Origin of the sequence: Nitrosospira multiformis, assembly GCF_900111585.1 — a bacterium.
Taxonomy (GTDB): domain Bacteria; phylum Pseudomonadota; class Gammaproteobacteria; order Burkholderiales; family Nitrosomonadaceae; genus Nitrosospira; species Nitrosospira multiformis_B.
Map to the genome: position 1 here is coordinate 173014 of NZ_FOHI01000005.1, position 56381 is coordinate 229394.

59 protein-coding genes and 1 tRNA gene (2 of these 60 only partly in view) are annotated in these 56381 nt (G+C 54.2%); 32 read left to right on the forward strand and 28 right to left on the reverse strand.

The window, feature by feature from the left end; genetic code table 11:
* Positions 1-293, reverse strand: partial view of a sensor histidine kinase gene (locus BMW46_RS09555; protein ID WP_074707764.1) — the beginning only. 865 nt of this gene lie to the left of the window's left edge; only the first 293 of its 1158 coding nucleotides appear in the window; its start codon is at positions 291-293; its stop codon lies beyond the left edge, outside the window.
* 273 nt (positions 294-566) lie between these two features.
* On the opposite strand from BMW46_RS09555, the gene BMW46_RS15390 reads away from it, so the two are divergent.
* Positions 567-740 carry a hypothetical protein gene (locus BMW46_RS15390; RefSeq protein ID WP_177171074.1) on the forward strand — a complete coding sequence of 58 codons (174 nt, stop codon included), beginning with the start codon at positions 567-569 and terminating at the stop codon, positions 738-740.
* Positions 741-862: 122 nt separating this feature from the next.
* Here BMW46_RS15390 and BMW46_RS09565 read toward each other — a convergent pair.
* From BMW46_RS09565 to petA, 6 genes are all read right to left on the reverse strand, one after another.
* A tRNA-Thr gene (locus tag BMW46_RS09565) sits at positions 863-938 on the reverse strand.
* Between the two features lie 66 nt (positions 939-1004).
* Positions 1005-1433: a ClpXP protease specificity-enhancing factor gene (locus BMW46_RS09570; RefSeq protein ID WP_074707769.1), complete on the reverse strand. Its 429-nt coding sequence runs from the start codon at positions 1431-1433 to the stop codon at positions 1005-1007.
* Positions 1430-2029, reverse strand: coding sequence for a glutathione S-transferase N-terminal domain-containing protein (locus BMW46_RS09575; protein WP_011380350.1), 600 nt, complete (start codon positions 2027-2029; stop codon positions 1430-1432). The genes BMW46_RS09570 and BMW46_RS09575 overlap by 4 nt, the downstream gene beginning before the upstream one ends.
* 55 nt (positions 2030-2084) lie before the next feature.
* A complete protein-coding gene (locus BMW46_RS09580) occupies positions 2085-2822 on the reverse strand; it encodes a cytochrome c1 (protein WP_074707772.1) in 738 nt (245 codons plus the stop codon).
* Complete coding sequence (locus BMW46_RS09585) at positions 2822-4066, reverse strand: cytochrome b (RefSeq protein WP_074707774.1); 1245 nt, start codon at positions 4064-4066, stop codon at positions 2822-2824. Before BMW46_RS09585 ends, BMW46_RS09580 begins: the two co-directional genes overlap by 1 nt.
* A gap of 1 nt (position 4067) precedes the next feature.
* A complete protein-coding gene (gene petA, locus BMW46_RS09590) occupies positions 4068-4670 on the reverse strand; it encodes a ubiquinol-cytochrome c reductase iron-sulfur subunit (protein WP_074707777.1) in 603 nt (200 codons plus the stop codon).
* A gap of 453 nt (positions 4671-5123) precedes the next feature.
* On the opposite strand from petA, the gene yacG reads away from it, so the two are divergent.
* Positions 5124-5321 (forward strand): DNA gyrase inhibitor YacG, encoded by a 198-nt coding sequence (yacG, locus tag BMW46_RS09595; RefSeq protein WP_074707779.1) that lies wholly within the window; start codon positions 5124-5126, stop codon positions 5319-5321.
* Between the two features lie 116 nt (positions 5322-5437).
* Here the strand turns inward: yacG and BMW46_RS09600 are convergent, their stop codons facing one another.
* Both BMW46_RS09600 and BMW46_RS09605 read right to left on the reverse strand, forming a co-directional pair.
* On the reverse strand, positions 5438-6415 hold the full coding sequence (locus tag BMW46_RS09600) for a Nudix family hydrolase (RefSeq protein ID WP_074707782.1): 978 nt from the start codon (positions 6413-6415) through the stop codon (positions 5438-5440).
* An 8-nt stretch (positions 6416-6423) separates the two neighbouring features.
* The gene (locus tag BMW46_RS09605) at positions 6424-7323 is read right to left on the reverse strand and encodes an ATP-binding protein (RefSeq protein ID WP_074707784.1); all 900 of its coding nucleotides are present in this window, start codon (positions 7321-7323) and stop codon (positions 6424-6426) included.
* 376 nt (positions 7324-7699) lie between these two features.
* Here BMW46_RS09605 and BMW46_RS09610 point away from each other — a divergent pair, with 376 nt between their 5' ends.
* Positions 7700-8347, forward strand: coding sequence for an EF-hand domain-containing protein (locus BMW46_RS09610; protein ID WP_074707787.1), 648 nt, complete (start codon positions 7700-7702; stop codon positions 8345-8347).
* Between the two features lie 147 nt (positions 8348-8494).
* Here BMW46_RS09610 and argJ read toward each other — a convergent pair whose 3' ends face one another.
* On the reverse strand, positions 8495-9733 hold the full coding sequence (gene argJ / locus BMW46_RS09615; protein ID WP_074707790.1) for a bifunctional glutamate N-acetyltransferase/amino-acid acetyltransferase ArgJ: 1239 nt from the start codon (positions 9731-9733) through the stop codon (positions 8495-8497).
* Between the two features lie 332 nt (positions 9734-10065).
* Here argJ and BMW46_RS09620 point away from each other — a divergent pair, with 332 nt between their 5' ends.
* Entirely contained in the window at positions 10066-10293 is a 228-nt protein-coding gene (locus tag BMW46_RS09620) for a sulfurtransferase TusA family protein (RefSeq protein ID WP_074707792.1), read from the forward strand.
* Between the two features lie 63 nt (positions 10294-10356).
* On the opposite strand, the gene BMW46_RS09625 is transcribed toward BMW46_RS09620, so the two are convergent.
* Entirely contained in the window at positions 10357-10917 is a 561-nt protein-coding gene (locus tag BMW46_RS09625; RefSeq protein ID WP_074707795.1) for a hypothetical protein, read from the reverse strand.
* A 445-nt stretch (positions 10918-11362) separates the two neighbouring features.
* On the opposite strand from BMW46_RS09625, the gene BMW46_RS09630 reads away from it, so the two are divergent.
* The 13 genes from BMW46_RS09630 (at position 11363) to BMW46_RS09690 (ending at position 26500) form a co-directional block, all read left to right on the forward strand.
* Positions 11363-11806, forward strand: coding sequence for an NADH-quinone oxidoreductase subunit A (locus BMW46_RS09630; protein ID WP_074707798.1), 444 nt, complete (start codon positions 11363-11365; stop codon positions 11804-11806).
* A gap of 46 nt (positions 11807-11852) precedes the next feature.
* Entirely contained in the window at positions 11853-12452 is a 600-nt protein-coding gene (locus tag BMW46_RS09635; protein WP_442512557.1) for a NuoB/complex I 20 kDa subunit family protein, read from the forward strand.
* Positions 12449-14275, forward strand: coding sequence for an NADH-quinone oxidoreductase subunit C/D (nuoC, locus tag BMW46_RS09640; protein ID WP_218141782.1), 1827 nt, complete (start codon positions 12449-12451; stop codon positions 14273-14275). Before BMW46_RS09635 ends, nuoC begins: the two co-directional genes overlap by 4 nt.
* A 60-nt stretch (positions 14276-14335) precedes the next feature.
* Entirely contained in the window at positions 14336-14842 is a 507-nt protein-coding gene (gene nuoE / locus BMW46_RS09645; RefSeq protein ID WP_074707800.1) for an NADH-quinone oxidoreductase subunit NuoE, read from the forward strand.
* A complete protein-coding gene (nuoF, locus tag BMW46_RS09650; protein WP_177171075.1) occupies positions 14820-16097 on the forward strand; it encodes an NADH-quinone oxidoreductase subunit NuoF in 1278 nt (425 codons plus the stop codon). Before nuoE ends, nuoF begins: the two co-directional genes overlap by 23 nt.
* Before the next feature lie 43 nt (positions 16098-16140).
* A complete protein-coding gene (gene nuoG, locus BMW46_RS09655; RefSeq protein WP_074707805.1) occupies positions 16141-18957 on the forward strand; it encodes an NADH-quinone oxidoreductase subunit NuoG in 2817 nt (938 codons plus the stop codon).
* A 90-nt stretch (positions 18958-19047) separates the two neighbouring features.
* Positions 19048-20001 carry an NADH-quinone oxidoreductase subunit NuoH gene (gene nuoH / locus BMW46_RS09660; RefSeq protein ID WP_074707807.1) on the forward strand — a complete coding sequence of 318 codons (954 nt, stop codon included), beginning with the start codon at positions 19048-19050 and terminating at the stop codon, positions 19999-20001.
* Positions 20002-20032: 31 nt separating this feature from the next.
* Entirely contained in the window at positions 20033-20548 is a 516-nt protein-coding gene (gene nuoI / locus BMW46_RS09665; protein ID WP_074707810.1) for an NADH-quinone oxidoreductase subunit NuoI, read from the forward strand.
* Positions 20549-20595: 47 nt separating this feature from the next.
* A complete protein-coding gene (gene nuoJ / locus BMW46_RS09670) occupies positions 20596-21162 on the forward strand; it encodes an NADH-quinone oxidoreductase subunit J (protein ID WP_074707813.1) in 567 nt (188 codons plus the stop codon).
* A complete protein-coding gene (gene nuoK / locus BMW46_RS09675; RefSeq protein ID WP_074707816.1) occupies positions 21159-21506 on the forward strand; it encodes an NADH-quinone oxidoreductase subunit NuoK in 348 nt (115 codons plus the stop codon). Before nuoJ ends, nuoK begins: the two co-directional genes overlap by 4 nt.
* Position 21507: 1 nt before the next feature.
* Entirely contained in the window at positions 21508-23481 is a 1974-nt protein-coding gene (gene nuoL / locus BMW46_RS09680) for an NADH-quinone oxidoreductase subunit L (RefSeq protein WP_074707818.1), read from the forward strand.
* Entirely contained in the window at positions 23478-24980 is a 1503-nt protein-coding gene (nuoM, locus tag BMW46_RS09685) for an NADH-quinone oxidoreductase subunit M (RefSeq protein WP_074707821.1), read from the forward strand. The genes nuoL and nuoM overlap by 4 nt, the downstream gene beginning before the upstream one ends.
* A gap of 5 nt (positions 24981-24985) precedes the next feature.
* Positions 24986-26500 (forward strand): NADH-quinone oxidoreductase subunit N, encoded by a 1515-nt coding sequence (locus BMW46_RS09690; RefSeq protein WP_256377030.1) that lies wholly within the window; start codon positions 24986-24988, stop codon positions 26498-26500.
* A 64-nt stretch (positions 26501-26564) separates the two neighbouring features.
* Here the strand turns inward: BMW46_RS09690 and BMW46_RS09695 are convergent, their stop codons facing one another.
* From BMW46_RS09695 to BMW46_RS09710, 4 genes are all read right to left on the reverse strand, one after another.
* Positions 26565-27521: an ADP-ribosylglycohydrolase family protein gene (locus tag BMW46_RS09695; RefSeq protein WP_074707826.1), complete on the reverse strand. Its 957-nt coding sequence runs from the start codon at positions 27519-27521 to the stop codon at positions 26565-26567.
* 59 nt (positions 27522-27580) lie between these two features.
* Complete coding sequence (locus BMW46_RS09700) at positions 27581-27763, reverse strand: Trm112 family protein (protein WP_074707829.1); 183 nt, start codon at positions 27761-27763, stop codon at positions 27581-27583.
* Positions 27764-27937: 174 nt separating this feature from the next.
* On the reverse strand, positions 27938-28354 hold the full coding sequence (locus tag BMW46_RS09705) for an ExbD/TolR family protein (RefSeq protein WP_074707831.1): 417 nt from the start codon (positions 28352-28354) through the stop codon (positions 27938-27940).
* A 91-nt stretch (positions 28355-28445) separates the two neighbouring features.
* Positions 28446-29057, reverse strand: coding sequence for a MotA/TolQ/ExbB proton channel family protein (locus tag BMW46_RS09710; protein ID WP_074707834.1), 612 nt, complete (start codon positions 29055-29057; stop codon positions 28446-28448).
* Between the two features lie 332 nt (positions 29058-29389).
* On the opposite strand from BMW46_RS09710, the gene xseA reads away from it, so the two are divergent.
* From xseA to htpX, 5 genes are all read left to right on the forward strand, one after another.
* Positions 29390-30733 (forward strand): exodeoxyribonuclease VII large subunit, encoded by a 1344-nt coding sequence (gene xseA, locus BMW46_RS09715; protein WP_074707837.1) that lies wholly within the window; start codon positions 29390-29392, stop codon positions 30731-30733.
* A gap of 248 nt (positions 30734-30981) precedes the next feature.
* Positions 30982-31359: a DUF423 domain-containing protein gene (locus BMW46_RS09720; protein WP_074707840.1), complete on the forward strand. Its 378-nt coding sequence runs from the start codon at positions 30982-30984 to the stop codon at positions 31357-31359.
* A gap of 72 nt (positions 31360-31431) precedes the next feature.
* Positions 31432-32625 carry a THUMP domain-containing class I SAM-dependent RNA methyltransferase gene (locus BMW46_RS09725; RefSeq protein WP_074707842.1) on the forward strand — a complete coding sequence of 398 codons (1194 nt, stop codon included), beginning with the start codon at positions 31432-31434 and terminating at the stop codon, positions 32623-32625.
* Complete coding sequence (locus tag BMW46_RS09730; protein WP_074707845.1) at positions 32618-33124, forward strand: disulfide bond formation protein B; 507 nt, start codon at positions 32618-32620, stop codon at positions 33122-33124. The genes BMW46_RS09725 and BMW46_RS09730 overlap by 8 nt, the downstream gene beginning before the upstream one ends.
* A 198-nt stretch (positions 33125-33322) precedes the next feature.
* On the forward strand, positions 33323-34204 hold the full coding sequence (gene htpX / locus BMW46_RS09735) for a protease HtpX (RefSeq protein WP_074707848.1): 882 nt from the start codon (positions 33323-33325) through the stop codon (positions 34202-34204).
* 115 nt (positions 34205-34319) lie between these two features.
* Here the strand turns inward: htpX and BMW46_RS09740 are convergent, their stop codons facing one another.
* Positions 34320-35192: an MlaA family lipoprotein gene (locus tag BMW46_RS09740; protein WP_074708001.1), complete on the reverse strand. Its 873-nt coding sequence runs from the start codon at positions 35190-35192 to the stop codon at positions 34320-34322.
* A gap of 472 nt (positions 35193-35664) precedes the next feature.
* A complete protein-coding gene (murJ, locus tag BMW46_RS09745) occupies positions 35665-37200 on the reverse strand; it encodes a murein biosynthesis integral membrane protein MurJ (RefSeq protein WP_074707850.1) in 1536 nt (511 codons plus the stop codon).
* Positions 37201-37403: 203 nt separating this feature from the next.
* Here murJ and rpsT point away from each other — a divergent pair, with 203 nt between their 5' ends.
* Positions 37404-37667: a 30S ribosomal protein S20 gene (rpsT, locus tag BMW46_RS09750; protein ID WP_074707853.1), complete on the forward strand. Its 264-nt coding sequence runs from the start codon at positions 37404-37406 to the stop codon at positions 37665-37667.
* Between the two features lie 176 nt (positions 37668-37843).
* Here the strand turns inward: rpsT and BMW46_RS09755 are convergent, their stop codons facing one another.
* Together BMW46_RS09755 and BMW46_RS09760 are read right to left on the reverse strand one after the other, a co-directional pair.
* On the reverse strand, positions 37844-38677 hold the full coding sequence (locus BMW46_RS09755) for a slipin family protein (RefSeq protein ID WP_074707855.1): 834 nt from the start codon (positions 38675-38677) through the stop codon (positions 37844-37846).
* Positions 38678-38690: 13 nt separating this feature from the next.
* Positions 38691-40079: an NfeD family protein gene (locus tag BMW46_RS09760; RefSeq protein WP_074707858.1), complete on the reverse strand. Its 1389-nt coding sequence runs from the start codon at positions 40077-40079 to the stop codon at positions 38691-38693.
* Between the two features lie 115 nt (positions 40080-40194).
* On the opposite strand from BMW46_RS09760, the gene BMW46_RS09765 reads away from it, so the two are divergent.
* The 5 genes from BMW46_RS09765 (at position 40195) to BMW46_RS09785 (ending at position 46424) form a co-directional block, all read left to right on the forward strand.
* Positions 40195-42174, forward strand: a complete 1980-nt coding sequence (locus BMW46_RS09765) for an aminotransferase class I/II-fold pyridoxal phosphate-dependent enzyme (protein ID WP_074707860.1) — start codon at positions 40195-40197, stop codon at positions 42172-42174.
* Positions 42175-42274: 100 nt separating this feature from the next.
* A complete protein-coding gene (locus tag BMW46_RS09770) occupies positions 42275-43447 on the forward strand; it encodes an aspartate aminotransferase family protein (RefSeq protein ID WP_074707863.1) in 1173 nt (390 codons plus the stop codon).
* 84 nt (positions 43448-43531) lie between these two features.
* Positions 43532-44458, forward strand: coding sequence for an ornithine carbamoyltransferase (gene argF, locus BMW46_RS09775; RefSeq protein ID WP_074707865.1), 927 nt, complete (start codon positions 43532-43534; stop codon positions 44456-44458).
* Positions 44459-44522: 64 nt separating this feature from the next.
* The gene (locus BMW46_RS09780) at positions 44523-45764 is read left to right on the forward strand and encodes an argininosuccinate synthase (RefSeq protein ID WP_074707867.1); all 1242 of its coding nucleotides are present in this window, start codon (positions 44523-44525) and stop codon (positions 45762-45764) included.
* Positions 45765-45938: 174 nt separating this feature from the next.
* The gene (locus BMW46_RS09785) at positions 45939-46424 is read left to right on the forward strand and encodes a YajQ family cyclic di-GMP-binding protein (protein WP_074707870.1); all 486 of its coding nucleotides are present in this window, start codon (positions 45939-45941) and stop codon (positions 46422-46424) included.
* 90 nt (positions 46425-46514) lie between these two features.
* On the opposite strand, the gene BMW46_RS09790 is transcribed toward BMW46_RS09785, so the two are convergent.
* From BMW46_RS09790 to BMW46_RS09815, 6 genes are all read right to left on the reverse strand, one after another.
* Positions 46515-47225, reverse strand: coding sequence for a type 1 glutamine amidotransferase (locus tag BMW46_RS09790; protein WP_074707872.1), 711 nt, complete (start codon positions 47223-47225; stop codon positions 46515-46517).
* A gap of 70 nt (positions 47226-47295) precedes the next feature.
* The gene (locus BMW46_RS09795) at positions 47296-47808 is read right to left on the reverse strand and encodes a FecR domain-containing protein (protein ID WP_074707875.1); all 513 of its coding nucleotides are present in this window, start codon (positions 47806-47808) and stop codon (positions 47296-47298) included.
* Positions 47809-47908: 100 nt separating this feature from the next.
* A complete protein-coding gene (locus tag BMW46_RS09800) occupies positions 47909-48328 on the reverse strand; it encodes an ExbD/TolR family protein (RefSeq protein WP_074707877.1) in 420 nt (139 codons plus the stop codon).
* A complete protein-coding gene (locus tag BMW46_RS09805) occupies positions 48328-49092 on the reverse strand; it encodes a MotA/TolQ/ExbB proton channel family protein (protein ID WP_074707880.1) in 765 nt (254 codons plus the stop codon). The genes BMW46_RS09800 and BMW46_RS09805 overlap by 1 nt, the downstream gene beginning before the upstream one ends.
* A 4-nt stretch (positions 49093-49096) precedes the next feature.
* Complete coding sequence (locus BMW46_RS09810; RefSeq protein WP_442512556.1) at positions 49097-49798, reverse strand: energy transducer TonB; 702 nt, start codon at positions 49796-49798, stop codon at positions 49097-49099.
* Positions 49785-50288, reverse strand: a complete 504-nt coding sequence (locus tag BMW46_RS09815) for a redoxin domain-containing protein (RefSeq protein WP_256377031.1) — start codon at positions 50286-50288, stop codon at positions 49785-49787. Before BMW46_RS09815 ends, BMW46_RS09810 begins: the two co-directional genes overlap by 14 nt.
* A 501-nt stretch (positions 50289-50789) precedes the next feature.
* Here BMW46_RS09815 and BMW46_RS09820 point away from each other — a divergent pair.
* From BMW46_RS09820 to BMW46_RS09835, 4 genes are read left to right on the forward strand one after another with little or no spacing between them, the layout of a single operon-like run.
* Positions 50790-51365: an RNA polymerase sigma factor gene (locus BMW46_RS09820; protein ID WP_074707885.1), complete on the forward strand. Its 576-nt coding sequence runs from the start codon at positions 50790-50792 to the stop codon at positions 51363-51365.
* Positions 51362-51739 (forward strand): DUF3619 family protein, encoded by a 378-nt coding sequence (locus tag BMW46_RS09825; RefSeq protein ID WP_074707888.1) that lies wholly within the window; start codon positions 51362-51364, stop codon positions 51737-51739. The genes BMW46_RS09820 and BMW46_RS09825 overlap by 4 nt, the downstream gene beginning before the upstream one ends.
* On the forward strand, positions 51721-52086 hold the full coding sequence (locus tag BMW46_RS09830; RefSeq protein ID WP_074707890.1) for a DUF3106 domain-containing protein: 366 nt from the start codon (positions 51721-51723) through the stop codon (positions 52084-52086). The genes BMW46_RS09825 and BMW46_RS09830 overlap by 19 nt, the downstream gene beginning before the upstream one ends.
* A complete protein-coding gene (locus BMW46_RS09835) occupies positions 52070-52627 on the forward strand; it encodes an RDD family protein (protein WP_371113503.1) in 558 nt (185 codons plus the stop codon). Before BMW46_RS09830 ends, BMW46_RS09835 begins: the two co-directional genes overlap by 17 nt.
* A 107-nt stretch (positions 52628-52734) precedes the next feature.
* Here BMW46_RS09835 and tldD read toward each other — a convergent pair whose 3' ends face one another.
* The 3 genes from tldD to BMW46_RS09850 all read right to left on the reverse strand — a co-directional run.
* Positions 52735-54192, reverse strand: a complete 1458-nt coding sequence (gene tldD / locus BMW46_RS09840; protein ID WP_074707893.1) for a metalloprotease TldD — start codon at positions 54190-54192, stop codon at positions 52735-52737.
* A 41-nt stretch (positions 54193-54233) separates the two neighbouring features.
* On the reverse strand, positions 54234-55094 hold the full coding sequence (locus BMW46_RS09845; protein WP_074707894.1) for a carbon-nitrogen hydrolase family protein: 861 nt from the start codon (positions 55092-55094) through the stop codon (positions 54234-54236).
* Between the two features lie 236 nt (positions 55095-55330).
* On the reverse strand, positions 55331-56381 hold the end of the coding sequence (locus BMW46_RS09850) for a YhdP family protein (RefSeq protein WP_256377032.1). It continues 2798 nt past the right edge of the window; only the last 1051 of its 3849 coding nucleotides appear in the window; its start codon lies beyond the right edge, outside the window; it ends in the stop codon at positions 55331-55333.

The window sequence follows — 56381 nt, forward strand, 5'->3', positions numbered from 1 at the left end:
TGCGCGTTATAACTTGTAAGGCGCGCGCGCTCGCCACCGTGCTCCGCGGCTACCGTAGTACCCTCATTTCCTGTTGCTCTTGGATAATCAGGCGTAATAGCTTCGGCGAGATTATCGTACAGGGCTGGAAAGGTATTGATGATGATCGGGTTGGGTAAATGCTCGGCTTCCTTGACGCTGTTTCGAACCCTTTTTACCCATTCCGAAAGTACTTCATCTCGAAGCTCGAGCATTCTTCGAGCAGTTGGGGAAAGTTTCTCAGGATTGATATTTTGGTCGCTTGCCAGAGTCATGATAAACGCCCTTTTTTATTGAGGAGGAGGGGAGCAATATGATTTTGAGCCTTGAGAAGATAGCCAAGAAGAGTTGGTGAGGGATGGATTGAAGCCTTTATCAGCTTGGGGAAGTATTACATGTGAGGGGCGTGCCTGCAAAGCTTCGGCTATCTGGTCATGTTATTGTTGTGGAGGGGAAGCTATTTGAGGTTATGGAATCCAAGCTCGAACGGGTATAAACCTAAATCAGGCGGGGGAAACTCCGCCTTTTTGTTTTATAGGAACGAAACGATGAGAAGAATAATTGAAGCTTTCATACTGGTGGCTGTCATGAGCAGTGAAGCCACCGCCTACGAGGCCTATCCAACATGGAAGACGAGTGGAACCGTAAGCGAAAGCTATCGGAAGTGCAGCGGATCGAGCAGGGTGCCCGACGCTGCCAGTCGGGAATTGCCGACTGCTTAATGCAACTCGAACATCAGAATAGAATTGAGCAGAGAGATAAGGAATTGCGTCACCGCCAACTGGAAGTGGGACGGTACAGGTCGGAGTGGCGTTAATGTGCTATCTGAATGTCAAGTAACTGTTGGTGCCGACACCAAGATTCGAACTCGGGACCTTCTGATTACAAATCAGCTGCTCTACCAACTGAGCTATGCCGGCGTGGATGCAATTATAGAGATTGGGAAGGAGGGGAGCAAACCGGTTATACCGAGTGACAGGTCGAACTTATTTGACCACCTGAAGCCGACGGTTTTTAGTTGCTCTGGCAGGCGGCCGATGCAATGAGGATTGGGACTCATCGGCTTCTTTTCCGGCAGCCTCATCCTGCGAGGTATCCGATTCCACCTCGGGTGGAAAGAGCATACCGCGTGCGGTTTCTTTGGCAAATATTCCCTGGACTGTCCCCAGGGGGATGGAGATTTCACGCGAGACACCAGCAAACCGCGCCGAGAACTGTATCGCTTCATTTCCAAGTGTAAGGTGGTGGGCGGCGTCGTGGCTGATGTTGAGAATAATCTCGCCGTTCTTCACATATTCGTCCGGTACGCGGGTGTTGTCATCCACTTTAACCGAGATGTAGGGCGTATAGCCGCAGTCCGAGCACCATTCGTAAATGGCGCGAATCAGATAAGGCTTGGTGGAAAGCTCTCTCATTTGCGCATGGCCTTTTCAGAGGCGGTGAGCGCATCGATGAATGCCGGTCTGCTGAACAGGCGCTCGGCAAATTTCAGCAGGGGCGCAGCTTGCTTGGGTAGCTGAATGCCATAATGATCGAGCCGCCACAGCAGCGGGGCTATGGCGACATCGAGCATGGAAAATTCATCCCCCAGCATATGTTTCTGTTTGGCAAAGACGGGAGCGATGAGCGTCAGGTTATCGCGAATCGTTGCACGCGCCTTTTCCGCTGCTTTCTGGTTGCCATGCTCTACTGCTTCGAGATGACAGAAAAGTTCCTGTTCAAAGCGGTGCAGAAACAGGCGCGCGCGCGCGCGCATCACGGGGTCTGCGGGCATCAGCTGCGGGTGAGGGAAGCGGTCGTCAATATACTCGTTGATGATATTGGACTCGTACAGGACGAGGTCGCGCTCCACCAGGACGGGGACGCGACCATAAGGGCTCATCACTGCCAGATCTTCAGGCCTGTTGTGCAGATCGACATCGATGATCTGAAAATCCATACCTTTTTCGTACAGCACGATCCGGCAACGATGGCTGTACGGGCAGGTGGTGGCTGAGTACAAAGTCATCATGACCGGTTAATTCCCAGCGATATCAAGTCGACGGCTTTCTGAATAATGATCAATCTCAATGAACGTCCTTCCAGTATTCCTTCTTGAGGGCATAGGTCAGCACAAGCATGAGGAACAGGAAGAGCATCACGATAATTCCGATCTGCACGCGCTTGTTGGCCGCGGGTTCACCCAGGTAAACCAGGAAATTCACCAGATCGGCAACGTATGCGTCGTATTCCGTCTTGGAAAGCGACCCCGGTTTCGCGAGGGTCAATTCCTTTATTTCGTGCGTACCGCCGTGGCCGTCATCCCCTGACTTTACGTTGAGGATTTGCTCTCCCTGCAACTCGTACAGCACATGAGGCATGGCAGCCTTGTCGAATACAAGATTATTCCAGCCGGTTGCAGTGCTGTCATCCCGATAAAATTTCCGCAGGTAGGTATAAAGCCAGTCAGGACCGCGCGAGCGGGCAATGACGGAGAGATCAGGCGGAGTTACACCGAACCATTGCTTTGCTTCCTTCTTTGGCATAGCCACCGTCATGAGTTCGCCGACTTTCTGATCTGTGAATATGAGGTTTTCACTGATCTGCGACTCGGTAAGGCCGAGATCGCGCAGGCGGTTATAACGCATGAATTCCGCACTATGGCAGGACAGGCAGTAATTGACAAAAGTCTTTGCACCCCGCTGCAGGGAAGTCATGTCCCTCGGCTTGATGGGCGCCGTATCAAGCGTTACTGCCGACTCGCTTGCAAATGCGACAAGTGGAGCTAGACAAAAAACAAATACGATGCTTTTAAGGTTTCTCATTATCTCACCCTGGTCGGTTCAGGCTTGGTTTTATCGATCTTGCTGTACCACGGCATGAGAATGAAAAAAGCGAAATAGATTACCGTGAATATCTGCGCGAGCAACGTGTAGAGGGGTGTGGGCGACTTCGTGCCCAGCCAGCCAAGCACAAGGACGCTGATGACAAAAAGTGTAAGGGCAAACTTGAAAATTGGCCCCTTATACCGGATGGATTTTACCGGACTGCGATCGAGCCAAGGCAACAGGGCAAAGATCGCGACGGAGCCGCCCATCAGCACGATGCCCCAGAGCTTGGCATCTATCCAGAGAAAGTTGACTGTAACCGCCCTCAGCATCGAATAGTATGGCGTGAAATACCATACCGGTGCGATGTGGTCGGGAGTCTGCAGCGTGTTGGCGGGAATGAAATTATTGTATTCCAGGAAGTAACCGCCCATTTCCGGCATGAAGAATATGATGCCGGTAAACACGATCAGGAACACGACGACGCCGAAAATATCCTTTACCGAATAATAGGGATGGAAGGGAATGCCATCCACGGGGATATGCGTCACGGGGTCCTTGTTGGCCTTGATCTCGATCCCGTCCGGATTGTTCGAACCTACTTCATGCAGCGCCAGAATATGGACGATCACCAGCACCACCAGCAGGCCGGGCAGGGTCACCACGTGATAGGCAAAGAAGCGGTTGAGTGCCGCATCCGAGAGCATGAAGTCGCCCAGAATCCAGTTCGACAGCGTCTGGCCGACCACCGGGATCGCGCCGATCATGCTGATGATCACCTGCGCGCCCCAGTATGACATCTGCCCCCAGGGCAGAATATAGCCGGTGAATGCCAGCATCATGAGGACGAAAAAGATGCCCATGCCGATGACCCAGAGAAGTTCGCGCGGTTTGCGATAGGAGCCATACATCATCCCGCGGAACATGTGCAGGTAGACGACCACGAAGAACATCGAGGCGCCGGTGGAATGCATGTAGCGGATAATCCAGCCATAATTCACGTCACGCATAATATATTCCACCGAGGCGAATGCCATGCTGGCATCCGGCTTGTAGTTCATGGTGAGGAAAATACCGGTGAGAAGTTGGTTCACCAGCACAAGCATGGCCAGTGAACCGAAGTAGTACCAGAAATTGAAGTTCTTCGGCGCATAGTACTCGCTTAGATGCGCCCTCCAGTTGGCTGTCAACGGAAATCGGGCGTCGATCCAGCCGATCATTGCCTCCAGTCGCTTGCTCATTTTATGCAGACTCCTTATCAGACCCGACCAGCAGGCGCGTGTCGCTCAAATACATGTGGGGTGGGACAACCAGGTTAGTGGGTGCCGGAACTGCCTTGTACACACGTCCTGCGAGGTCGAACTTGGAGCCATGGCACGGACAGAAAAAACCGCCCAGCCAGTCGGGGCCGAGGTCTGCGGGCGCAACGTCCTTTCGGAATACCGGGGAGCAGCCCAGGTGGGTGCAGACCCCTTCAACCACGAGAACGGCGGGCTTGATCGAACGGGTTTCATTCTGGGCGTATTTCGGTTGCTGATTCTTTTCAGATTTTGGGTCGGCAACCTGGTTGTCGAGCTTCGGCAATGAGGCTAACATATCCTGCGTGCGGTTCAGAACCCACACCACCTTGCCGCGCCATTCCACCAGAAGCAGCATGCCCGGCTCGACCTTGCTGATATCCACTTCAACTGGCGCCCCGGCCGCCTTGGCGCGTTCGCTGGGCATCATACTCATTACGAAAGGAGTCGCTACCGCCACAGTCGCGATCCCGCCGGCAACAGAAGTTGCGGCCAGGAGAAAACGTCTCCTGCTGTTCATACCTTCTTTTTTTTCAATATCTGCCATATTTGCAGTCCCGTTTTCCGATTCGGACTTCCAGAAAAATTTATAAAAAAACTTAACTATTTTACCATGATACGTATTGGAAAATAAATATTGATTGCAAGATGACTTGAGTGGGCAAAGCGAGGAGGTTTTAAATATTATACTTTATAATCAATGGCATATGACAGATGTACCTCTCCGTCGATTGAAATGACTCGAAGTGAAATAGTCTAGATTTGAAGCCTTCAAAAGGCCAAGCAGGCGGGCCAACAGGCAGCCTTGCAACTATAATGTTTTGATTATGGAAAACCTGTGGCGCAAAGCGATGCTTCAGTCGATCCGCGGCTTCAGTCGATCTGCGCAAGATAAGGGGGACGAGGAGGGGCAGGACCGTTACAAGGATGATGGGAGCGGAAAAGAGGGGGCGAGCCCTAACAGAACAGCTGGATATCATGGGATAACTACGAGGCCTGCATGAAACGACCTGTTGTCAATTGTCCACATTGCGGCAAGAGTGTCGCGTGGGATAACAGCAATCCTTTTCGCCCGTTTTGTTCGGAGCGCTGCAAATTGATCGACCTGGGGCAGTGGGCGACGGAATCCTATCGTATTCCCGATACGGGAAAGGATTCGGAAAAACAGGAGAACGATCCGTCAGGAAGCGAGAAATAGAGGCAGGGGCGACCAGGTTGTCAAGGTGTTCAGCGATTCCCGAGGTTAAAGGCGGGCTGTCTTTCGCACCTCGTCCTGAAAAACATCATCGTGCCCGCGAGATCAGGTCAGGTTCTTCAGGCCATCTGCCCGGTGCCGCGCACCTGCTCAATATGGCGCATCAGGGCGATGCCGTGGGCACCTTGTTCCCAGGCAATGGCAAGATCTTCGCTTCGCAGCCCACCCAGCGCATATACAGGAATGGCGCTCCCGTGGATGAGCCTGGCTAGTTTCCGCCAGCCTAGCGCGGGAGAATCAGGATGGCTTAATGTCGGAAATACGGGAGCCAGAACGGCAAAATCCATTTCCAGTTGCTCGGCCCGGAAAAGCTCTTCGGCATTGTGGCAGGAGGCTCCGCACCATTCCACATCGGGTCGTTTCGAAAGATTCATCAGATCAACCGATGTAAAGTGGATTCCATCCATATCCAATTCGTGGCAGAGGCTCGCGTTCCCCGTACCGCTGTTCACGAGGATGCGGGCGCCGTAATGATGGGCCAGCGCAGTCACTTCACGGGTAAAGGAATCCAGCGCCTTACTCCACATTCCTTTTTCGCGTAGCTGCACCAGCCGTAGTCCTTTCTGGAGAGCATGTTCGATTCGGGCTGCTGCAATTTGTGGTCCCCACTCCGCGGCATTCGTAATCCCATAAACGGGAGGCAGGTCAAGTGCCCGCAATACGGGTGCATTGGCAGGAAGTAACGGCTCTACAGAGACATTATCCGCAAACTGCCACGACAGCTCCTGGTCTTCATACGGATGAGGCTCGCCATGCCACTCCAGGACACGATAAAAGTGAAGCCGTACCGTGGCATGAGGGTAGGTAAATGTGCGGGTTATCCAGGGGTACGCATGCTTGACATGTATGCCCAATTCTTCCAGCAGTTCGCGCTTGAGGGCGCGCAACAGGGATTCTTCCGGATTGACCTTGCCACCCGGAAACTCCCAGTAGCCGGCATAGGGTTTGCCTTCTGGCCGACGGGCCAAAAGAAAGGAACCGTCGCTTCGGATGATGATGGCGGCAGCAACTTCAACGATAGAGGGAGCAGGAAGCATGAAGAGGTTTATTGTTCCTCGCGGAACTCTGTTTTGTCCGCGGTCTTCCGCCCAGCTTTCTCTCTACCTGCCCAGTCGCGCGCGAACTGCCATGCCACCCGACCGTTACGGGAACCTCGTCCCAGGGCCCAGCGTAGCGCTTCTTCCCGTATGCTGTCGTCCATTTTCTCTATGCCGAAGTAGGCAAGCCAGCGCGCCACAATGTTCAGGTACTGTTCCTGGTCGAAAGGGTAAAAAGATACCCATAAACCAAAACGTTCCGATAGCGACGTCTTTTCCTCGACCGCTTCGCTCGGGTGAATCTCGCCCCCGATATGCCGCGTGTCCTGGTTGTCCACCATATATTCGGGCATCAGGTGGCGCCGATTGGAGGTGGCGTAGACAAGCACATTCTCGGATGCAGTGGCAATCGAGCCATCGAGAACCACTTTCAGGGCCTTGTAGCCTGGTTCACCGGATTCAAACGACAGGTCGTCGCAATAGAGAATAAAGCGTTCCGGACGCCGATATATCTTCTCCACGATTTCAGGCAGATCAATGAGATCGTGCTTTTCTACTTCGATGAGACGCAATCCGTCGTCCGCGTATTTATTCAGCATTGCTTTTACCAGCGATGACTTGCCTGTTCCGCGAGCTCCCGTAAGCAGCACGTTATTGGCAGGATGATGCCGCACGAATTGCCGTGTATTCTGGTCTATAAGGCTTTTTTGCCGCTCTATGCTCTGCAATGCCTCAAAGGTGATGCAATCAGGATAACGCACCCGTTCGATGAATCCGGTGCGTCCTGTCTTTCGCCAGCGAAAAGCTGCGGCATTCCAGTCCGGATCGGGCGCGTCAGCGCGCAGCAGCCCCTCCAGGCGAGAGAGCAGGGTTTCCGCTCGATCATATAACCTATCCCAATCGTTCATGAGCAGTCCTGAAATTACTCAATTATACCCGTAACAAATCCAGGGTCCGACCACGGAACTCAATCACGGTAGCTGGAGGTACATCGAGAAAGACCGGTGTGTAAGCTTCAGGCAGTATCGGGACGGTGTCTGCCGCCGAAAGCTGGGTCAAATGCATGATTTATGTGCGCTAACGAACTGAATAGCTCAGCTAAAAACTCCATGATTTAACGCGGTACGTCAGGCAGTTGTCCAAGTGCCGGCTTCCCGGTTTCCGGTTCCGACCGAACCGTAAAAACCAAGAAGATAAAAATCTTTAATGGGTTTCAGCAATTGGCAAGCGTACGCTTTCCGGGAAACTTCCTTTAAATTGAGCAACCTCTCAGGAGAAAACACTATGAATAATATGCCCAGCAAAAAGTCAATCATTTCTCTCGCGCTCGGATCTGCTTTCGCTGCAACGCTCGGTACTGCTTCCGTTGCTTCTGCGGCCGACAATCCTTTCGCCGCACAATCCCTTCAAAAAGGCTTCATGGTAGTGGGTCAAAATGACGACAAAGGCGGATATGGCGCCACCGGCGGATATGGCGACAGGAAGGATGGATATGGTGACACCGGCGGATATGGCGACAGGAAGGATGGATATGGTGCCACTGGCGGATATGGCGACAGGAAGGATACCTACGGTGGTGACAAGAAGTATGGAGAAGGCCGCTGTGGGATGTCCATGGCGGACACCGATAATGATGGCAGGGTAAGCAGGGAAGAGCACGCCCGCCATGCGGAAAAGATGTTTGATAAGATGGATACTAACAAGGACGGGTATATCGATAAGGATGAGGCCAGCGCGATGAGGAAAAAATATCGCGGCCATGACCACGGTTCCCGGTCCGGCGATCAATACGGTGGATCAGGTGACCAGTACCGTGGCGATCAGTACCGCGGTAACCGCGATGGCGGCGTCGATGTACATCGTTACCGCGAATATGGTGCAGGCGAGACGGTTCCCCGTGATTTGCCCCATATGAGGCCCATGGGCGAGTAAAACACCGGTCGTCAGTGATGACTCCAGCCTTGTCGAGAACCGGTTTTAACCGGTTCTCGACAAGGTTATCCTGTTGCAACATCGGTGCTTATATCTTATATATTTCCAGCCGATGCAGTATTGCAGATCAGCGATATACGCACGGTATCAGCTCCGATACTCCGCGTTGATCTTTACATAATCGTAAGACAGATCGCACGTCCAGACAGTGGCTGCGGCCTGTCCTCTATTCAGTGCGACGCGCACGGTAATTTCCGGTTGTTTCATCACCCGCTGTCCCTCTTTCTCCTCATAAGCGAAGGCTCTCCCCCCGTTTTCCGCAACCAGTACATCGTCGAGATAAAGTTGCAGTTTGTTGATGTCAAGAGCCTCTATGCCTGCATAGCCGATAGCAGCCAGTATTCGCCCGAGATTAGGATCTGAAGCGAAGAACGCTGTTTTGATGAGGGGTGAGTGTGCAATCGCATAAGCAACCTTACGGCATTCCTCCACGGTTTTGCCACTTTCTACCTGGATTGTAATGAACTTGGTCGCGCCTTCGCCGTCGCGTACGATTGCCTGAGCAAGTTCCACTGCGACACCGGTTATCGCATCTTGCAATTGCATAAACTCCGGACTTTCCTTATCTCCGATGGGTGAATGAGCGGCGCATCCGGTGGCCATCAGAATGAATGCGTCATTGGTGGAGGTATCTCCGTCCACCGTGATGCAATTGAAGGAATGGGCGGCAGCGTGCTGGACCATGTGTTCCAGCAAGCGGTTGCTTACGGCGGCATCGGTTGCGATAAAACCCAGCATTGTTGCCATATTCGGGCGAATCATCCCCGAACCTTTGGCAATGCCGGTAATTGTCACGGTTGTACCACTGAGGGAAATCTGGCGGGACGCTGCTTTCGGCACAATATCGGTTGTCATGATAGCCTGTGAGGCGGCAAACCAGTTATCGGCTCCAAGATTGTTTATTGCCCGTGACAACCCGGTAACAATTTTGGGCAGAGGCAATGGTTCCATGATCACGCCGGTTGAAAAAGGCAGTACCTGTTCGCTGGCACATCCCAGCAGCCGTGCAGTCTCGGCGCAGGTGGTGCGGGCGTCTTCAATGCCCCTTTCGCCGGTGCCAGCGTTGGCGCACCCCGTATTGATGACAAGGGCACGAATAGAACTATTTGAATCGAGAGTCGAAAGATGTTCCCGGGCGACTATGACTGGCGCTGCGCAAAAATCATTCTGTGTAAACACTCCCGCCACCGCCGCACCATCATCCAGAACGATGACTAGGAGGTCCTTGCGCCCTGGTTTCCTGATGTTGGCTTCCACTATGCCCAGGGTGACGCCCTTTATGGCCAGGAGTTGTTCGGGTGGAGCAGGTGTAAAGTTGACAGGCATAATAGATAGGCGAGGTAATTGGCGAATGAAGCGCAATCGATGCTCGGGTAAAAGAAGACAGTGGTATTATCGTCCACCGTTGTTTTTTGAATCGGAAGAGCAGATTGTGGAAAAACGCAATGCTAACCCATCTTCAGGTTCTCCTCCATCTCATCTTTTCAGCCGCTGATAATGCCAAATAGCCCGGCATTAACCTGACGAACAGAAATTAGAATTTTTGTAACTGATAGAAATATTGTTATCGGCGAATGGCTTTCGTTCGCCGGGGCCCCGTTTTACCTGGTATGCCGCTTGATGCGACCAGGCCGGACCAGGAATGAAGGAGAAGATGCATGAATTGTGATAAAGAACTGGATGTGCGCGGATTGAACTGTCCGCTGCCCATATTGCGCACTAAAAAATCCCTTGTGGACATGATATCGGGTCAGGTGTTGAAAATTATTGCCACCGATCCCGGCGCTGTAATCGACTTCCAGGTTTTTGCCGAGCAGACGGGAAATGAGCTGCTGTCGTTGTCAGAAGCAGCGGGTGAATTTACGTTTTACATGAAGAAGAGGTAGCAGAGAAGAAGCAGCAGAGAAGGAGTAGGAAGGAGTAGAGTAGCTTAAGGAAAATCTGAATCATCAGAATTCACGGTATACCAGTGGCCTTTCTGGGCACGCATGCAACCGTTGCGTTACGCGCTGGTAGGCTACCGGTGAATCGATCGCTCGGTGAGCGGCGACGACACCATTCATCAGATGCTGCTGCAAAAGTTTCAGTATCCCCTCCACCCAGGGCCTTGAGTCAGCCCGGGCCTGGTTTTGCGAAGCATAATAACGCGGTCGGGAAAAGGCCGCGCGCAACGGTTCCTCCAGCATCCTCGCTCCAATACGAAAGTGCGACCGCCACGCGGACACATGCTCCAGCTCATGTTCGCGCACGATATTTCTTCTGCAGCTGTCGTTAAGTTCCCTGGCAAGATATACCCGCATTGCCGCAAATCCCAGTTTGACCGAGACGTCCGGCACCATGCACGTTCGCCCGTCTGTGCTTGTCCACCACCTTGTCTGGAATTCGTATCTGAATTCCGGTTCGGCGTGCGTCAACCCGTACATGTTGTGATACGCGTCGCTGGTCTTTCCTGACACCGATTGAAGTGCCTTGGCCGTACGCGAGCTGTCCTCGGCCGGTGTGATATCCATATACACAACCGCTACCTTGCCGGGACCATCAGTTTCTCGCAGTCGGCTTTAAATGAGTCATTGCCGGCCAAAACCATCCGTTCCGGTAATAGAAGCAGCAATAGCAGTCCGGCGAAAAAACTGGCTGCATGGTCTTTGCCGGTTTGATCGTTCCCCGTGAATCTCAAATGGTTAAACCAGGCAGAGTAAGGTGGGAAGTAGGGTAGCGATAAGGTTCAAGCACAGGCCAGCGTGGCAGTTTCAGCGTAGTTTCATGCCGGATAATAACGGACATTCGCATACCCCTTTGCTCCCTTTGTTGGCTATCGCACAGAAGTCTGCTGCTCGATGGGAAATACTAGACTTTCACCTGAAGTCATCCCTCTCTGGACCCGCAGCTTTTTGGGTGGACCGGCCTGTTTAATCCTGGTGTCATCAAAGGACCAAGCACAAAGGAGCCTAATCCTTGAATGCTTCCGCGACACAAGCAACAGAAATCTGGCCTCTGGTTGCATACTTCTTCCTCGTCGTCACGCTGGTTGTGGGCGTCATGGCGCTTTCGTACATTATTGGCGAGCGTCATAGATCGAAGGCTACGGATGAGCCATTTGAAAGCGGTATTGTCACCGTCGGCCTTGCGCGCTTCCGCCTGTCCGCCAAATTCTATCTGATCGCAGTGTTCTTTGTGATCTTCGATGTAGAAGCAGTATTCCTTTTTGCCTGGGCCGTTGCTTTTCGTGAATTGGGCTGGCCTGGCTATATCGAGGCGATCATCTTCATATCTATTCTGGGAGCAGCCCTCGCTTATTTATGGCGACTGGGCGCGCTGGATTGGGGACCGGCCAGGCATTCGTCTGGCAGGTTTGCCAAAGATTCAAGGAGTCCAAACCATGCGGTGGTCTCTAAGTAAACCATCCGACAAACCATCCGGGGCAGCAACGCCTGGGTCTTCAATAATTCGCGATAACGGTTTTGAGGAAGATGGGCGCCGCAGCGTATTGCTGACGCGATTGCAAGATCTTGTCGCCTGGGGCCGCAAGAATTCGGTCTGGCCTTACAACTTTGGCTTGTCGTGTTGTTATGTGGAAATGGCGACCAGCTTCACCAGCAAGTACGACCTTGCCCGGTTTGGCTCCGAAGTTATCCGCGCCTCTCCTCGCCAGGCCGACCTGATCGTTATTTCCGGTACGGTTTTTATCAAGATGGCGCCCGTGCTCCAGCGGCTTTACGATCAGATGCTTGAACCGCGCTGGGTTATTTCGATGGGCTCATGCGCGAATTCGGGTGGCATGTATGACATTTACAGCGTGGTGCAGGGTGTAGACCGATTCCTTCCCGTGGATGTTTATGTTCCGGGTTGCCCGCCTCGGCCCGACGCATTCATGCAGGGGCTGAATCTGCTTCAGGACGCAATCGGCAAGGAAAAGCGCCCGTTGAGCTGGGTGATTGGTCCGCAGGGGATCGAGCGGCCGGCTGAGGAATCGCAGCGGGATCTCAAGCGGTCCGACCGAATGCGCGCCACGACCCTGCGCAGTCCCGACGAGGTACAAAAGTGAGCGCAGCCTCCAGCCTTGCCCCACCGGGGTATATGCAGGATATGCGCGGCGCATCGAACGCTTCAGATGTGCTGGAAGAACTGAAGAGCCGCTTTGGCCCCCCTAACACTGGCAACCCAGGAGGGCCAATGGGTTTAGTGCAAAAAACCGGCGATGACCTTCCCACGCAATGGGTCTCCAGGAACAAGGTACATGAGGTTCTGCACTATCTCAAACTGGAAGCGGAGCGGCCTTACCGCATGCTGTACGACCTGACCGCGATTGACGAGCGTACACGCGCACACCGCGAAGACCAGCCGGCAAGCCGATTCACTGTCATCTATCACCTGCTGTCGTTCGAGCGTAATGCGGACGTGTGCCTCAAGGTCGCGCTCGCCGATACTGATCTTCGCATGCCCACCATTACCGATGTCTGGCCTGCGGCAAACTGGTACGAGCGTGAGATATGGGACATGTTCGGGATCGTCTTCGACGGGCACCCGCATCTGCGTCGAATTTTGTTACCCCCTTGGTGGCAGGGTCACGCCCTGCGCAAGGATCATCCGGCTCGCGCGACCGAGATGGAACCATTCCATTTGTCCGCGGAGAAGGAGGAGGCTGAGCAAGAAACGCTGCGTTTTCATCCTGAAGAATGGGGAATGCGCCGCGCACACGACGGCACCGATTTTATGTTCCTCAACCTGGGGCCGAACCATCCAAGTGTGCATGGCGTATTTCGCATTGTGCTGCAGCTCGACGGCGAGGAAATCATCGACGCTGTGCCAGAGATTGGCTTTCACCATCGGGGAGCGGAAAAGATGGGTGAGCGCCAATCCTGGCATACCTACATTCCCTACACCGACCGCATCGATTACCTGGGAGGGGTCATGAACAACCTTCCCTATGTGCTGGCCGTGGAAAAACTGGCAGGCATTGAAGTGCCTGATCGGGTAAAGGTGATGCGCGTGATGATGGCTGAATTTTTTCGCATTGCAAGCCATTTGGTGTTCTATGGGACTTTTACCCAGGATCTGGGTGCGCTTTCCCCGGTATTTTTCATGTTCACCGACCGCGAACGGGTATTCGATGTCGTCGAAGCCATCTGTGGGGGGCGAATGCACCCGAGCTGGTATCGCATCGGCGGTGTGGCACAGGACTTGCCTAATGGATGGGATCGGATGGTGCGGGATTTCCTGGATTATATGCCTGCAAGACTGAATGAGTATGACAAGATTGCTGTGGGCAACCGCATCCTGAAAGCCCGGACGCGCGGCGTTGGCAGTTACTCGACAGATGAGGCGATTGAATGGGGCGTGACGGGACCCAATCTGCGCGCCTGCGGCTTCGAATGGGATTTCCGCAAGGCACGGCCGTATTCGGGCTACGACCAGTTCGAGTTCGATGTGCCAACCGGCCAGAATGGCGATTGCTATGATCGCTGTGCCGTTCGCGTCCAGGAAATCCGCCAGAGCCTGCGCATCATCGAGCAGTGCCTGGAAAACATGCCCGCCGGGGCGCATAAAGCGGATCATCCGCTCACCACACCGCCGCTCAAGAAGCATACCTTGCATGACATCGAAACGCTCATCGATCATTTCCTGGGTGTGAGCTGGGGGCCTGTCATTCCTCCAGGAGAAGCATTTGTAGGCATCGAGGCGACCAAGGGAAACAACGGTTATTACCTGATTAGCGACGGCAATACCATGGCTTATAGGGTGCGTATCCGCACGCCCTCCTTTCCGCACCTGCAAATGATTCCTTTGATCAGCCGTGGACTGATGATTTCGGATTTGATCGCCATTCTGGGCAGCATCGATTTTGTCATGGCCGACGTGGACCGCTGATGTGGACCAGCGGCTTGGATCGCTGATGTGGATGGCTGAGGGGAATACTGAGGGGAAACAATGCTGAGCGAACAGGAGAGGAGAGAAATAGAAGCGCATGCGCGGCACTACCCGAATAATCGGGCGGTATGCATCGAGGCGCTCAAGATCGTACAGCAGCATCGCGGCTGGGTATCGAATGAGGGGATTGCCGACGTGGCCGAGGCGCTGCAGATGAAGCCAGCTGAACTGGAGAGCGTTGCAACCTTCTACAACATGATTTTCCGCAAGCCGGTAGGCAAGCACGTCATTTTGCTATGCGACAGCGTGAGTTGCTGGATCATGGGTTATGAACGCCTGCGCCAGCACCTGGGAGACAAGCTGGGTATCAGGCCGGGTCAGACCACCGCCGACGGGCGCTTCACGCTGTTGCCGAACGTGTGCCTGGGTGCCTGCGACCATGCCCCCGTCATGATGGTGGATGATGCGTATTATCAGGACCTGGATCCCGCCAGGGTCGATGAGATTCTAGCAAGTTATCAACAGGAAGAAGAAAAATCGACCGATGGAAACGCCGCTGACTCATAACATTTCACCGGGCAAGGAGCCCCCGGATCTTGCGCAGTACGAGAAGGCTGGGGGTTATGCCGCGCTGCGCAAGGCTTTGAGTATGTCTCCAGCGGAAGTTCAGGCAGCGGTGAAGGAATCAAATCTGCGCGGGCGTGGCGGAGCGGGGTTTCCCACTGCACAGAAATGGAGTTTTGTGCCGATGGGCGATGATGCGCCGCGGCCCAAGTATCTCGTTTGCAATGCCGACGAGATGGAGCCGGGTACATTCAAGGATCGTATGTTGCTCGAAGGCGACCCTCACCAGTTGATCGAGGGCATTATCGTCAGCGCCTATGCGATCCAGGCCGATGTGGCTTACGTATTTCTGCGCTGGGCCTACAAATTGGCGGCCCGGCGCATGGAGGAGTCAATCGCTGAAGCATACCGCCACGGCTACTTGGGTAAAAATATCCTGGGCTCGGCATACAGCCTGGGGATGCACTTGCACGTCAGTGCCGGGCGCTACATGTGCGGGGAGGAAACTGCGCTGCTCAATGCCCTCGAAGGCAAGCGCGCCAATCCACGCACCAAGCCTCCCTATCCCCAGGTGAGCGGCCTGTGGGGCAAGCCTACCATTGTCAATAACGTGGAAACTCTGTGCAACATTCCGCATATCGTGAAGCGGGGCGCTGAATGGTTCAAGAGCCTGAGCCGCAGCGACGACGGGGGAACCAAGCTGTACGGGGTAAGCGGGAGAGTGAAGAATCCCGGGCTATGGGAATTGCCCATGGGCACTTCCATGCGGGAGATTCTGGAAGAGCATGCAGGCGGCATGTGTGACGGCTATCAGTTTCGCGGGTTGCTGCCGGGTGGCGCTTCGACGGATTTTGTTACTGCCGAGCACCTCGACTTGGCGATGGATTTCGATTCGATGAAAAAAGCCGACAGCCGCCTTGGCACTGGCACCATGATTGTCCTTGATGACAAGACCTGTCCCGTGGGGATGCTGCTCAATCTGGAGCATTTTTTTGCCCAGGAGTCGTGCGGCTGGTGCACTCCCTGCTGGTCGGGGCTTTCCTGGATCGAACAGATATTGCAGGACATGGAGGAGGGTCGCGGCCGGGCTTCCGACCTTGAAGTGCTGGAATCCCATACGCGTCTCCTGGGTCCCGGACATACCTTCTGCGCCCTGGCGCCGGGCGCCGCCGAGCCGCTGCAAAGCGGCCTCAAGTATTTCCGTGATGATTTCGAGCGCCATATCCACGAGAAACGCTGCCCCTGGAGTCCGACGTGAGAGGTGAAACAGGAAATATAGCGAGGCTAGCAAGGCGAATGTGATGACGACTATCCATATCGACAATCGTCCCTATCCTGCCAAAGATGGTGAGAATTTATTGCAGGAGTGCCTGTCGCTGGGATTCAACCTGCCTTATTTCTGCTGGCACCCTGCGCTCGGCTCGGTAGGCGCATGCCGCCAGTGCGCAATCAAGCAGTTCAAGAACGAGGAAGACAAGCACGGCAAGATTGTCATGGCGTGCATGACTGCTGCGAAAGACGGAATTCGGATTTCCATCGATGATCCCGAAGCGCAGGATTTTCGCGCGAGTGTGGCGGAATGGCTGATGGTGAATCACCCGCACGATTGCCCGGTGTGTGACGAGGGCGGCGAATGCCATCTGCAGGATATGACGGTCATGAATGGACATGTCTACCGCCGCTACCATGGCCGCAAGCGCACCTTCCACAACCAGGACCTCGGACCCCTGGTCAACCACGAGATGAATCGCTGCATTCAATGCTATCGCTGCACGCGATTTTATCGTGAGTATGCCGGCGGTCGGGACCTGGATGCTCTGGTGCTGCGCAATCAGGTCTACTTCGGACGCCATCAGGATGGCGTTCTCGAAAACGAGTTCAGCGGCAACCTGGTGGAGGTTTGCCCTACCGGTGTTTTTACTGACAAGACACTGAAGCGGCACTATACGCGCAAGTGGGATTTGCAAACGGCGCCCTCGGTGTGTGTGCATTGCGGGCTGGGTTGCAACACCATTCCTGGCGAGCGCTACGGCACGTTGCGGCGCATCCGCAACCGCTTCAACGGTGCAGTAAATGGTTATTTCCTGTGCGACCGCGGTCGCTACGGTTACGAGTTTGTCAATAGCGGGCGCCGGGTCAGGCAACCCCTGCTGCGCAAAAATAGAACCCAACTCCTGCAACCTGTCAGCAAACGCGCTGCACTTCAGCATCTGGGCGAATTGCTATCCGGCGGGGCTCGGGTGATCGGGATCGGTTCTCCGCGGGCTTCGATCGAAGCTAATTTTGCGTTGCGCACCCTCGTTGGGCGCGACCAGTTTTATCTCGGTATATCTGAAAGGGATCTTCGCCTGCTTGCTTCCATTCTGGATATTTTAAGAAAAGGTCCTGCCCGCACCCCGTCATTGCATGAAGTGGAGTTGGCGGATGCGGTGCTGGTATTGGGTGAGGATGTGGCCAATACTGCGCCCCGGCTCGGGCTGGCTCTGCGGCAGTCGGTGCGTCGGCAACCGGAAAAGATAGCGAAAAAAATGGGGATTCCGCTCTGGAATGATCATGCGGTGCGTGAGGCGATGCAGGAAGAGCATGGGCCATTGTTTATTGCCACCCTGGCGAATACCCGAATCGATGATATCGCCACCCGCACTTTCCGGGGACCTCCCGCTGAATTAGCCCGGCTGGGGCTCGCAATAGCGCACGCGCTCGATCCGATCGCGCCGCAAGTACCCGGTTTATCCGACACGGCACAAGCATTGGCAGGTGCAATTGCCGAAAAGCTGAAGGCAGCAGAGCGTCCCCTGGTCATTTCCGGCATAGGTTGCGGGGACAAAGCCGTTGTTGAGGCAGCGGCCAATGTGACATGGGCACTCTGCAACATGGGCCGCCCTGCCGAGTTCTGCTATGTAGTTCCCGAATGTAACAGTCTGGGCGCCATGATGCTCGGCGGCGGCAGTCTCGAAACCGCACTGGAAGCGATGAACGATGCTGCTGCGGATATTCTCGTCATTCTCGAAAATGATCTTTATCGGCGGGCGGATGCTGCCTTGGTTGATCGACTTCTCGCTGCCGCACGGCACATCGTGATGATCGATCACATCGAGCATACGACCAGCGCGAAGGCTGACATGGTGCTGCCGGCAGCGGCCTTTGCCGAGGCCGATGGTACCCTTGTGAATAACGAAGGCCGGGCACAGCGGTTCTTTCAGGTATTTGTGCCCAGGGGTGAGATCGAAGGTGATATCAGGGGCGATACTCCCGGCGATATCCAGGAAAGCTGGCGCTGGATGCGGGACATCATGGTCGTGGGTCGCGGGGATGAAGGGCAATGGTCAAGCCTGGATGATGTCACGGCTGCCTGCGCCGCAGTGATTCCCTCCCTGGAACCCATTTTACGCGCCGCCCCCTCGGCGGCTTTCCGCATGGACGGACAGAAGATTCCACGTGAGTCCCATCGTTATAGCGGACGCACCGTCATGCACGCCAATGTAAGCATCCACGAACCCGAACAGCCGCAGGACCCCGATACAGCCTTGGCATTTTCGATGGAAGGCTATTCGGGTCATCCACCGCCGTCGCTTATTCCCCGGTTTTGGGCGCCCGGCTGGAATTCAATACAGGCGTTAAACAAATTCCAGGACGAAGTGGGTGGCCCGCTTTCCGGGGGCGATCCAGGCGAGCGCCTGATCGAGCCCACGCCAGGGAAAAAAGCTGCTTATTTTGAAAATATTCCGGCCGGCTTCGAGCCGCGAGTGGGTGAATGGCTGCTGTTGCCGTTGCACCACATCTTTGGTTCGGAGGAGTTGAGCATCCTCGCGCCCGGTGTCGCCGAGCTCAGTGTCCAGCCCTATCTCGCGCTCAACCCGGAGGATGCGAGTAATCTCGGACTGACTGACGGGGATGAGGTGCAGTTGCGCTTGAGGGCGCAGGCGGATGCGCAGGTGGATGTTAAGGCAGATGACTCGGCGAACACTACCGCCACTACCGCTGAAGTTTTCCGGCTGCCGCTGCGCTTCAAGCCTGAGCTGCTGCACGGCACTGCGGGACTCCCTGCCGGCCTGACAGGCATGGGTAATCTTGCGGGAGTCGCCTTGCCAGCATGGGGCGAACTCAAGAAGGTGTAAAGGGGAAAGGTGGAGAAGGGAAAGCAAATGGAAGGATAGATAGAGGAAAGAAGCCACAAATGGATTTAGCCATGAGTAGTGGATTCAGCCATGAATGAATGGGCCGCCATCTGGGTGAACCTGATCTTGATCCTGGCCGTCTTGTTTGCTTTCTCGGCGATGCTGTCCTGGATCGAGCGCCGCCTGCTCGGCCTGTGGCAGGATCGCTATGGGCCCAACCGGGTAGGGCCGTTCGGGGTTCTGCAAATTGTCGCCGATTCGATCAAGCTTCTTACCAAGGAGGACTGGATACCTCCCTTTGCAGATAGGGCGGTGTTCGTGCTGGCGCCGGCAATCGTTGCCGTCACCACACTGCTTGCGTTTGCCGTCGTGCCCATCGCGCCGGGCATCGGCGTGGTCGATCTGAACATCGGATTATTGTTTTTTCTCGCCATGTCTTCGCTTGGCGTCTATAGCATCGTGCTGGGCGGATGGGCGTCCAACAACAAATATTCGCTGCTTGGCGGTTTTCGCGCGGCGGCACAGATGTTGAGCTACGAGGTCTTCATGGGCCTGGCGCTCATGGGTGTCGTCATGCTTGCGGGTTCATTCAACCTGCGCGATATCGTGGCTGCTCAGGAAAATCTCTGGTTCTGCATTCCGCAGATCCTCGGTCTGGCAACTTTTGCCGTTGCCGGCATTGCTGAGGCGCGCAGGCTTCCTTTCGATTTGCCTGAGTCGGAGAACGAACTGGTCGCGGGCTTTCATACTGAATATTCCAGCATGAAGTTCGGGATGTTTTTCATTGGCGAATACGTCGGTATCACCCTTATCTCGGCAATGATCGTCACATTATTCTTCGGCGGGTGGCTGGGCCCACTGCTGCCTCCACTGGTTTGGTTCCTGCTCAAGACTTTTATCGTCATCGTCTGCTTCATCCTGCTGCGGGCGGCATTGCCACGCCCCCGTTACGACCAACTGATGACCTATGGCTGGAAAGTCATGCTGCCAGTCACGCTGGTCAATCTGTTGATCACCGGCGCAGTCGTATTGTCAGCGGCATAGCCCGTTCATTTAGAACTTGGGAGAAGATTGCATGTGGAATTCTCTGAAGACAATGTGGATCGTTTTTCTGCACATGTTCCACCGCCGCGCAACCATTCAATACCCGGACGAGAAACCCAACATTCCGCCGCGCTGGCGTGGACGCATCATTCTAAGCCGCGATCCGGACGGTGAGGAACGCTGCGTCGCATGCTACCTCTGCGCGGCGGCCTGTCCAGTGGATTGCATCGCGCTTCAGGCCACCGAAGATGAGCACGAACGCCGTTACCCCGAGTTCTTCCGCATCAATTTTTCGCGCTGCATTTTTTGCGGGTATTGCGAAGAGGCGTGTCCTACCGACGCGATCCAGCTTACGCCAGACTTTGAAATGGGCGAATACAACCGGAAAAACCTGGTGTATGAAAAAGAGGACCTGCTAATCGATGGCCCCGGCAAATACCCCGGCTATAACTTCTACCGGGTGGCGGGAATCACAATCGGAGGAAAAAACAAGGGCGAAGCCGAAAATGAAGCACCTCCGGTAGACCCGCATTCGCTATTGCCTTGAGCCATACCTTAATTACGTACCTTTGATTACTGATTCAGGAGGAGGCTATGGAAGCGACATTCTACTTGTCCGGAGTGATTGCTGTCGCAGCCACGCTGATGGTCATTACGCGGGCGAGCGCCGTACATGCATTGCTCTACCTGATCGTGTCCCTGCTTGCGGTGGCGATCATCTTTTTTGTGCTGGGGGCGCCGTTTGTCGCCGCACTGGAGGTCATCATTTACGCAGGCGCTGTCATGGTGCTGTTCGTGTTCGTGATCATGATGCTCAACCTTGGCAAAGCTGCCGCGGTTAAGGAGCGTGAATGGTTGAGTCCCGGCATGTGGGTGGGACCCTCCATACTGTCGGCATTGCTCCTGGCAGAACTGATTTATATCCTTGTTCAGAATGTGCAGGACGTGCAGGGCGCATATGGCGGCACCGCAATCTCCAGCGGGGCCGTGATCGATTCGAAGGAAGTTGGCATCGCGCTCTTCGGACCCTATCTCCTCGGTGTTGAGCTGGCATCGCTGCTGCTGCTGGCGGGATTGGTCGGCGCCTGTCACCTTGGCTGGCACACCGAGCTGCGTTTCGGTTCACATTCGGCGTCCCGTTCGGATAGGGCGCGGTCATGACGACGGCTGAGGCTGTGTCCGCCGCTGCCGCGAAGGCGGCCGCTATTCCCATGCATCATGGCCTGCTGTTCGCTGCAATCCTCTTCGCGCTGGGAATGATCGGCATTCTTGTACGGCGCAACCTGATTTTTATCCTGATGTCGATCGAGATCATGCTGAATGCTGCCGGGCTTGCCTTCGTGGTGGCCGGTTCACACTGGGCGCAGGCCGACGGCCAGGTGATGTTCATCTTTATCCTGTCAGTGGCGGCAGCCGAAGTCTCTGTCGGCCTGGCACTGCTGCTGCTGTTGCACCGCCGCTTCCAGACACTGGATGCCGATGCAGTAAGCCAGATGCGGGGATGACGTGCTGCCCCTGCTGTGGCTTATTCCTACGCTGCCTCTAGCCGGCTTCCTGCTGCTGGCGCTGGGGGGAAACCATCTGGGGCATCGCAGTATTGCGGTAATCGGAACGGGATCGGTAGCTCTCTCGGCACTCATTGCCGTCCTGATCGGGATCGACTTCATCGCTGCGCCGCCGCCAGGTTTTGTTTTCCGGCAGGAAGCATGGACCTGGATTGCTGTGGTCGGTTTCTCGCCAGGGATTGTCTTTTATCTTGACGCGTTATCACTGGTGATGGTCCTGGTCGTGACTGTCATCAGTTTCCTGATACACCTCTATTCCACAGAGTTCATGAGCCGTGATGAGGGCTATGCGCGCTTTTTCGCCTATATGAATCTCTTCGTCGGCTCGATGTGCATCCTGGTTCTTGCCGACAATCTGCTGTTTCTTTATCTGGGCTGGGAAGGGGTGGGACTTTGCAGCTATCTGCTGATCGGATTCTGGTATCGAGACCTTGCCAACGGGCGCGCGGCGCGCAAAGCATTTATCGTGACCCGATTCGGCGATACCTCCATGGCGATCGGCTTTTTTCTGCTGTTCACTCATCTGGGAACCCTTGATATCCAGCCGCTGATGCAGCGCGTGACGCAGCAGTGGCCGGAAGGGTCGGAGCTCGCTATTCTCGCTGCGGCACTTCTGCTTGGCGGTGCGGCGGGCAAATCTGCCCAGCTCCCGCTACAGACGTGGCTGCCTGATGCAATGGCCGGTCCCACACCGGTGAGCGCGCTGATGCATGCGGCGACCATGGTAACAGCAGGCGTGTATCTGATCGCCCGCACGCACGCGCTCTTTGCGCTCGCCCCGGCAGTGCAGTTTGCGGTAGCAGTGATCGGCGCCCTTACCCTGCTGCTGGCGGGATTCAGTGCGCTCGCGCAAAACGACATCAAGCGGGTGTTGGCCTATTCAACCATCAGCCAACTGGGTTATATGTTCCTTGCTCTGGGAGTGGGCGCCTGGTCAGCTGCCATCTTTCACCTGGTGACGCACGCCTTCTTCAAGGCTTTGCTGTTCCTGAGCGCAGGCGTGGTCATCATGAGCCTGCACGAGGAACATGATATTTTCCGGATGGGTGCACTGAGGAAAAAACTTCCCGTCGCATTCTGGACTTTTCTGATTGGCAGCGCATCGCTTGCGGCGCTGCCGCTCGTTACCGCGGGCTTTTACAGCAAGGACCTGATTCTTTGGCAGGCCTGGTCATCAACAGGAGGGAGTCCATGGTTATGGGCGGCGGGATGGGGAGGTGCGATATTGACCGGTCTCTACATCTTTCGTGTGGTGTTTCTCGTCTTTTTTGGCGAAGCGAGGACTGCGGCGCCTCCCGAAACCAGACGTCCAGGGCTGCGCATAACTATACCGCTCATCGTTCTTGCGGCACTCTCTCTGGTCGGTGGATGGATTGAAACTCCACCTTTTCTCGGAAATTTAACGCTGTTTTCCGATTTTGTTCAGCATGCCTTGCCGCCGACTCAGGTCGTTCATGACGGTAAAAATGACGAAATTGTTCTGAGTCTGCTTGCAATTGCTGCCTCTCTTGGGGGCATGGCATTGGCGTACCTGTTGTTTTTGAGATATCCCGCCTTTCTCCATGGACTGATGCTGATCCCGGCACTGGCAAGAATCCAGAAGTTCTGGCATTTAGGCTGGGGTTTCGACCGTTTTTACGAGTTCCTGTTCGTCCGGCCCTATCTCTGGCTTGCGCACGTCGATCAGCGTGACGTGATCGACAATCTCTACCGCATGGCGATTTCATGCACACTCAGGTGGCTCCAGAAGATCGATCGGCACGACATGATCAACAATATCTATAGGGCCCTGGCCGAGCTTTGTCTGTTTCTCCATCGCACCTTGAGTGCAACGCAAAACGGACAGGTACGTCGCTACGCGGCAGCGATTGCAGTCGGATCGCTCGGTATTATATTCATGGGGGTATTCGCATGATCCTCGCTGCATTGATTTTCATCCTGGTGGCGGGCGGTTTGCTGTCATGGATGGCGGATCGCTGGCATCCGGGCGCCGCAAAGTGGCTCGCATTGGCCACGGTGGGCATCGAGTTCGTATTGACGATATGGCTTTGGCTGCAGTCTGCCAGCGCTATGGCTCTTCCCGCTCACGGGGGGTGGCTTGCCGAGACCCGGGCGGAGTGGATTCCGCGTTTCGGGGTGAGCTTTCATCTGGCTATGGATGGAATAAGCCTCATCCTGGTCGTGCTGACCGCTTTTCTGGGGATAGTATCGGTGGCCTGTTCCTGGACGGAAATCCAGAAGCGTGCCGGATTCTTTTACTTCAACCTGCTATGGACTGTGGCAGGGGCAATCGGTGTATTCCTTGCGCTGGACCTGTTTCTGTTTTTCTTCTTCTGGGAGCTGATGCTGGTGCCGATGTATTTCCTGATTGGGATCTGGGGCCATGAGAATCGGCAGTATGCATCGATCAAGTTCTTCATTTTCGCGCAGGGGAGCGGTATGTTCATGCTGGTAGCAATTCTTGCGCTGGTATTCCTCCATTACCGCAGTACAGGAGTCCTGACATTCGATTATTTCGAGCTGTTGAATACGACGATGTCCCCCTCCACCGAGCTGTGGATCATGCTCGGCTTTTTCATTGCGTTCGCAGTCAAGACGCCCATCGTGCCATTTCACATCTGGCTGCCGGATGCACATACCGAGGCGCCGACAGCAGGAAGCGTGATTCTTGCAGGAGTGCTGCTGAAAACAGGAGCCTACGGACTATTGCGCTTTATTGTTCCGCTATTTCCCGAGGCCGCGGCGCATTTTGCTCCGGTGGCGATGGTGTTGGGAGCCACCGGAGTTCTCTATGGCGCTTTCCTGGCCTTCGCCCAGACGGATTTCAAGCGCCTTGTGGCTTACACCAGCGTGAGTCATCTGGGCTTTGCTGTGCTCGGTATATTCGCCTGGAATCCCTGGTCCGTGGGGGGGGCTGTGATGCAGATGATCGCGCACGGCATCAGTACGGGAGCACTGTTTGTAATCGCAGGCATTTTGCAGGAGCGGACCCACACACGCGATATGCGTCGCTTTGAGGGCCTGTGGAGCGTCATGCCGCGCCTGGCGGCAATGGGGTTGTTTTTTGCCATTGCCGCGCTTGGGTTGCCGGGAATGGGTAATTTCGTCGGGGAATTCCTGGTACTGATGGGATTATCCAGCACCAGCAGCGTGCTGGCAGCCGTCGCGACTGTGGTATTTGTCGCCAGCGTCGTGTATGCGCTTGCGCTGGTGCAGAAAACTTTTCATGGCGAGAATACGCACGGTTGGCAACTCCCTGATCTGTCTGGCCGGGAAATGGCCACTCTGTATTCAATGGCAGCCATTACCTTATGGCTGGGGTTGTATCCACAGCCGGTACTGAATGCCGCGCCAAACACCGCAAATAGTCCGCCTGCGATTGCTGTTGCTTCCCATGAGATCAATGTGGAATGAATCCGATGTCCTCCGCGCTACACTCCGACTCACTACACTTCGATCTCGTGGCCCTGTCGCCGCTCATTCTCCTTGCCGCAACTGCGATAGTGGTGATGCTGGCCGCAGCCTTTTATCGTCATCCCCGGCCGGTCATGATGTTGACGCTCGCCGGTCTGGTTCTGTCAATTGCGTCATTGTTCCTGCCCCCAGGCAGCGCGTCTCCTCAAATCACAGCCCTGCTGATACTGGATCACTATGCATTGTTTTTTATCGGACTCATCGTTGTCGCGACCTTCGTGGTCGCGGTGTTGTGTTACCGCTACTTCGGTGGAGATGAAAGCCGGCATGAAGCGCTTTACATCCTGTTACTGCTGGCCGCCCTTGGCGGTGGGGTTCTCGTGGCAAGCAGCCATTTTGCTTCGTTTCTCCTGGGTCTGGAACTACTCAGCATTTCGTTGTTTGCATTGATCGCCTATCCGCGATTCACGGAGCATCCTCTCGAAGCAGGAATCAAGTACCTCATCCTTGCCGGGTTCTCATCCGGGTTGCTTTTGTTTGGCATGGCGCTGGTCTATGCGCAGCTCGGGACGATGCAGTTTGTGAAAATCGGGATAATGCTTGCTGCGCCGGACGGGGCGCTGGAACTCTATGGGTTGGCGGGACTCGCGCTGATTGTGACAGGTGTCGGATTCAAACTGGCGCTGGTGCCCTTCCATATGTGGACTCCGGATGTATATGAAGGTGCGCCTGCGCCGATTACCGCATTCATCGCCACTGTTTCAAAGGGCGCCATGCTTGCCCTGCTGCTGCGCTATTTCCTGATGGCGGGAGCACACCAGTCGCAGTCGATTACGCTGGCATTGAGCCTGATTGCTGTCGCGACGATCCTGGTTGGCAATCTGCTCGCCCTGTTACAGGATAACATCAAGCGGATTCTTGCCTATTCCTCGATTGCACAGCTTGGCTATCTGCTGGTCGGGTTCCTAGCCTTTGATCGGCTGGCAATCGAGGCGGTAGCTTATTTTCTTACAGCCTATTTCGTCACCATGCTGGGCGCCTTTGGCGTGGTAACGGTATTATCCGACGGGTTCAAGGATGGATCTGGTGGCGAATTCCATGGTGCAGCGGAAAGGGATAGCGACAGGCTTGCGGATTATGCGGGTCTGTTCTGGCACAGACCGTGGCTGGCGGGAGTGTTTACCGCCATGCTACTGTCGCTGGCCGGAATTCCCCTGACAATGGGCTTTATCGGCAAGTTCTATATATTGACGGCTGGCGTGGAAGCATCGTTATGGATACCTGTGATTGCGCTGGTCGTTGGCAGCATCATCGCGCTATTCTATTATCTGCGTATTATCACAGTGATGTATGCGTCGGGCTTGGAGGCAACCAGTGAGGCAATCATGCTGCGCGTTGCCTCACCCTCCTTTGCGGAAAGTGCGACGCTGGCAGCGCTGGCGTTATTGCTTATATGGCTCGGCATCTTTCCGGCTCAGCTTATTGGTGTGCTTGAAGGAGCGGGAGTGGATTTGACCTGATAACGGTGCTTCGTCTATTTGTCCCTGTCTTGCTGCCTGCCTCCTCGTTCGCCTTGGCGTTTTATCATTGAATGGCTGCGCACGCGTCCGCCGCATCCATGAACTTCCGGTATCGCGCCAGCCACTGAAATGGAATAGGGAATTCGTAAGTATTCTGTCTTGCCGAATGTATCGCCACGAGGGCGCCCAGCATGATCGAGCGGCCGCAGCTATCTCCCCCTGCACGCATATTGGCCTCGACTGAGCTACGATAATCCGTCGCATTTTGCGCAATGTGGAAGACGACAGGCAAGCCTTCTGCTACGTGACAGGCGGGACCGAAGCGTGCGGCAGCACTGACGCTATCCAGCTTGGGCATTGAGAGTGCTTCTTCAAGCAGCGGTCGGAGCATGCTGCCTGCAAACGGCAAAGCTTCCGTCAGGGCTTGCGCCATTGTCATGCCCTGCAAAAGATTGAATAACGCTGCCGAGGAACACTGTGCAGCGGCGACCGCCGTTTCGTTATTGTTTGTTATGCGCACCACTTCATCGACCCGCGGCATGAGTTCATCCAGTGTTCCTGTGTGTGTGGCCACCAGTGATGGGATCGCTGCCAGGGATGGATGCTGATCGTCGTCCGCACCGGAGGCTGCCGGGAAATCCGCCGGCTCCAACGGTAACAATGTGCGCAGCGTGAGGCGAGTAGGGGAATCAATATACCCCACGTATTTCCCGCCCGGCCCGAAGCAGGCGCGATATTCGCTTTGATACTCGCTCCGGTTGAACCGTCCGTGCTTTGCCAGATGCTTCAGCATCAGCAAGCAAACCTCCCCATAGGAGCTTGACTCGCCGGGTGTCTTTCCGCCGTGCGCAAAGTATCCCTTTACTCCGGCATAATTTGCCTCCTCCGGCTGCAGAAATACGAGGCCGCGCACTGCTTCGATCTCTGCGATGCGGGCAGGATCATAAATCCAGTGCAGTCCCAAGGTGGCGCTGTCCGCTACCAGCGCGCCAAGAATCGCCTCACTATTCAGACTCTTCATTCTTCATATCCTTTCAGGCTGCCTGAGACCAGAAATCCGATACCATCGCCGGATATCTATCAGCTGATCTCTTCTTCCACCGGCAGCCTTCGGGCTTCATCTTCCAGCATGATGGGAATTCCATCCCTGATGGGGAACGCCAGTCTGTCAGCCTTGCAGATGAGCTCGCTTTCAGGCTTCCGGTACAGCAGCGGCGATTTGCATAATGGGCATACCAGAATGTCGAGCAATTTTGGATCCATAATTCAGCCTCAATTTTAAGGTTTCACCTCAATCAGTTGCTTCCAATCAGCCAAGCGTTCCGTTTAACAGTACAAATGTCATGCCGGCGGAAGCCGGTATCCGGTGACGTTCAAAACACACCATTGTTGGCTTGGCTGGATTCCGGGTCAAGCCCGAATGATGAGATTCCAGTGCTATTCCCGATTCCGGGTGGTGAAAGTGATGCGATTATATCCCGCCATCCGCGCCGCCTCCATCACCGTGATAACCGACTGATGCGTCGCCTGGGCATCCGCGTTGATGACTATCACTGGATCCACACGGCTGCCAGCCGCAGTTCGCAATTCCTCCTGCAGTTGCACGACATTCCGAAACTGGATAGGCGTCCGATTGATCATGTAGTTCCCGGTCGCGCTGACCGAGATATCGATGACATTCGACTGCTCGCCGGATTTTTCGGAGGAGGCTTGCGGCAAAGTGATTTCCAGTTCCGAAAACCTGGAGTAAGTGGTGGTTATCATCAGAAAAATCAGGATGACAAGCAGCACATCGATCATCGGGACCAGATTGATTTCAGGTTCTTCCTTCTGTCTGCCGCGCTGAAAATTCATGACCAGGATTCGATGGAATACGGAAGCAGTGATAGAAAAAGCAGTTTCAGGTGTGCGGATATGACGGACCGGGGATAGCTGTCCCCATTAATCAACCCTTTCTGTCGCCATGGATGATTTCCACCAGTTTCAATGCCTGCAATTCCATCTCTACTACCAGCTCATCCACCTTGGCACGGAAATACCGGTAAAACATGATACTGGGAATGGCGACGAGAATGCCAAAAGCGGCATTATAAAGGGCTACGGAGATGCCATGCGCCAGTTGCGCCGGATTGTTTCCGCTGACAGGAGTGTTTGAGCCGAATATTTCGATCATGCCCACCAGTGTCCCTAGCAGACCCATCAACGGACTTATGGAACCGATCGTTCCCAAGGTGGTGAGATAGCGTTCCAGCTGATGGGCAACGGCACGACCGGCTTCTTCTATGGATTCTTTCATGACTTCCCGCGTACTGGTGTCATTTTTCAGTCCGGCAGAAAAAATCTGACCGAGGGGAGAATGTTTCTGGAGACGGCTGAGCATTTCGGAAGACACGCCCGCTTCGCGGTACTCACGCACGACCAGAGGCAAGAGATTCCGCGGTGCGACCACGTTGAGGCGCAGTGCCCAGATACGCTCGCCGATGATGGCTACCGCGACGATGGATGCCAGAATGATCGGCCAGATCGGCCAGCCGGCGGCTTGAATCAACGCGAACACGCGGGAGCCTCCTCGGTAAAAATACAGAAATCGAACCTGAATCAGAGTAGATCAGGTCTTCAGGAATCGTCTTAATGTAGCTTGCTGCTATGATTTCAGCAAGGATGAAAGGTTTTTATTGTCCACAATTGCTGTGGATAAGTTTGTGGGTAATATGCAGATAGAGCCATTAAGTCGCCCTTCCATAACAACTTTTTCTGATTAGACTAATTTTTGAACTTATTACAATTCATTTTAAAACATGGGGTTATGTTATATCCGGATTTCATGCGGGTTGGCGTCGCATAATGTGCTATTTTCGTGACAAGTGTGGATTATTGTAAAATGTCAAGATGAATCACGTTCTGGAAATGGGTTTCGAGCGGGCGGTCATGAGCGTGAGCGAATTGAACCGCAACGCCAAGGAGTTGCTGGAGCAGTCTTTTCCATTGTCCTGGGTGGCTGGCGAGATCTCCAATATCAAGTGCTATGGCTCCGGCCACTGGTATTTTTCCCTGAAGGATGAGATTGCTCAGGTGCGCTGTGTCATGTTTAGGGAAAAAAACCAGTACCTTGATTGGCAGCCCCGGGATGGCATGCGGGTGGAAGTGCGCGCCCTGGTAACGCTATATCATGCGCGCGGCGATTTCCAACTGAACATCGAGACTATCCGCCACGCCGGACTCGGTTCGCTGTTTGAAGCTTTCGAGCAACTCAAGGCGAGGCTTGGAAAAGAGGGATTGTTCGATTCTGAGCACAAGAAACCATTGCCCGAGTTTCCAAAGCAGATCGGGATCATCACTTCTCCTGCCGCCGCCGCGTTGCATGATGTGCTGTCCACTTTGCAGCGGCGCATGCCTTCCGTGCCCATAATCGTTTATCCAACGCTTGTTCAGGGCGCTGGCGCTTCAGTAAGGATCGCGGGCGCCATTCAAACCGCTGCAAGCCGGGCTGAGTGCGATGTACTGATACTGTGCCGGGGGGGTGGCTCTCTGGAAGATCTGTGGGCTTTCAACGAGGAGGTGGTGGCACGCGCAATTGCGGCTTGTTCCATTCCCATTGTCAGCGGAGTAGGTCATGAAACCGATTTTACCATTGCGGATTTTGTTGCCGATGTCCGGGCGCCCACGCCGACCGGGGCATCCCAGCTCGTGTGTCCGGATCGCGCAGAACTGGCGAGACGCGGAGAAATTCTTTGTGGACGCATGCACCGCGCGATGCAGCGGCGTATCGAAAGCCGGATGCAGCATACCGATATGCTGGGATGCCGCCTGGTACATCCGGGAAAGCGCATCGAAGCGCAACTGGCGCAGCTTGCGCGTTTGCGCGAACGCCTGGAAAGCACATGGCTACGTCATGCGAAAGAGAGGCATTGGCGCTTGCGCGAGCTCCAGCAGCGCATGAAGATTGCCAAGCCCGACATTCCACGGCTGGAAGAGCGCCAGCAGGAATTCGGTCTACGTCTTCAGCGGGCGATCGCATCCCGGATTGAAACTCTCGGTATGCACTTGCAGCGCAGGGAAGCAAATCTTTCCCATCTGAATCCGGATTCCGTTCTGGCGCGAGGCTACAGTATTGCTTATACCCCCGATGGCACGGTATTGAGAAGAAATGATCAGGTCGATGTTGGCGATGTCATCCGCGTGACGTTTGCGAAAGGATGGAGCAAGGCGTCCGTGATGGAGAAGGGCGAGTAGCGGGAATGCGCATGCAGATCGCATTCCATAACCTTCTATCGAGTCTGGACATTCAGCCAAGGGTGGTGCAGACTTGACCGTTGTGGAATTGTGCCGCATCCGCATCGAACTCCCGTTCTACCGCAGGGGAGAGATAAGTTTTTTCCCGGGTAAAGAGACGCTAGGGAGATCGTTGCCATTCAATTCCGTTTATATGTTTCTGCTACTGATCTCTGCCACTGAATCCTATCAGCTCTTTCCATAAAAATATGTCTCCAAAAATCTTTCTCACACTGGGCGCAGTCAATGCATTTCTCTGCGTCGCTTTGGGTGCGTTCGGCGCGCACGGCCTGAAGCAGACGCTCTCCGCTGATATGCTGGCCGTATACCAGACTGGTGTGCAGTATCATTTTTATCATGCGCTCGGCCTTATCGCAGTGGGTCTCGTGCTGTTTCAGTTTCCCGCTTCCAAATGGGTGACGTTATCCGGATGGCTGATGTGTGCCGGAATTGTTCTGTTTTCTGCCAGTCTTTATGCGCTGAGCCTCACGGGCATACGCGGACTTGGCGCCATCACCCCATTAGGTGGCGTGTCATTCCTCACAGCGTGGGCCCTGCTTGCCTACGGCTCGTGGACAGCAAGATAAACCCATTTCTGCGAGTATCCGGGGGTCAGATTCCCCTGATATCGTGACCCCCCTGCACTCTGTCATCCTGTGATGCTTCATCATTTTTTTGCTCCCTGTCCCCGTGGCGTGGAATTCGGGCTCGTTGCCGAGTTGGAGCGCCTCGGTGCTTCTGCCATAAATTCTCAGGACGGGGGAGTGGAATTTCAGGGGGATTGGGATACGTGCTATCGAACCAATCTGGAAAGCCGTATCGCCAGCCGCATTCTCTGGCGCGTTGCCAGCGAACCTTACGCTACCGAAATTGACGTATATGAGGTTGCGCGCCAGTTGCCCTGGCACGATTGGTTCGCTCCGGCGCTTACAATCAAGGTCAACGTGGCCGCCATCAAGTGTCCGTTGCAGAGCCTGGATTTCGTTACGCTCAAGATCAAGGATGGAGTCTGCGACAGGTTCCGGGAAGTTGTCGGCAACCGACCAAGTGTCGATACCGCGCAACCGGATATCCGGATTCACGGCTTTCTCGATGCCCGCGGGATTTCCTTGTATCTGGACACCTCGGGTGATGCGTTATTCAAGCGTGGCCTGCGAAAGAATACCGGGGAGGCTCCGCTACGGGAAAATCTTGCTACAGGAATTTTATCGCTGGCAGACTGGCGCCCAGGAATTCCGCTGCTTGATCCCATGTGCGGGAGCGGAACCTTTCTGCTGGAAGCGGCACAAATTGCACTGAATATACCCCCAGGGCTGGGACGAAGTTTTGCTTTCGAAAAGCTCAGGATATTTGACAAAAAACGATGGGAGCAGATCAGAAAGGCGGCAATTGCAAGGCAGAAGACGAAATCGCAGCAACCGATATTCGGCAGCGATTTGTATGGCAATGCGATTGCTGTTGCCCAAGCCAATCTATCCGCTGCCGGACTTGCTGAAGCAGTTACTCTCAAGCAGGCGAACGTGCTGGAACTGTCCGCGCCGGCCTCCTCCGGCTTTCTTGTCACCAACCCGCCCTATGGGGTGAGGTTGGGGGAGCAGAAACAGCTCATGGATTTTTATCCGAAACTCGGAGACGTGCTTAAGAAGAAATTCAGCGGGTGGAACGCCTACATACTGACTGCTGATCCGCAGCTTCCCAAGCTCATACGTCTGACAGCCTCGCGTCGTATTCCGCTCTTCAACGGTGCGCTGGAGTGCCGCTTACTGGAATATAAAATTGTATCGGGCGGGATGCGCAAAACGAAAAAAACCGCCGGTGAGCCAGGACGGGTAACGGGAGCCGAGCATGAGTAACCCCATGACGCCGGTACGGAGCATATTGCTGGCGATCTTCACGGGTTGCGCGGCCCTGATCGGCTACGCGCTTTATCTGCAACTCGTGGAAAATCTTTTGCCATGCCCGCTTTGTGTCATGCAGCGTATTGCCTACTGGTTGACAGGCTTAACCGCGCTGGCCGGTTTTTTTCATATTTCGGGAACTACAGGTCGCCGCATCTATGCCGGGCTGATGACAGTCTTTGCGTTCACCGGCGGGCTGGTTGCCTTGCGTCAGGCTTGGCTGATCCGCTACCCCGAGGCATTCGAATGCGGTATCAGCCCTGAAGAAGAGTTTCTGAACGCGCTGCCGCTGGCACGATGGTGGCCCGTCATGTTCGAAGCAAATGGCGATTGCGCCGATGTCACGTGGAAATTTGCCTCGCTTACTCTTCCGGATTGGTCGGCAATTTTTTTCATGATCCTTGTCGCTCTCTCGATTTATGTTCTGCTCATCCGCGAGAATCGGCGCGAGTGATACACTACAGTCCCCTGAATTCTTCATCCACCGTTCGCCCTGAGCCTCGTTGACAGGCTCGTTGAAGAGGGGCTGAGTCGATCAGGGCAGGACAAGAATATTGCGAGGAGCATGGTTCTATCTGCAGCGTCTCCTTGAAAAATTGAACTCCCATCCCTATATATGATCCATCTTTGACACAAGGAAACGGAACTGTCCATGAAGCGAATTTTTCTATTTGTAGTTACCAATCTGGCCATCTTGCTGGTGCTGAGCATCACGTTGCGCCTGTTGGGTGTTGATCGCATGCTTGATGAGCAGGGTGTGGGCATCAATTACAATTCACTGCTTGTCATGGCGGCGGTGATCGGTTTTGGCGGTTCACTGATTTCGCTTGCCATGTCCAAGTGGACTGCGAAACGCATGACGGGTGCCGTCGTAATCGAGCAGCCTTCCGATCCGACCGAGCGCTGGCTGGTGGAGACTGTCCGGCGTCAGGCTGAGCGTGTTGGCATCGGTATGCCGGAAGTGGCGATCTACGATGCACCGGACATGAATGCCTTTGCTACCGGCATGAACCGCAACGAGGCATTGGTGGCGGTAAGTACCGGCTTGCTTCAGGCCATGACAAAAGATGAAATCGAGGGGGTGCTGGCACATGAAATAAGTCATGTTGCCAACGGCGATATGGTGACGCTTGCGCTGATTCAGGGTGTCGTCAATACCTTCGTGATTTTTTTATCAAGAGTCATCGGCCATTTCGTGGATAGGGTCGTATTCAAAACCGAGCGAGAGTACGGTCCCGCCTTCATGGTTACTACGCTGATCGCTCAAATGGTACTTGGGATATTGGCTAGCATCATCGTGATGTGGTTCAGCCGCCAGCGCGAATTTCGTGCGGACGCGGGTGGAGCGCAGCTGGCCGGACGCAACAAAATGATCGCAGCGCTTGAACGCCTGCAACGCCGGCACGAGCCCTCCCAGTTGCCGGAGCGGTTGGAAGCATTCGGTATTTCTGGAGGGGAAGGGGGTCTCAGAACTCTGTTCATGTCTCATCCGCCTCTCGAAGTGCGTATTGCAGCGCTTCGCGCGATGACCTGATCAGCCATGAAATAAAAAGGGCGGAAGCATAAATATGCTTCCGCCCTTTTTTGCGCCCCGTCAGATTGACGGGTCAGGTTCGACAGGCTTTTACTTTCTTGTTCCTTGGCGCAGTTCAAATTTCTTCTTCATCCTCCGTATCCTTCGGGGGATTCCCGTCATGCACCAGATTTTGCCGTCTCTGGAGATAGGCATCGCGGATAAACTCGTATTTGTCGAGGGAAGCTTCTTCCAGAGTTTTTTCGGATTTGAGCAGTTCGACGCGGGCGTCTGTAACCTTGGTGGAGCCCACTATCGGACCTATAAAGGGAGCCACGAAAAAGCTGCCCACAAATACAGGGTCGGTCACGGTGTCGATGACGCGTCCGCCCGCATCCCGAGTGGAGCTGGGTCCGAGGAAGGGCAACACGACATACGGTCCGCTTGCGACCCCATAATGACCCAGAGTCTGCCCGAAATCCTCATTATGCTTTTCCAGACCAATGCCGCTTGCCAGATCCACGATCCCGGCGAGACCAAGTGTGCTGTTCACCACGAACCGGGTGCTGCTGGTGAGTGCGTTACTGAATTTGAGCTGCAGAAGGTTATTCAGCGTGATCGGTATGTCACCGAGGTTGGAGAACACATTTCCCACCGCTGTTTCGAGGGGGTCCGGCATTATCCATCTATAACCCTTTGCGATCGGCCTCATTACATAATCATCAACCGATTCATTGAATGAAAATATCTTGCGGTTGACGGGCTCCCACGGATCTTTTTTACTGTAGGTCGGGTAAGTGGCAGGCGGAGCCGCATTTTTGAATACAGGTCCCTCAATCGCTTCTGTTTGCCTGTTATCATCAACAGAAGCGGTTTTGGCGGTCGAAGCGTTCTTCTCTGCGGGAGCGCTTCCATCAGCCGCGGTATCCCTGGCCATAGCCCCACCGTTAAGGAGAGACCCAAGAAGTAACGGCAATAATAGAGGAGAAGGTTTGACAGAGCGTGCCATAGTCAAGGTAAATCCTGAAATTGACAGGGAATGTTTTTTCGCCATTATATGGCTAATTTCAAGCAAGAAAACACTTTTTTTCTCGCTCAATCCTGAGGCTTTTTCCGGTATGTTTGTTCCTGCTTCATCTGCTTTACGACGCAATTTTCATGATCTTAACGTCCTCTTCCCTATCCCTCTTCCCTATCCCTCTTCCATAAGTGAGAGAGGGAGATTGAGGTCCGGTAATCCGGCCTTTTGCTGCCTATCCAGCAGTCTTGTGCGCACGAAGATGGAAATGAAGAGTAAATGGAGAGCTTCCTGCAAACATGGCTTTCGGTAATCCTCATGCAAGAACGGTAAACGTTGGTGAGTCTGAAATTATTCGACCGCTCGTACCGTGAGCTCCAGATCCCCCTTTCTTCCCTGTGTGCGAGAGGAGTGGGAGGGTGGAAAGAGTGACAACGCTACCAGAAGCACGCTGTACGTTATTCTATGCAGCGCGTCGGGAGAAATCCTTAAGGCGAAAACCGAGCAGCCATAAGGTGACAAAGTAGCTTGCCGCACCGATTATCACGACTCCTGCCAACCGTACCCCTCGCACCATCGCCGTATCCGTCAGCCACGAAACATCGCTGCCTGAAGCAAACCATAATATGGTTCCCATCATCGCCAGGGCTGCCGATATTCTTATCATAAAAATGCCCCATCCTGGTTGAGGCTGATAAATCTGATGACGCCGTAATTTGTAATAGAGCATGCCCGCATTGATACAGGCGCCTAATCCAATGGCAAGCGCCAGCCCGGCGTGTTGCAGCGGTATGATGAAGGCGAGATTCATCAACTGGGTCGCGACAAGCGTGATAAGGGCTATTTTTACAGGTGTCTTGATGTTCTGCCTCGCGTAGAAACCAGGGGCCAGCACTTTCACCAGAATCAGCCCCAGGAGACCCACGCTGTACGCGATGAGGGCATTGCGTGTCATCCAGACATCGTTGGTCGAAAATTCGCCGTGATGAAACAGTGTCGTGATAAGCGGTGTGGCAAGCAGCGCCAGCGCCAGCGCTGCGGGCAGCGTCAGCAGCATGGTCAGGCGCAAACCCCAGTCAAGCAGCCGGGAATATTCATCCGTGCTGTTGTCGGCATAGTGCCGCGACAAAGACGGCAGCAGGACCGTCCCGAGCGCAACACCCAGCAGACCGGCGGGAAACTCCATTAGCCGATCCGCATAATAAAGCCAGGAAACGCTGCCTGTGACAAGAAAGGAAGCAAATATCGTGTTGATCAGCAGACTGATCTGGCCGATGGACATGCCGAAAACAGCCGGTCCCATTTGCTTGAGAACGCGCCATGCGCCATTGTCGCGGGATTTTAGGCGCGGGCGCGGCATCAATTTGAGACGCATAAGGAACGGTACCTGGAAGGCAAGCTGGAGCACCCCCCCGATGAATACCGCCCACGCGAGCGCCAGCACTGGCGGATCCATGAGGGGCGCAAGCCATAGCGAACAGCCGATAAACGACAGGTTGAGCAGGGCCGGAGTCAGCGCAGGCACTGAAAATCTGCTCCAGGTGTTGAGTATGCCGCCAGCCAGTGACACGAGCGAGATGAACAGGATGTAGGGAAACGTGATCTGCAGCAGTGCCACCGTAAGCTCGAATTTCCCGGGGCTTGCCGTGAATCCTGGCGCACTTACATAGATGACCAGCGGTGCGGCAATAACGCCTGCCAGCGTGACTGCAAATAGCGCGATGAACAGCAGTGTTGCGACATGACCTACCAGCTCGCGTGTATCTTCGGCTGTGCGGCGATTCTTGTATTCGGCAAGTATGGGCACGAATGCCTGCGAAAACGCGCCCTCGGCGAACAGCCGGCGCAACAGGTTGGGGATACGGAATGCCACAAAAAAAGCATCGGTTTCGATGCCTGCGCCAAAAATGCGGGCAATGATGACATCCCGCGCAAATCCCAGAATGCGGGATATGAACGTCATCCCGCTGATGGTGACAAGGGCTTTGAGCAGATTCATGGAGCGTATGTTAACTGAATGCTTGAGGTTTAGGGTCGCTTCACCATGAGTCGTTCTTCACTCCCGTTCTCCGACAGGTGCAAATCAGTACAAATGCTGCAATGGTTAGCAACAACAGGTAGAGTTGTCAGTTTTCTTGCAATCAGGCGTAAACACCCGTATCATTCAGAAATTTTCCGTAAAGGGTAATCCGAGGAATTTTCATGGCCAACAGCGCACAAGCAAGAAAACGTGCTAGACAGAATATCAGTCATCGTAACCGCAACATGAGTCTGCGCTCGGAGTTGCGCACAGCGATCAAGCATGTAAGAAAGGCGATCGGATCGGCCGACAAAAATACTGCACAGGCCGCATATCAGGCGTCTGTCGGGGCCATAGATTCGATTGCGGACAAGGGAATCATTCATAAGAACAAAGCAGGCCGTCATAAAAGCCGTCTCTCGGCAGCCATCAAGGCGATGGCCTGATCGTTCAGATCCCAGTAAAAAAGCCCGGGAATCACCTGGGCTTTTTTGTTGGCGCTCCTTTTGTCAATGGTTTAGCACAAACCCGACCCATGACATGGGTACGCAAAAGTCTCCGGCTTGAGCAGGAAAGAGTTTCGGTTGGATGGGGTTCGCATTGGCGTCGGCATTAGCGGTGCTTACGTGGACTCGGCGGAATTATGTATCGGAAGCGAGGGCGCATCTGCTGGTCCTTCGGTATCAGAAGCTTTCGCCCTCCGGTTCCCGGTCACCTCTGTCAGCGTCGATATCAGGTCCATCGGCACTGGAAAAATAACCGTATTGGATTTATCGCCCGCAATTGTCGTGAGTGTCTGAAGATAGCGTAGTTGCATGGCGCCGGCCTGCCGCGACAGCGTTTCTGCCGCCTGCATGAGTTGCTCGGATGCCTGTAATTCACCCTCGGCGTGAATCACCTTGGCACGACGTTCGCGTTCCGCCTCCGCCTGCCGGGCGATAGCCCGTATCATGGATTCGTCAATGTCCACATGCTTGATCTCGACATTGGATACCTTGATGCCCCAGGCATCGGTCTGAATGTCCAGCACCTTCTGGATATCCATGTTGAGTTTCTCGCGTTCCGCCAGCATTTCATCGAGTTCGTGCTTGCCCAATACCGATCGCAACGTGGTTTGTGCGAATTGACTGGTGGCGGCAAGAAAATTTTCAACCTGAATAATGGATTTTTGCGGATCGACCACGCGAAAATACACCACGGCACTGACTTTCACAGAGACGTTGTCACGTGAAATGACGTCTTGGCTCGGTACGTCCATCACCACGGTGCGCAGATCAACTTTCACCATTTTTTGAATCCCGGGAATGATGATGATCAGGCCGGGGCCTTTCACTTTGTAGAAGCGACCGAGCAGGAACACGACACCCCGTTCATATTCGCGCAAAATCCGGAATATCGAGAATAGCGCGAGGATAAGAATGAGGGTGAGGGTGGCGAATACCGAATTGGCGAGCATAAGTGTCTCCTGGTTATTTTTCTGCTGCGATTACGTGCAGGACGAGGCCGTCGATTCCGGTTACACGCACCTTCTGGCCCCGAACCAGCGGTTGGGCGGAGTGCACAGTCCACAACTCGCCGCGGATACTTGCCATGCCGTCACCGGAAGTGTCTTCCAGCATTTCTCCCACTGAGCCGACCATATGCTCCTGACCGCTCAACAACGGTTTCTGGCGGGTCTTGAGCGCCATGCCGATTACTGAAATCAGGAACAGGGCACTGGCGAAGGCTACTCCGCCGACGAGTGGCCAGGGGATACCGAAACCGGGCGCATCGCTGTCAATCAGCATCAGGGAGCCCACGACGAAAGCGATAATTCCACCGATACCGAGGGCGCCGAAGCTGGGCAAGAATACTTCGGCCACCATGAATCCGATACCGAGCAGGATCAAGGCAAGTCCGGCATAGCTCACCGGCAGTAACTGGAAGGCATACAGGGCGATAAGCAGGCAGATGGCGCCTGCCACACCGGGTAGCACAAAACCGGGGTTGGCAAACTCGAAGAACAGTCCGTAAATGCCGATAAGCATCAGGACATAGGCGACGCTTGGATTGGTGATGATGGCGAGCAGTCGCGTGCGCCAGTCGGGTTCCACGACTTCCACGGTGGCGGAAGTAGTATCGAGCGTACGGTCCTGGCCCAATATATTCACTTGCCTGCCATTGAGCTGCTTTAACAGATCCGCGACGTCGGCAGCGACATAATCGATGACTTTGAGGTGCAGCGCTTCGGAGGCCGACAAACTGACTGCTTCACGGACGGCTCTTTCCGCCCATTCCACATTACGCCCGCGCATCTGCGCCAAGCCGCGTATGTACGCTGCAGCATCATGAATCATTTTGCGGGACATTTCATCCTTTACGGGAAGCTGGTCCTCTTTCTGCAGATTTTGCGCGCGGTTCTCGCCTGATTTCGGTTTGGGCTTGGGTTCGGGTTCGGGTTCGGGTTCGGGCTCTGATCCTGGCAAGCCATCCATTTCTATTGGGGTGGCCGCACCCAGGTTGGTGCCCGGCGCCATCGCGGCGATATGGCTGGCATACAGGATATAAGTGCCGGCACTGGCTGCCCGAGCCCCACTCGGCGCCACAAAAGTTGCCACGGGCACGGGTGAAGCCAGGATATCGCGTATGATCTGACGCATGGAAGTGTCGAGCCCTCCCGGCGTGTCCAGTTGTAATACCACAAGCAGCGCGTTCTCGTTCGCTGCGCGTTCCAGTCCGCGCTGGATGAAATCGGCGCTGACCGGAGCAATGGGACCATCGATTTTCAACACCACGACAGGGGAAGCTCGAACAATTGACGGCAGCAGAAACAGTATCACCAGGATACCGACAGAAAGAGTGCGAATGAGTAGTTTCATTTATTCAATATAGACCGTTTCATCCGTTACAAATTCGCCAAAAAAGCTTGCGGATGCTTGCAATGCCCTTTATTTTGGCGCATAAAGCGACTTCCATATCAGAAGCATTCATTTCATGAAGAGACCGGTAAGCAGAATTCTCGTTATCAATGATGAAAAACTGATACTCAAGGAGCTCATAAAGGGATTGAACGCTGCGGCCAGATCCCTTGAGAACCCTCTGGGCATCACGTTTTTGGGAGTCACTACTGCGCGGGAGGCGCTGCAGGCCATTCAGGATGATGGCGACATTCAGTCCGTACTGGTGGACGATACACTCTACACGCTGAAAAATGGCGAGAAGGGTTCCCGCATCCTGCAAATGACCGCGCTGAAACTGGTGCAGGAAATAACCCGTTTCCGCCCCGAGTTGGATATCTACATCCTGATCGCGCAGGAGAAAGAGGATGAGGTGGTGGATGCGCTGTTTTCTGAAACCGTGGATGGTTATTTCTATCGGGAAGAGCGCGATTACCGGGGCATGTACCGGATTTTGAACGCCCAGTTGCAGGAAAAGGCGCGCACGCCTTTTTACGATCAACTCAAAAATTATGTATTGATGGCAAAGGATGCCTGGCATACACCGGGGCATTCTTCAGGCGATTCGTTGCGGGACAGCCCGTGGGCCAGCGATTTCTACCAGTTTATCGGCGAGCATATTTTTCGGGCGGATCTGTCGGTGTCGGTGCCCATGCTCGATTCGCTCATGGAACCTTCCGGCGTCATTGCCGAAGCGCAGAAGATTGCGGCAAAGGCGTTTGGCGCCCGCCGCACTTTTTTTGCCACAAATGGCACTTCCACCGCCAACAAGGTGATATTCCAGACGTTGCTCGCCCCCGGCGAAAAGCTGCTGCTGGATCGGAACTGCCATAAATCGGTTCATCACGGGGTCGTCTTATCCGGCGCCCATCCGATCTATCTCAACTCCTCGGTAAACAAGAAATTCGGGGTTTATGGGCCTGTGCCCAAACAGACACTGTTCAAGGCAATCGAAGAACATCCCGATGCCCAGGCGCTCATACTCACCAGTTGCACCTACGATGGTTTCCGCTATGACTTGCCTCCGATCATCGAGGCTGCGCATGCCAAAGGCATCAAGGTGATCATCGATGAAGCCTGGTACGGCTTCGCCCGCTTCCATCCGGCTTTCCGTCCCACCGCCCTGGAAGCAGGTGCTGATTATGCTACTCAAAGTACACACAAGGTGCTGTCGGCTTTTTCCCAGTCCAGCATGATTCATGTCAATGATCCCGAATTCAACGAGCATCTGTTTCGGGAAAATTTCAACATGCATACTTCCACCAGCCCGCAGTACAGCATGATTGCAAGCCTCGACGTGGCGCGCAAACAGGTGGTGATGGAGGGATACAAGCTATTGTCGCGCACGCTGGAGCTGGCGAAGGAAGTACGCGAGCAAATCAATTCGACCGGCGTGTTTCGCGTACTGGAACTGACGGATCTGCTGCCTGACGAGGTGAAGAACGACAATATCCAGCTCGATTCGACCAAGGTCACAGTCGATATTTCGCATTGCGGCTTTACGGTAGAAGATTTGGTCCGGGAACTGTTCGAGCGATATAACATTCAGGTGGAAAAATCTACTTTCAATACGCTCACTCTGCTGCTGACCATCGGTACCACGCGCAGCAAGGTATCGCGTCTTTACGATGCTCTCATGCGCATCGCACGCGAAGGCAGGGCGCCTCGCAGACTCTACCAGATCCCGGAGCTTCCGGGATTTACTGAATTGAAGTATCTGCCCCGGGATGCCTTTTACTGTGGCGGCGAGATCGTTCCGTTGCTCGACGAGCAGGAGCGGGTAAATGATAGCTTGAAAGGAAAGGTCTGCGCGGACCAGATCACGCCTTACCCCCCGGGTATTCCGGTGCTGGTACCAGGCCAGACCATCACGCCCGGGGTGGTGCAATATCTAGTCAGCATGCTACGATCGCAGAAACGGGTGGAAGTGCACGGGATCGTTTATGACGGCTATCTGCCGTGTTTGAGGCTGTTGAGCGACGTCGAGGAAAAGAGCTTGAAAAAGCTTGCAAAATAGGTAAAACTAAAGGATTCCACAGAATAAACCACAATAAATTCCACCACGTCGCACGGCGGCTCATGCCGCCGTGTTGCATTCTGATCTGGCAAATTTACCTATGTCGAATTTGATGAATACTTACCTGCGCCTGCCCGTTACATTTGCGAGGGGGGAAGGGGTGTGGTTATGGGACGAGGAGGGCAAGCGCTATCTCGATGCGCTTGCCGGAGTAGCGGTATGCGGGCTGGGGCATTGCCACCCGGCGCTGGCAAAGGCCCTTTGCGAACAGGCAAGTACCCTTATCCATACTTCTAATCTCTACCATATCAGGAAGCAGGAACAACTAGGAACGAGATTGACCGCGCTTTCGGGCATGGACAATGCATTTTTCTGCAATTCAGGGGCTGAGGCCAATGAGGCAGCGATCAAGCTCGCAAGGTTGTATGGGCATGGGAAGAATATCGATTTGCCGACCATTATCGTCATGGAAAAATCCTTCCACGGACGCACCATGGCGACGCTGACTGCAAGTGGCAACCGCAAGGTGCAGGCTGGCTTCGAGCCGCTTCTCACCGGTTTTGCACGGGTTCCCTATAATGATCTCGAGGCAGTGGCGCAGGTTGCGGAACACAACAAGAACGTCGTCGCTATCCTGGTTGAACCTTACCAGGGGGAGGGGGGGGTCAATGTGCCGCAGGCAAATTACCTGCAAGGTCTTCGCCACCTCTGTAACCAGAACGGCTGGCTGCTGATGCTGGATGAAGTGCAGTGCGGAATTGGCCGCACCGGCAACTGGTTCGCTTTTCAATACAGCGGCATCACGCCGGATGTCATCACGCTCGCCAAAGGTCTGGGATCGGGCGTGCCCATTGGCGCCTGCCTGGCGAAAGGTATTGCGGCAAATGTCTTCAAGCCAGGCAATCATGCCTCCACTTTCGGTGGAAACCCGCTCGCCTGCAGTGCTGCACTCACCACGCTCGAAGTAATCGAGAAGGAAGACCTGCTGCGCAATGCAATGGAAGTGGGCGATTTCATGCGCAGTCTGTTCAAGGCGCAGTTGGCCGATTTGCCGGAGGTAATTGAAATTCGCGGCCAGGGCCTGATGATAGGCATCGAGCTTTCGAGACCGTGCGGTGAACTGGTGAAGGAAGCTTTGAAAAAAGGCCTTCTCATCAATGTAACCTCCGATAAGGTAGTGCGTCTGCTACCGCCGCTCGTGATTCAACGTGACGAGGCTGAGCAGGTAGTCAACACTTTATCTCCCATTGTGAAGGAATTTCTGGCAGCTTGAGTTTTTTTGCGATCGCGAAAAGTGAACGGTTGAAGTCATCCAGGCTTGAGTCTTCGCAATGGACTCGCCCCTGACACCAAAAATATGCAGATCAAGCATTTCTTACAGTTCAACGATTTTTCCCGGGAGGAATTCGAGTATCTGTTCGAGCGCACCCGCTGGATCAAGCAGGAGTTCAAGCAGTACCGACGCTACTGGCCGCTGGAAGACCGTACTCTAGCCATGATCTTCGACAAGCATTCAACCCGCACCAGGCTTTCGTTTGAAGCGGGCATGCATCAGCTGGGCGGGGCGGCGATCTATCTTTCCACTCGTGACACCCAGCTGGGGCGCGGCGAGCCGGTCGAAGATGCGGCACGGGTGATTTCTCGGATGGTGGATATCGTCATGATCCGTACCCATGAGCATGATATCGTCAGGCGGTTTGCGGTGCATTCGCGTGTTCCGGTCATTAATGGACTGACCGATGAATATCACCCCTGCCAGATCATTGGGGATATTTTTACGTTCATCGAGCACCATGGCAGCATTACCGGCAAGACGGTGGCGTGGATAGGGGATTCCAACAACGTTTGTAATACGTGGCTCCAGGCAGCGGAAGTATTCGATTTCAACGTCCATGTCTCCACTCCGCAAGGCTACGAAGTGGAGCCGGAACGGGCCGGTCTTTACGGGACAAGCCACTATGAGGAATTCGCCGATCCACATGAGGCAGTAAAAGGCGCAGATCTCGTCACCACGGACGTCTGGACCAGCATGGGATTTGAGGCCGAAACCGAGGAGCGAAAAAGGGATTTTGCGGATTTTCGGGTGGATGCGGAAATGATGTCGCACACCCGCAAGGATGCGTTGTTTATGCATTGCCTGCCTGCTCATCGTGGGGAGGAAGTGGCGGCGGAAGTGATAGACGGACCGCAATCGGTGGTATGGGACGAGGCGGAGAACCGGTTGCATACGCAAAAGGCGCTGATTGAATACCTGTTGCTGGGAAGACTGGATAACGCCGGATAGAGCAGGATTTTCAATAGGGGTTATTCAGCGAAGTCAGGCCGGCATTTTTATTAATGAGACAAGCATGGGAAAAGAAAACAAGGCGAATGTCGCTGAGATTAAAAAAGTAGTCCTGGCATTTTCCGGGGGCCTGGATACGTCGGTGATCCTGAAGTGGCTGCAGGATACCTACCGGTGCGAAGTTGTCACCTTCACCGCTGACATTGGCCAGGGGGAGGAGGTGGAACCTGCCCGTGCAAAGGCGAAGCAGCTTGGCGTGAGGGAAATTTTTATTGACGACTTGCGTGAAGAATTCGTACGCGATTTCGTTTTTCCCATGTTTCGCGCCAATACCATTTATGAAGGGGAGTATCTGCTCGGCACCAGCATCGCACGCCCGCTGATTGCCAAGCGCCAGATCGAAATCGCGCGGGAAACCGGTGCAGACGCCGTGTCGCACGGTGCGACCGGGAAAGGCAATGATCAGGTGCGCTTTGAACTCGGTTACTATGCGCTTCAACCGGATATTCGGGTGATTGCGCCGTGGCGCGAATGGGACCTTACCTCCCGGGAAAAGCTTCTGAAATACGCGGAGCAGCACGGCATCCCGGTGGAAATGAAGAAAAAGGAAGGATCTCCCTACAGCATGGATGCCAATCTTCTGCATATTTCGTATGAGGGACGTATTCTCGAAGACCCTGCGCAGGAGCCGGAAGAGTCGATGTGGCGCTGGAGTGTTTCGCCGGAAAAAGCACCGGACAGTCCCGAATATATCGACTTCGAATTCAGGCAGGGCGATATCGTTGCATTGAATGGGGAAGAGCTTTCGCCGGCGCGCCTGCTCGCCAGACTCAATGAACTGGGGGGCAAACACGGGATAGGGCGCCTGGATCTGGTCGAAAACCGGTATGTCGGTATGAAATCCCGCGGGTGCTACGAGACTCCCGGCGGCACGATCATGCTACGTGCCCACCGGGCCATGGAGTCCATTACACTGGACCGTGAAGTCGCACATTTGAAAGACGAGCTTATGCCACGCTATGCCGAACTGGTTTACAACGGCTATTGGTGGAGCCCCGAACGCAGAATGATGCAGACGATGATCGATGCGTCACAGGCGCATGTAAACGGCTGGGTGCGGGTGAAGCTCTACAAGGGTAATGTGATTGTTGTGGGGAGAGACTCGAAAACAGATTCGCTGTTTGATCCTCATATTGCCACCTTCGAGGATGATCAGGGTGCGTACAATCAGACGGATGCTGCCGGTTTCATCAAGTTGAATGCACTCAGGATGCGGATTGCCGCCAATTTGAGAAATCGCAAATAATAGCGCTGGAATTATCGGCAGCAATGGAACAACCAAAGGTGTTGAAAGTTGTGCAAGCATCATCCAATCAGGGGCGAAGTCTCTACATCTTTGATGCTCATGAACAGAGCAGCGCCAGTGGGGCGGGAAGTCCGCTTTATGAAAACTGCATGAGATTCTTTTGAGAAGATTGATATGCCATCATTCGATATCGTTTCCGAAGTCGACAAGCAGGAAGTTAGAAACGCAGTTGACCAGGTGAATAAGGAAGTGGGCACGCGTTTCGACTTCAAGGGTTCTGACGCCCGCGTGGAACAGGCGGATTACACGCTGACTGTTTTTGCAGATGATGAATTCAAGCTGGATCAGGTGTTCGACATTCTGACCACCAAACTGGCCAAGCGGAATGTCGATGTGCGCTCCCTGGATAAGGGTCAGGTGGAAAAAATCAGCGGCAACAAGGTGAAGCAGCTCGTCACGGTAAAAACCGGCGTGGAAAGTGAGTTGGCTAAAAAAATTATCAGGCTCATCAAGGACAGTAAACTCAAGGTACAAGGCAGCATTCAGGGGGATACTGTGCGTGTTTCAGGCGCAAAGCGGGATACCTTGCAAGAAGCCATCCAATTAGTCAAGAAATCGGTCACGGATTTTCCCCTGCAATTCCAGAATTTTCGCGATTGATCAATGTTTCGATTGACCTGAACGCTCTGATTTTTATCGCCTCTCTGCTTCCTGATTCTCCTCCTTTCCACAATTTCCCGATCAATTCGATCAATTGAACCTGATCCCATTGATCCAGCGCTCATAGAGCTTGTCGGCTACACGCTGCAACCGTGATATTCGGGTGGACAAGTTTGTTTGCATTGCCTCTGCGGACTGCACCGCAGGGCCTGGGCTCGAAGCAATTTCCTCCGCACCGTGGCTGCACCAGTCTTTCACCATTTCTTCGGTCATTTCCACATGGCACTGCAATCCCAAGTGCTTATTATCCAGTGCGAATGCCTGATTTTTACACCAGGGGCTGGAAAGCAGCAGTGTAGCGTTATCCGGGATAGTGAAAATCTCGCCATGCCAGTGGAACACCTCGCACTTTGACAGATTCCCAAACCACTCCCGAGCTGGCTGATTATCGGCAGTGCTTGCCTCACCCCAGCCGATTTCCTTGACCGGGCTTTTGGAAACCACTCCTCCCAGTGCCTTCGCCATTAATTGACCACCGAGACAGTGCCCTAATACAGGAATATTGTTTGCCACTGCCTGGCGGATCAACGAGAGTTCATTTCTGATCCAAGGCAAATCATCATTTACACTCATCGGGCCCCCCATGAATACCAGGGCGCCGAATTGGCCGGCATCGGCAGGTACACTTTCACCGGCATCTATTTTTATGAGTTGCCAGGGAATGGCATGGCGATCGAGAAACGTAGCGAAATAGCCTGGCCCTTCGATTGGAAAATGCCTGAAGATTGCGACCGGCTTCATGGATATGCATGCACTCCGCTGGCTGGCAAGGAGGAATGGAAGGAAAGGGAATCTAGATGTTTAGTACCGGTCAGCGGTGCCAGGGGGCTACCTCGGCATCCGCAATCACCCGCTGGCCGGTAACCTGGACGCCGTCAAAATTCGCGCGTTCGTGCGCGCCTATGAGGTAAGTTCCGGTCTTAACCAGGATCTCCACCTGTCCATTCGCTACTGCAACGCTGCCGCCAGCGGCGCGCTTGCTGACACTGAAACGGGTGCCGGTATCCCTGATATAGGTGGTTCCCACCTTCAGATTCAGTTTTCCAGGCTGGTTGCCCCTCACATCAAAAAAGGCGTTGCCCCGCAACAGTTCAATCCCGCTGGGTTCCGTATTGGTGACAGCAACACTGCTATCGGCATCGAGACTGATGGCGATATCGGGCGTTGCAAGAACGGTGAGCCGCTGGCCGGGAATGGTTTCATGGAGACGCGTAGTAATCGGCTTGGCAATGAACCAGGATAACAGGCCGAGCCCTACGGCAGCAGCTACGATGGAGCCATGTACCACGAACGGTACCCACCGGTTGCGGATCACGCCGGGCATGCAACTATTATCCCTGCAATGATGGAGCGTTCACCGGCGTGTCTGTCATCGCTTGAATTGACCGTAATGATATTCCTTCCGCGGCCGTGCTTCGGAATTGTTATTTTTGTGAAGGGTCGGTAACGAAACCTATTCGCACCAGTCCCGCCTTTGCTGCAATAGACATCACCTGCGCTACATGCTCGTAGTGGACATGTTTGTCGGCGCGGATATGAAGCTCGATATTGGGATTCTGCCCTACCGCTTCAGTGAACCGCGGAGCCAGTTGATCCATTGTAACCGATTCACCATTCCAGTAAAGGCTTGAGTCGTCACGCAAGGCGAATTCCACGTGATCCGGTTGAGTGATGTTTGGACTGCTGGATGCCTTCGGCAGGTCGATTTTAACGGAATGCGTGAGCAACGGCGCCGTAATGATAAAAATCACCAGCAGTACCAGCATCACGTCCACCAGGGGTACGACGTTGATTTCAGCCATCGGGAGCTGCCGGTTACTGCTGTTCATGCTGCCGAATGCCATTACAGCCTCCTTTCGCCCGGTGCCGCTGCGGGGGAAACCAGCGGGGTAACCACCCGCAAGGAACGCTCATCGCCGGGAGATCCGCCTGCTTTTGTTCCAACCGTGATCAGGACGAAAAGATCATGGGCAAAGGCATCAAGTCGCGCCAGCCAGATGCGATTGCGCCGTCCAAATGTGTTATAGGCCAAAACCGCGGGAATTGCCACCGCTAGCCCGAGCGCTGTCATGATCAACGCTTCTCCCACGGGACCTGCTACCTTGTCCAGCGTACCCTGGCCGGATAATCCGATTTGGATCAAGGCGTGATAGATGCCCCATACCGTGCCAAACAAGCCAATATAGGGCGCAGCCGAACCTGCGGATGCAATCACGGTGAGACCATTTTCCACCTGCGCTGCTTCCTGGTCGAGGCCATTGCGCAGTACGCGGGTGATGAATTCGCTCGCGCCACCCGCTGCGGCGAGATTTTGCAATCCATGTTTCTCCGAATCGGCGGCTGCGTTCATTGCCAACCGGGCAAGTTGCGCAAAGGCGTTGTCATCCGAATCCTCTTTCAGCGTCGAATTTACTTCCTGCAACGAACCCGCGCTCCAGAAACGCTTGAGAAAGGCGTCAGCCCGCTTTCCCATCATGATATTGGAGATACCCTTGGTCAGGATGAGATACCAGCTTGCTACAGAGAGTGCAAGCAGCAGTATGAGCACCGTCATACCGACGCCATCGAGCTGCGCCAGAAAATTTGAAAATCCGAGACCTGTTTGCATTAGGTTAATCTCCTTGGAGTACAAAGTTGAAGGGTTGCAGGGCAACAGCCCGCACCGGTTGACCATTGCGTACGGTGGGTGTGCAGCGCCAGGTTTTGACAGCGGTCATGGCGGCTTCGTCCAGCCGTTTGAAGCCACTGCTGTTCACTACGTGTGCCACATTGACGTATCCTTTTTCATCCAGTTCCACTCTTAGCACGAGCTTTCCTTCTTCGCCGAGCCGTTTCGAAAGTGCCGGATAAGTCGGCGCATTCAAGTGGGGGCACGCGACTGATAATTCCGAGGAAAGTGAAACCGGGCCCGCCGGCATTTGCGACGCAGGAGCTGCTTCCACTACCGGTTCGGGTTCGGCTTCAGGCTCGGCTTCGGGTACCGGTTCCGGCGGGGGAGGCGGCGCGACAGGCTCACTCTCGGACAATGGGGGCGCTTTTGCAACGAGTTGCTGCGGTTGCGGTTTCTTTACAGGTTTAGGCTTAGGCTTGGGCGGAGGAGGTGGCGTTTCAGGCTTGGCCTCTTCCTTCGGCTGGGGCGAAGGAATGAAATTTACCATCAGTGTCGCTAATTGTTCCGGTGGGGGAATCAACTGTTGTTTGAACAGGAAATAAAGCAGGCCGGCGTGGATCACAACGACGAACACCAGACCAGACAAGGATATGCTGCTGTGCTTCAAGGTCATTGCCTGCCCTGCGGGCTCAATACTTTCCATTCTGCTTTCCGTTCGCGGTATCGACAGCATTTCGCGCCAGCCATTCCTCGACGAGCGACTTGTTGATCAGGCCCATCTTGACCGTGCGCTGGTGTTTCTGATCATAGAAATAGGTCCGCGGTACTTCGCCGTACCAGCGGCCATCGATTTCCTGGCGGAGGCGTTCCGGCATATCCTCTGCGAAAACCCATTGTTCGAACTTGGCTGTTCCATAGTTTGCAGCCCGGTCAGCGAGTTGAGGCATATCATCGACCGTGTCGGTAGCAATCAATATCACATTCAGCCCGGGGTGATTCTTTTCAAGCTCGCTCAGCATTTTGAGTTCAGTGGGGCAATACTGGCAGTCGAGGGACCAGAGGACGAGAATGAAAGGTTTGTTAGGCCGGGATGCAAGCACTTGCTTGAGGCTTCCCGATGTAAAAAGGCGAATACTTTCCGCCGCGGCGACAATGTCGACAGCACCGAGGAAGAACATCAGTACGAGCACCATCCGAAGTACAGGACTGCCATAACTACCGGCCGGACCGTGGAGCGCCGGGGCAGATTGGAATTTCAGAGTACCAGGCATTGGTAATGTAAATCTAATTAAGAATCACTTGCAATTCAAGGCGGGATTGTACCACTAACAGTCGGCTGCACAAATATTCGAATGCAGTTTCAGAATTTTTTGATCAACTTTTCTCAATTTTGGGAAGGAATTTTCCATATCTCCGACGACCCCGCATCCATGATAGGCAGGAAAAAGCATTATCGCAATGTGACAAATTGTCGCAGGAGCAGAAGATATAGAGCATGAGATCATGAAGGTTGTATTTCTGCATACCTTGCTCAAGCCGACCCTTGAGGGGCATACGAATAAACTCCCCTGGAATAAACTTCTCCTGGCATTACCTGCTTTGTTAAAACAGCTATAGTAACCCGCCAAAAGTTTGCTAACATTGCCGCCGGTGAGTTTGCTCCTGTTCTTTCATCTTCCAAGAGGCGAATCGTCCTGGCTACAAAACAGGAATTTTCGAATTTTCTGGCTGAAATCGAACGGCGCGCCTACAAGCAAGCTTTGTTTGCCATACGCGATGAACATCTGGCCCTAGATATTGTTCAGGATTCGATGATGAAGCTTGTCGAGAAGTATTCGGCCAAACCGCTGGAAGAACTACCTCTCCTGTTTCAACGCATCCTGCAAAATACCATCCGGGATTTTTATCGTCGACAGAAAACGCGCTCACTGTGGACGACGCTGTTTTCAGCATTCATTCCTTCCGACCATGAAAAGGAAAGCGAAGATTTCGATCTGCTGGAAACTTTGCAATCCGATGCGTCATCATCTAAGGTTAATGACCCTCACCAACAACTCGAACAGTCGCAACTTATCAATCTGCTCGAGAGGGCTATTGAAACCTTACCGGCACGTCAACGCGAGGCTTTTCTACTGCGTTACTGGGAGGAAATGGATGTTATGGAAACTGCAAAAATTATGGGGTGCTCCGAGGGGAGTGTGAAAACGCACTGTTCCCGTGCAACCCATGCACTTGCCGCAATGTTGAAAAAACATGGAATTGGGCTATGAGTGAAACTGATGTAGGGAGAGAAGTAGCGCGGTTGTTGGATCGCGGACTCGATGACATCAAGCAGAGCACGTTAAACCGTCTCCAATCTGCTCGCAGAGCTTCTCTGGAAAATTACCATATGGCGGAAACAGTTGTTCGACTTGGCCAGAGCGGGCAGGTCGCTTCATCGCGAGGTGGGCATCATGGTCATTCGCGAGTTGGCAAGTTATTATCGGTGATAACATTGTTGCTAGCTTTGGCGAGTGCCATTTATTGGCAGAATTTGCAGCAGAGTGATGAGAATGAGGAAATCGAGATAATGCTGCTTGTGGATGATCTGCCGATAGATGCCTATCTGGACGATGAGTTCGGTGAATGGTTAAATCAGTCATAGCCATCACATCAGCGCTGTACCTGTTATTTTCGGTCCCGGTTGAAGCAGGCCAACCTGCCTGGGAAGAATTGAAGCCGCAGCAAAAGGAGGCGTTGGCTCCGCTCGCACAGGAGTGGAACGGGTTGGATCCTGCAAAGAAGAAGAAATGGCTGGGCATTGCCAAACGCTATCCGCATATGACACCCGAAGAGCAGCACCGGACTCAGTTGCAGATGCGGGACTGGTATTCGCTGACCCCTGAACAGCGGGAGCTGGTACGTGAGAAGTATAAAACCATCAAGAAATTACCGCCGGAGAAGCGCCAGGAAATAAAGCGCAAATGGCGTGAGCATGAACACCAGCAATGAAGCATCCTACTATAGCAGGCGGTTCAACAGACAGGCAGGTGCGCCTCCGGTTTTCTGTTTTTTCTCAATACTGCACTGCAATAAGACCAATACGAAAGCCTTCCTGAATGAATTTCCCGACACCATGAAAATTTCCGCGCCGGGACTGGGGCGGAGATTACTGAGTATGTTGTACGAATCGCTGATTCTGGTTGCGGTTCTGTTTATCGCCAGTTTCGTTTTTCATCTTGTCTTCCGGGATACCAGTTCCGTTTTTTTCCGACCCGCATTCCAGCTTTATCTGCTCGTGGTTGCAGGTATTTATTTCACCTGGTTCTGGACTCACGGTGGACAAACATTGCCCATGCAAACCTGGAAGCTTCGTGTAATCAGTGCGGATGGAGGCCGCCTTAATCTGAAGCAGGCGTTCGTACGCTATCTATTCGCCGTCATCGGCATCTTTTTGTTCGGTTGCGGGATATTGTGGGCGTTATTCGACCGGGATGGATTGTTCCTGCATGACAGGCTTGCGAGTACCCGGATCGTGAAGATCGAGCAGTGAGATACCTGGCGGGGACGTATGATGGGACGATCGCCATCTTGCCGTGAAACCGCAGCTTCAAATCGGCGGCGGCTTCAGATGGCTGATGGAGAGTGTCGCCACTGAGGCTACGCTGTTCCTCCCACCGTCAGTCCATCTATGCGAAGGGTGGGTTGACCCACGCCTACCGGCACGCTCTGACCTTCCTTGCCACACGTCCCAACACCGGGATCAAGCGATAGATCGTTGCCGATCATCGAAACGCGGGTGAGTATATCGGGACCGTTGCCAATGAGGGTGGCGCCCTTCACCGGATACGAAATTTTTCCGTTTTCGATCATGTAAGCTTCCGCAGCCGAAAATACGAATTTTCCGCTGGTGATATCTACCTGTCCCCCGCCGAAATTGACCGCATATAATCCGTGCTTCACGGAAGCGATGATTTCTTCCGGAGTTTTGTCCCCATTCAGCATATAAGTATTCGTCATGCGTGGCATGGGAATGTGCGCAAATGATTCGCGTCTTGCATTTCCTGTGACGGAAACGTTCATCAGCCGTGCATTCAGGCTGTCCTGCAAATAACCCTTGAGTATTCCGTTTTCGATCAGCATTGTGCACTGGGTGGGATTCCCTTCGTCATCGACATTGAGCGAGCCCCGCCGGCGTGCAATAGTGCCATCATCCACCACCGTCACTCCCGGTGCAGCCACGCGTTCGCCGATTCGACCCGCAAATGCGGAACTCCCCTTGCGGTTGAAGTCTCCTTCCAGCCCGTGGCCAATGGCCTCATGCAACAGTATTCCCGGCCAGCCCGAACCGAGCACCACAGTCATGGTTCCGGCAGGCGCCGGTTTTGCATGCAGGTTGACGACCGCCTGGTGAACCGCTTTTGCAGCATAGTCGCGCAGCACGTCATCCGTGAAGTATGCATAGTCGAAGCGTCCTCCTCCTCCTGCAACTCCTTGCTCACGGTTGCCGTTTTCCTCGGCGATAACCTGCAATGAGAGACGTACAAGCGGGCGCACATCGGCTGCCAGAAGACCGTCACTGCGGGCAACTAGAACCACTTCGTATTCCCCTGAGAGGGAAGCCATGACCTGGATAACACGTTTATCCAGCGCCCGGGCATAACTTTCGAGCTTTTCGAGCAAAGCCACCTTGTCCGTATCCTTGAGGCTGGCAATCGGGTCTTCAGGTAGATAAAGCTCGCGTCCCTTGCTGCGTTTGACGGCTTGCACCGATTGTGTGACGCCATGGCGAGCGATGGCTCGCGTAGCCTGTGCGGCGGACACCAGCGCAGGCATGCTGATGTCGTCCGAATACGCAAAGGCGGTCTTGTCTCCGCTGACTGCGCGTACACCCACGCCCTGATCGATATTAAAGCTGCCGGATTTGACTATGCCTTCTTCCAGAGCCCAGCCCTCGGCTCGGCTGTACTGAAAATACAAGTCGGCATAATCGATGCGGTGCGCAAGCATCTGGCCGAACACGTTCTGTAATCCGGTTGCATCCAGTTCATGAGGTGCAAGCAGACAATTGTTGGCCGTTGCGAAAAGATCGTTAACCTGGATAGTCTCTGTAATCATGGTAGTTAGTGGGGGAGAAGGAGAACAAGGTTCAACGGAATTCAACAGTGACGCAGCGTGCGGTGATTCAAGGCAGGCAGGCTGCTGCGCAAGCTCGCCTGGTATTCCGGATCAATATCCGCGATGACGACTCCGGGTCCGCGCGGGAGGCGGTCCAGCACCACGCCCCAAGGATCGACTATCATGCTGTCCCCATGGGTTTCCCGTCCATTGATATGGTATCCCCCCTGAGCAGGTGCAACGACGTATGCCAGATTTTCGATGGCGCGGGCGCGGATCAAAGTTTCCCAGTGCGCCTTGCCCGTGGTGGCAGTGAAAGCCGCCGGGGCGAAGATAATGTCTACTTGTCCCATGGAACGGTAAAGCTCGGGAAAGCGGATATCGTAGCAGATGGAAAGGCCGATACGGCCAAAGGGGGATTCCAGGGCAACGACACCTTGGCCTGCCTCAATGGTTTCTTCTTCGGCATAGCGTTCAGTCCCCAGCTCCAGACCGAACAAATGTATTTTGTCGTACCGTGCGACTTGCTCACCGCTGTCATTGTATACCAGGCAACTGTTTCGCACCTTGTCAGGCCGGGAAGAAACGAGGGGCACCGAGCCGCCTACCAGCCATAGGCCGAGACGCTTGGCAGTATTGCCCAGGAATTCCTGTATCGGCCCCTGATTATCCTGCTCACGTGCCGCTACTCTATCAGCATCCTCCATGCCCATCAGGCAGAAATACTCGGGGAGCGCCGCCAGCTTCGCGCCGCGTGATGCAGCAATGTCCAGAAGTCGCCCGGCTTCTTCCAGATTGGCGTAGATATTTGGACCTGCCGCCATTTGAATGGCGGCAACACGAACCGGGCCCTTGTGAGCTATTTCAGGAGGAAGCGAGTTACAGGCGACGGAGTCTTGCATATTTGAAGTGTATTTTTCGGGCAGTCAGTGGAGAATACAGGGTAACTTAAAAGATTGTCTTTATAAAGTATTGTGGTTGATACCACTTCCGGCATTGTCCACAGATCGCTCGCGGGCGCGAAACAAGCGTTAACAGACCCTAATATACGCGTTGGCTGGCGAGCGCAGTATCGCAGTATAACGGGCGTGATCAGTCAATGCGCACTTGCCGGCAGACCTCGTGCGAGAGATTCTGGTCATGGTTGAGGCTCCGTCAGTTCCGGGGCCGGTTGCCCTATTCGGCTTACGACAGGATCTGTCCAGGTGCCGGTAATGTTGTAGTCTCTTGATGGAGCAGGTGTTTTCTTCATGGCTGTGCTTGCAATTACCGATGCCATCCCGACTACGGGAGACGCAAGTCCATAGGAAGGGGTAACCCTGATATGAAGTTTTTGCGTTTCCGCTTCGAGATTCATCTGTCCATTCATGGTAACCCTTGCGGCCGGCCCGTTTATTTTAAGCTCATCCGTCGATGCAATGCCACTCGCGATATTTATGCTGCCGGAAATGTCGTCAAATCCGAAGCCTTCACTGAACACATCCCGAAAGTCCAGCGTAATCCGCCGCGGCAGTGAACGGAGATTGAAAATTCCAAAGAGCCTGCCAATTCCGGGCTCAAACTTGGGAAATTGTCCACGTCTTGCGCCAAGCTTAAACCTGCCGGACAAGGTGGAGTAATCTATCGACAGGGGATCCCCCTGCCAGGACAGGATACCCTCAAGCGTACCGCTTCCACTGGTTACGCGATCAGGAAGGCCGATCCGCTCCAGAAATTTCCCAATGTCATCTGCTTCCAGCATGACGGTGGCCTGCGTCTGCGGAGTCGGCACCCGGTTTTTCCATAGCCCTCGCATTGTTATCGAGCTGTCGGGGCTGACAATGTGCAGTTTGTCGATATACCAGTTCCGTTCTTCCTGATTTGCAACCAATTCCAGCTTACCCAGTTGTTTCTCACCAAAAACAAAGTCGTCCGCGATCACATCGAGTGCCGGCAGATCCTTTTCCTGTTGTCTGCTCCTGGATACCGTATCTGGTCCGGAGGGAGGGTTTGCAGGAATGATCAGTCTGTTCAATCGCGCCACTATCTTGCCGGCACCGGATGGATTCCAGGTGATGCCTCCATTGACCTCCTCGCTTGCGATCCTGCAATACCACAGGCCGTCTTTTCTGTTAGCATCCAGCCTGACATCATCGAACTGCCTGCCCAGAAAGCCAAGCGATTCTATATACAGGTTTAAGCCGTTCAAA

Excerpts from the sequence above, each read along its gene's own strand:
- BMW46_RS15390 (WP_177171074.1), top strand. The coding sequence starts at position 567 with ATGAGAAGAATAATTGAAGCTTTCATACTGGTGGCTGTCATGAGCAGT.
- BMW46_RS09570 (WP_074707769.1), bottom strand. The coding sequence starts at position 1,433 with ATGAGAGAGCTTTCCACCAAGCCTTATCTGATTCGCGCCATTTACGAA.
- BMW46_RS09575 (WP_011380350.1), bottom strand. The coding sequence starts at position 2,029 with ATGATGACTTTGTACTCAGCCACCACCTGCCCGTACAGCCATCGTTGC.
- BMW46_RS09580 (WP_074707772.1), bottom strand. The coding sequence starts at position 2,822 with ATGAGAAACCTTAAAAGCATCGTATTTGTTTTTTGTCTAGCTCCACTT.
- BMW46_RS09585 (WP_074707774.1), bottom strand. The coding sequence starts at position 4,066 with ATGAGCAAGCGACTGGAGGCAATGATCGGCTGGATCGACGCCCGATTT.
- petA (WP_074707777.1), bottom strand. The coding sequence starts at position 4,670 with ATGGCAGATATTGAAAAAAAAGAAGGTATGAACAGCAGGAGACGTTTT.
- yacG (WP_074707779.1), top strand. The coding sequence starts at position 5,124 with ATGAAACGACCTGTTGTCAATTGTCCACATTGCGGCAAGAGTGTCGCG.
- BMW46_RS09600 (WP_074707782.1), bottom strand. The coding sequence starts at position 6,415 with ATGCTTCCTGCTCCCTCTATCGTTGAAGTTGCTGCCGCCATCATCATC.
- BMW46_RS09605 (WP_074707784.1), bottom strand. The coding sequence starts at position 7,323 with ATGAACGATTGGGATAGGTTATATGATCGAGCGGAAACCCTGCTCTCT.
- BMW46_RS09610 (WP_074707787.1), top strand. The coding sequence starts at position 7,700 with ATGAATAATATGCCCAGCAAAAAGTCAATCATTTCTCTCGCGCTCGGA.
- argJ (WP_074707790.1), bottom strand. The coding sequence starts at position 9,733 with ATGCCTGTCAACTTTACACCTGCTCCACCCGAACAACTCCTGGCCATA.
- BMW46_RS09620 (WP_074707792.1), top strand. The coding sequence starts at position 10,066 with ATGAATTGTGATAAAGAACTGGATGTGCGCGGATTGAACTGTCCGCTG.
- BMW46_RS09625 (WP_074707795.1), bottom strand. The coding sequence starts at position 10,917 with ATGGATATCACACCGGCCGAGGACAGCTCGCGTACGGCCAAGGCACTT.
- nuoE (WP_074707800.1), top strand. The coding sequence starts at position 14,336 with ATGCTGAGCGAACAGGAGAGGAGAGAAATAGAAGCGCATGCGCGGCAC.
- nuoF (WP_177171075.1), top strand. The coding sequence starts at position 14,820 with ATGGAAACGCCGCTGACTCATAACATTTCACCGGGCAAGGAGCCCCCG.
- nuoG (WP_074707805.1), top strand. The coding sequence starts at position 16,141 with ATGACGACTATCCATATCGACAATCGTCCCTATCCTGCCAAAGATGGT.
- nuoH (WP_074707807.1), top strand. The coding sequence starts at position 19,048 with ATGAATGAATGGGCCGCCATCTGGGTGAACCTGATCTTGATCCTGGCC.
- nuoI (WP_074707810.1), top strand. The coding sequence starts at position 20,033 with ATGTGGAATTCTCTGAAGACAATGTGGATCGTTTTTCTGCACATGTTC.
- nuoJ (WP_074707813.1), top strand. The coding sequence starts at position 20,596 with ATGGAAGCGACATTCTACTTGTCCGGAGTGATTGCTGTCGCAGCCACG.
- nuoK (WP_074707816.1), top strand. The coding sequence starts at position 21,159 with ATGACGACGGCTGAGGCTGTGTCCGCCGCTGCCGCGAAGGCGGCCGCT.
- nuoM (WP_074707821.1), top strand. The coding sequence starts at position 23,478 with ATGATCCTCGCTGCATTGATTTTCATCCTGGTGGCGGGCGGTTTGCTG.
- BMW46_RS09690 (WP_256377030.1), top strand. The coding sequence starts at position 24,986 with ATGTCCTCCGCGCTACACTCCGACTCACTACACTTCGATCTCGTGGCC.
- BMW46_RS09695 (WP_074707826.1), bottom strand. The coding sequence starts at position 27,521 with ATGAAGAGTCTGAATAGTGAGGCGATTCTTGGCGCGCTGGTAGCGGAC.
- BMW46_RS09700 (WP_074707829.1), bottom strand. The coding sequence starts at position 27,763 with ATGGATCCAAAATTGCTCGACATTCTGGTATGCCCATTATGCAAATCG.
- BMW46_RS09705 (WP_074707831.1), bottom strand. The coding sequence starts at position 28,354 with ATGAATTTTCAGCGCGGCAGACAGAAGGAAGAACCTGAAATCAATCTG.
- xseA (WP_074707837.1), top strand. The coding sequence starts at position 29,390 with ATGAATCACGTTCTGGAAATGGGTTTCGAGCGGGCGGTCATGAGCGTG.
- BMW46_RS09720 (WP_074707840.1), top strand. The coding sequence starts at position 30,982 with ATGTCTCCAAAAATCTTTCTCACACTGGGCGCAGTCAATGCATTTCTC.
- BMW46_RS09725 (WP_074707842.1), top strand. The coding sequence starts at position 31,432 with ATGCTTCATCATTTTTTTGCTCCCTGTCCCCGTGGCGTGGAATTCGGG.
- BMW46_RS09730 (WP_074707845.1), top strand. The coding sequence starts at position 32,618 with ATGAGTAACCCCATGACGCCGGTACGGAGCATATTGCTGGCGATCTTC.
- htpX (WP_074707848.1), top strand. The coding sequence starts at position 33,323 with ATGAAGCGAATTTTTCTATTTGTAGTTACCAATCTGGCCATCTTGCTG.
- BMW46_RS09740 (WP_074708001.1), bottom strand. The coding sequence starts at position 35,192 with ATGGCACGCTCTGTCAAACCTTCTCCTCTATTATTGCCGTTACTTCTT.
- murJ (WP_074707850.1), bottom strand. The coding sequence starts at position 37,200 with ATGAATCTGCTCAAAGCCCTTGTCACCATCAGCGGGATGACGTTCATA.
- rpsT (WP_074707853.1), top strand. The coding sequence starts at position 37,404 with ATGGCCAACAGCGCACAAGCAAGAAAACGTGCTAGACAGAATATCAGT.
- BMW46_RS09755 (WP_074707855.1), bottom strand. The coding sequence starts at position 38,677 with ATGCTCGCCAATTCGGTATTCGCCACCCTCACCCTCATTCTTATCCTC.
- BMW46_RS09760 (WP_074707858.1), bottom strand. The coding sequence starts at position 40,079 with ATGAAACTACTCATTCGCACTCTTTCTGTCGGTATCCTGGTGATACTG.
- BMW46_RS09765 (WP_074707860.1), top strand. The coding sequence starts at position 40,195 with ATGAAGAGACCGGTAAGCAGAATTCTCGTTATCAATGATGAAAAACTG.
- BMW46_RS09770 (WP_074707863.1), top strand. The coding sequence starts at position 42,275 with ATGTCGAATTTGATGAATACTTACCTGCGCCTGCCCGTTACATTTGCG.
- argF (WP_074707865.1), top strand. The coding sequence starts at position 43,532 with ATGCAGATCAAGCATTTCTTACAGTTCAACGATTTTTCCCGGGAGGAA.
- BMW46_RS09780 (WP_074707867.1), top strand. The coding sequence starts at position 44,523 with ATGGGAAAAGAAAACAAGGCGAATGTCGCTGAGATTAAAAAAGTAGTC.
- BMW46_RS09785 (WP_074707870.1), top strand. The coding sequence starts at position 45,939 with ATGCCATCATTCGATATCGTTTCCGAAGTCGACAAGCAGGAAGTTAGA.
- BMW46_RS09790 (WP_074707872.1), bottom strand. The coding sequence starts at position 47,225 with ATGAAGCCGGTCGCAATCTTCAGGCATTTTCCAATCGAAGGGCCAGGC.
- BMW46_RS09795 (WP_074707875.1), bottom strand. The coding sequence starts at position 47,808 with ATGCCCGGCGTGATCCGCAACCGGTGGGTACCGTTCGTGGTACATGGC.
- BMW46_RS09800 (WP_074707877.1), bottom strand. The coding sequence starts at position 48,328 with ATGGCATTCGGCAGCATGAACAGCAGTAACCGGCAGCTCCCGATGGCT.
- BMW46_RS09805 (WP_074707880.1), bottom strand. The coding sequence starts at position 49,092 with ATGCAAACAGGTCTCGGATTTTCAAATTTTCTGGCGCAGCTCGATGGC.
- BMW46_RS09810 (WP_442512556.1), bottom strand. The coding sequence starts at position 49,798 with ATGGAAAGTATTGAGCCCGCAGGGCAGGCAATGACCTTGAAGCACAGC.
- BMW46_RS09815 (WP_256377031.1), bottom strand. The coding sequence starts at position 50,288 with ATGGTGCTCGTACTGATGTTCTTCCTCGGTGCTGTCGACATTGTCGCC.
- BMW46_RS09825 (WP_074707888.1), top strand. The coding sequence starts at position 51,362 with ATGAGTGAAACTGATGTAGGGAGAGAAGTAGCGCGGTTGTTGGATCGC.
- BMW46_RS09830 (WP_074707890.1), top strand. The coding sequence starts at position 51,721 with ATGGTTAAATCAGTCATAGCCATCACATCAGCGCTGTACCTGTTATTT.
- BMW46_RS09835 (WP_371113503.1), top strand. The coding sequence starts at position 52,070 with ATGAACACCAGCAATGAAGCATCCTACTATAGCAGGCGGTTCAACAGA.
- tldD (WP_074707893.1), bottom strand. The coding sequence starts at position 54,192 with ATGATTACAGAGACTATCCAGGTTAACGATCTTTTCGCAACGGCCAAC.
- BMW46_RS09845 (WP_074707894.1), bottom strand. The coding sequence starts at position 55,094 with ATGCAAGACTCCGTCGCCTGTAACTCGCTTCCTCCTGAAATAGCTCAC.